At 41.9% G+C, this 57671-nt stretch carries 48 protein-coding genes, 1 tRNA gene and 1 pseudogene (1 of these 50 running past the window's edge); 39 read left to right on the top strand and 11 right to left on the bottom strand.

The features are described 5' to 3' along the window. Positions 1-177 precede the first annotated feature (177 nt). From ACJV2T_RS04895 to ACJV2T_RS04925, 7 genes are all read left to right on the top strand, one after another. A complete protein-coding gene (locus ACJV2T_RS04895; RefSeq protein WP_419399323.1) occupies positions 178-1890 on the top strand; it encodes an NAD+ synthase in 1713 nt (570 codons plus the stop codon). Between the two features lie 117 nt (positions 1891-2007). After that, positions 2008-4383, top strand: a complete 2376-nt coding sequence (gene pflB, locus ACJV2T_RS04900; protein WP_419399324.1) for a formate C-acetyltransferase — start codon at positions 2008-2010, stop codon at positions 4381-4383. A 110-nt stretch (positions 4384-4493) separates the two neighbouring features. Beyond that, positions 4494-5375, top strand: coding sequence for a pyruvate formate-lyase-activating protein (gene pflA / locus ACJV2T_RS04905; RefSeq protein WP_415682911.1), 882 nt, complete (start codon positions 4494-4496; stop codon positions 5373-5375). A 135-nt stretch (positions 5376-5510) separates the two neighbouring features. Then, on the top strand, positions 5511-5882 hold the full coding sequence (locus tag ACJV2T_RS04910) for a hypothetical protein (RefSeq protein ID WP_419399325.1): 372 nt from the start codon (positions 5511-5513) through the stop codon (positions 5880-5882). A gap of 192 nt (positions 5883-6074) precedes the next feature. Continuing rightward, a complete protein-coding gene (locus ACJV2T_RS04915; protein ID WP_415682913.1) occupies positions 6075-7505 on the top strand; it encodes an HRDC domain-containing protein in 1431 nt (476 codons plus the stop codon). Between the two features lie 53 nt (positions 7506-7558). After that, positions 7559-8908 (top strand): trigger factor, encoded by a 1350-nt coding sequence (gene tig, locus ACJV2T_RS04920; RefSeq protein ID WP_012914242.1) that lies wholly within the window; start codon positions 7559-7561, stop codon positions 8906-8908. Positions 8909-9058: 150 nt separating this feature from the next. Beyond that, positions 9059-10456, top strand: coding sequence for a chloride channel protein (locus tag ACJV2T_RS04925; protein ID WP_419399326.1), 1398 nt, complete (start codon positions 9059-9061; stop codon positions 10454-10456). A gap of 133 nt (positions 10457-10589) precedes the next feature. On the opposite strand, the gene ACJV2T_RS04930 is transcribed toward ACJV2T_RS04925, so the two are convergent. Continuing rightward, a complete protein-coding gene (locus ACJV2T_RS04930; RefSeq protein ID WP_419399327.1) occupies positions 10590-11414 on the bottom strand; it encodes a hypothetical protein in 825 nt (274 codons plus the stop codon). 213 nt (positions 11415-11627) lie between these two features. On the opposite strand from ACJV2T_RS04930, the gene ACJV2T_RS04935 reads away from it, so the two are divergent. From ACJV2T_RS04935 to ACJV2T_RS04955, 5 genes and pseudogenes are all read left to right on the top strand, one after another. Next, entirely contained in the window at positions 11628-12239 is a 612-nt protein-coding gene (locus ACJV2T_RS04935; RefSeq protein ID WP_415689832.1) for an ATP-dependent Clp protease proteolytic subunit, read from the top strand. A 2-nt stretch (positions 12240-12241) separates the two neighbouring features. Further along, on the top strand, positions 12242-12916 hold the full coding sequence (locus ACJV2T_RS04940) for an ATP-dependent Clp protease proteolytic subunit (protein WP_415686782.1): 675 nt from the start codon (positions 12242-12244) through the stop codon (positions 12914-12916). Positions 12917-13069: 153 nt separating this feature from the next. Then, a tRNA-Arg gene (locus ACJV2T_RS04945) sits at positions 13070-13143 on the top strand. A gap of 179 nt (positions 13144-13322) precedes the next feature. Beyond that, positions 13323-14561, top strand: a pseudogene (locus tag ACJV2T_RS04950) (Na+/H+ antiporter NhaA); the annotation flags it as partial. Positions 14562-14633: 72 nt separating this feature from the next. Continuing rightward, a complete protein-coding gene (locus ACJV2T_RS04955) occupies positions 14634-15437 on the top strand; it encodes an LOG family protein (protein ID WP_415682919.1) in 804 nt (267 codons plus the stop codon). A gap of 1 nt (position 15438) precedes the next feature. Here ACJV2T_RS04955 and ACJV2T_RS04960 read toward each other — a convergent pair whose 3' ends face one another. Continuing rightward, complete coding sequence (locus ACJV2T_RS04960; RefSeq protein WP_415682920.1) at positions 15439-16533, bottom strand: succinate dehydrogenase/fumarate reductase iron-sulfur subunit; 1095 nt, start codon at positions 16531-16533, stop codon at positions 15439-15441. 94 nt (positions 16534-16627) lie between these two features. Here ACJV2T_RS04960 and ACJV2T_RS04965 point away from each other — a divergent pair, with 94 nt between their 5' ends. From ACJV2T_RS04965 to era, 6 genes are all read left to right on the top strand, one after another. Beyond that, complete coding sequence (locus ACJV2T_RS04965; RefSeq protein WP_391495827.1) at positions 16628-17425, top strand: 16S rRNA (uracil(1498)-N(3))-methyltransferase; 798 nt, start codon at positions 16628-16630, stop codon at positions 17423-17425. Between the two features lie 113 nt (positions 17426-17538). After that, a complete protein-coding gene (locus tag ACJV2T_RS04970; protein ID WP_004106318.1) occupies positions 17539-17901 on the top strand; it encodes a histidine triad nucleotide-binding protein in 363 nt (120 codons plus the stop codon). A 3-nt stretch (positions 17902-17904) separates the two neighbouring features. Then, complete coding sequence (locus ACJV2T_RS04975) at positions 17905-19098, top strand: PhoH family protein (protein WP_415682921.1); 1194 nt, start codon at positions 17905-17907, stop codon at positions 19096-19098. Positions 19099-19101: 3 nt separating this feature from the next. Next, positions 19102-19662, top strand: coding sequence for an rRNA maturation RNase YbeY (gene ybeY, locus ACJV2T_RS04980; protein WP_415682922.1), 561 nt, complete (start codon positions 19102-19104; stop codon positions 19660-19662). A gap of 20 nt (positions 19663-19682) precedes the next feature. Next, the gene (locus ACJV2T_RS04985) at positions 19683-21182 is read left to right on the top strand and encodes a hemolysin family protein (protein WP_415682923.1); all 1500 of its coding nucleotides are present in this window, start codon (positions 19683-19685) and stop codon (positions 21180-21182) included. A 22-nt stretch (positions 21183-21204) separates the two neighbouring features. Further along, the gene (era, locus tag ACJV2T_RS04990) at positions 21205-22284 is read left to right on the top strand and encodes a GTPase Era (RefSeq protein ID WP_419399328.1); all 1080 of its coding nucleotides are present in this window, start codon (positions 21205-21207) and stop codon (positions 22282-22284) included. Positions 22285-22431: 147 nt separating this feature from the next. On the opposite strand, the gene ACJV2T_RS04995 is transcribed toward era, so the two are convergent. After that, positions 22432-26700: a coiled-coil domain-containing protein gene (locus ACJV2T_RS04995; RefSeq protein ID WP_419399329.1), complete on the bottom strand. Its 4269-nt coding sequence runs from the start codon at positions 26698-26700 to the stop codon at positions 22432-22434. Between the two features lie 495 nt (positions 26701-27195). Between ACJV2T_RS04995 and ACJV2T_RS05000 the strand changes: the two genes are divergently transcribed. Next, positions 27196-28482 (top strand): AMP-dependent synthetase, encoded by a 1287-nt coding sequence (locus ACJV2T_RS05000; protein ID WP_415689827.1) that lies wholly within the window; start codon positions 27196-27198, stop codon positions 28480-28482. Positions 28483-28889: 407 nt separating this feature from the next. Here ACJV2T_RS05000 and ACJV2T_RS05005 read toward each other — a convergent pair whose 3' ends face one another. Beyond that, positions 28890-30938, bottom strand: a complete 2049-nt coding sequence (locus tag ACJV2T_RS05005) for an AMP-dependent synthetase/ligase (RefSeq protein WP_419399330.1) — start codon at positions 30936-30938, stop codon at positions 28890-28892. Between the two features lie 337 nt (positions 30939-31275). Between ACJV2T_RS05005 and ACJV2T_RS05010 the strand changes: the two genes are divergently transcribed. From ACJV2T_RS05010 to ACJV2T_RS05020, 3 genes are all read left to right on the top strand, one after another. Continuing rightward, positions 31276-31893 (top strand): 50S ribosomal protein L25/general stress protein Ctc, encoded by a 618-nt coding sequence (locus ACJV2T_RS05010; RefSeq protein ID WP_415687173.1) that lies wholly within the window; start codon positions 31276-31278, stop codon positions 31891-31893. A gap of 277 nt (positions 31894-32170) precedes the next feature. After that, positions 32171-33340 (top strand): branched-chain amino acid aminotransferase, encoded by a 1170-nt coding sequence (locus ACJV2T_RS05015; RefSeq protein ID WP_004106516.1) that lies wholly within the window; start codon positions 32171-32173, stop codon positions 33338-33340. Positions 33341-33480: 140 nt separating this feature from the next. Then, positions 33481-34191, top strand: a complete 711-nt coding sequence (locus ACJV2T_RS05020; RefSeq protein ID WP_415682990.1) for a trimeric intracellular cation channel family protein — start codon at positions 33481-33483, stop codon at positions 34189-34191. 92 nt (positions 34192-34283) lie between these two features. On the opposite strand, the gene rpsT is transcribed toward ACJV2T_RS05020, so the two are convergent. Continuing rightward, positions 34284-34544 (bottom strand): 30S ribosomal protein S20, encoded by a 261-nt coding sequence (gene rpsT, locus ACJV2T_RS05025; RefSeq protein WP_004106518.1) that lies wholly within the window; start codon positions 34542-34544, stop codon positions 34284-34286. A 597-nt stretch (positions 34545-35141) separates the two neighbouring features. On the opposite strand from rpsT, the gene lepA reads away from it, so the two are divergent. From lepA to ACJV2T_RS05040, 3 genes are read left to right on the top strand one after another with little or no spacing between them, the layout of a single operon-like run. Beyond that, positions 35142-37022, top strand: a complete 1881-nt coding sequence (gene lepA, locus ACJV2T_RS05030) for a translation elongation factor 4 (protein WP_415682928.1) — start codon at positions 35142-35144, stop codon at positions 37020-37022. Beyond that, complete coding sequence (gene hemW / locus ACJV2T_RS05035) at positions 37019-38341, top strand: radical SAM family heme chaperone HemW (RefSeq protein ID WP_419399331.1); 1323 nt, start codon at positions 37019-37021, stop codon at positions 38339-38341. The genes lepA and hemW overlap by 4 nt, the downstream gene beginning before the upstream one ends. Positions 38342-38398: 57 nt before the next feature. Continuing rightward, on the top strand, positions 38399-38854 hold the full coding sequence (locus tag ACJV2T_RS05040; protein ID WP_419399332.1) for a tripartite tricarboxylate transporter TctB family protein: 456 nt from the start codon (positions 38399-38401) through the stop codon (positions 38852-38854). Between the two features lie 106 nt (positions 38855-38960). Here the strand turns inward: ACJV2T_RS05040 and ACJV2T_RS05045 are convergent, their stop codons facing one another. From ACJV2T_RS05045 to ACJV2T_RS05070, 6 genes are all read right to left on the bottom strand, one after another. Then, positions 38961-39239: a type II toxin-antitoxin system YafQ family toxin gene (locus ACJV2T_RS05045; RefSeq protein WP_415682931.1), complete on the bottom strand. Its 279-nt coding sequence runs from the start codon at positions 39237-39239 to the stop codon at positions 38961-38963. Positions 39240-39241: 2 nt separating this feature from the next. Next, positions 39242-39562 (bottom strand): type II toxin-antitoxin system RelB/DinJ family antitoxin, encoded by a 321-nt coding sequence (locus ACJV2T_RS05050; protein WP_415682932.1) that lies wholly within the window; start codon positions 39560-39562, stop codon positions 39242-39244. 238 nt (positions 39563-39800) lie between these two features. After that, positions 39801-40250 (bottom strand): Panacea domain-containing protein, encoded by a 450-nt coding sequence (locus ACJV2T_RS05055; protein ID WP_415682933.1) that lies wholly within the window; start codon positions 40248-40250, stop codon positions 39801-39803. Positions 40251-40415: 165 nt separating this feature from the next. After that, entirely contained in the window at positions 40416-41348 is a 933-nt protein-coding gene (locus ACJV2T_RS05060) for a LysR family transcriptional regulator (RefSeq protein WP_419399333.1), read from the bottom strand. A 177-nt stretch (positions 41349-41525) separates the two neighbouring features. Next, positions 41526-42176, bottom strand: coding sequence for an HAD family hydrolase (locus ACJV2T_RS05065; RefSeq protein ID WP_415682935.1), 651 nt, complete (start codon positions 42174-42176; stop codon positions 41526-41528). A gap of 150 nt (positions 42177-42326) precedes the next feature. Further along, entirely contained in the window at positions 42327-43469 is a 1143-nt protein-coding gene (locus ACJV2T_RS05070; protein WP_419399334.1) for an ADP-dependent NAD(P)H-hydrate dehydratase, read from the bottom strand. Positions 43470-43940: 471 nt separating this feature from the next. On the opposite strand from ACJV2T_RS05070, the gene ACJV2T_RS05075 reads away from it, so the two are divergent. The 14 genes from ACJV2T_RS05075 to purH all read left to right on the top strand — a co-directional run. Next, positions 43941-45122, top strand: a complete 1182-nt coding sequence (locus ACJV2T_RS05075; protein WP_415682937.1) for a metal ABC transporter substrate-binding protein — start codon at positions 43941-43943, stop codon at positions 45120-45122. A 144-nt stretch (positions 45123-45266) separates the two neighbouring features. After that, entirely contained in the window at positions 45267-46064 is a 798-nt protein-coding gene (locus ACJV2T_RS05080; RefSeq protein ID WP_419399335.1) for a metal ABC transporter ATP-binding protein, read from the top strand. Then, complete coding sequence (locus ACJV2T_RS05085; RefSeq protein ID WP_415686809.1) at positions 46064-47020, top strand: metal ABC transporter permease; 957 nt, start codon at positions 46064-46066, stop codon at positions 47018-47020. The genes ACJV2T_RS05080 and ACJV2T_RS05085 overlap by 1 nt, the downstream gene beginning before the upstream one ends. Then, the gene (locus tag ACJV2T_RS05090) at positions 47021-47914 is read left to right on the top strand and encodes a metal ABC transporter permease (protein WP_004108805.1); all 894 of its coding nucleotides are present in this window, start codon (positions 47021-47023) and stop codon (positions 47912-47914) included. It abuts the gene before it with no gap. A 182-nt stretch (positions 47915-48096) separates the two neighbouring features. Beyond that, positions 48097-50127, top strand: coding sequence for a threonine--tRNA ligase (gene thrS, locus ACJV2T_RS05095; RefSeq protein ID WP_419399336.1), 2031 nt, complete (start codon positions 48097-48099; stop codon positions 50125-50127). Positions 50128-50419: 292 nt separating this feature from the next. After that, positions 50420-51076: a CDP-alcohol phosphatidyltransferase family protein gene (locus ACJV2T_RS05100; protein WP_415687195.1), complete on the top strand. Its 657-nt coding sequence runs from the start codon at positions 50420-50422 to the stop codon at positions 51074-51076. Positions 51077-51138: 62 nt separating this feature from the next. Further along, positions 51139-51897 (top strand): YebC/PmpR family DNA-binding transcriptional regulator, encoded by a 759-nt coding sequence (locus tag ACJV2T_RS05105; RefSeq protein ID WP_004106544.1) that lies wholly within the window; start codon positions 51139-51141, stop codon positions 51895-51897. Positions 51898-51903: 6 nt separating this feature from the next. Continuing rightward, positions 51904-52485, top strand: coding sequence for a crossover junction endodeoxyribonuclease RuvC (gene ruvC / locus ACJV2T_RS05110; RefSeq protein ID WP_004106546.1), 582 nt, complete (start codon positions 51904-51906; stop codon positions 52483-52485). An 87-nt stretch (positions 52486-52572) separates the two neighbouring features. Continuing rightward, positions 52573-53202 (top strand): Holliday junction branch migration protein RuvA, encoded by a 630-nt coding sequence (gene ruvA, locus ACJV2T_RS05115; protein WP_064340661.1) that lies wholly within the window; start codon positions 52573-52575, stop codon positions 53200-53202. 94 nt (positions 53203-53296) lie between these two features. Further along, entirely contained in the window at positions 53297-54301 is a 1005-nt protein-coding gene (ruvB, locus tag ACJV2T_RS05120) for a Holliday junction branch migration DNA helicase RuvB (protein WP_419399351.1), read from the top strand. 59 nt (positions 54302-54360) lie between these two features. Further along, a complete protein-coding gene (gene yajC, locus ACJV2T_RS05125) occupies positions 54361-54792 on the top strand; it encodes a preprotein translocase subunit YajC (protein ID WP_419399337.1) in 432 nt (143 codons plus the stop codon). A 119-nt stretch (positions 54793-54911) separates the two neighbouring features. Continuing rightward, the gene (locus tag ACJV2T_RS05130) at positions 54912-55493 is read left to right on the top strand and encodes an adenine phosphoribosyltransferase (RefSeq protein WP_419399338.1); all 582 of its coding nucleotides are present in this window, start codon (positions 54912-54914) and stop codon (positions 55491-55493) included. A gap of 88 nt (positions 55494-55581) precedes the next feature. Further along, complete coding sequence (locus ACJV2T_RS05135) at positions 55582-56955, top strand: cell division protein PerM (protein ID WP_419399339.1); 1374 nt, start codon at positions 55582-55584, stop codon at positions 56953-56955. Positions 56956-56988: 33 nt separating this feature from the next. Beyond that, a protein-coding gene (gene purH, locus ACJV2T_RS05140) for a bifunctional phosphoribosylaminoimidazolecarboxamide formyltransferase/IMP cyclohydrolase (protein WP_419399340.1) crosses the window boundary here: on the top strand, positions 56989-57671 show its 5' portion. It continues 988 nt past the right edge of the window; only the first 683 of its 1671 coding nucleotides appear in the window; the start codon lies at positions 56989-56991; its stop codon lies beyond the right edge, outside the window.

Here is a 57671-nt window from a genome sequence, read left to right on the forward strand (position 1 = left end):
AGTTTGGGGGATTTCTTTACGAGCACTAAAAGAGGACTGATGGAGCAACGTTCGTAGAGAACAAAGTATGCATGAGAGTCTTTAACAGCCAAAGCGACTGAAGGACGGGACGTGCGAGGAAAGAAATTCCCAAAAACTCGCGCCACATTAAACAAATAGTAATATAAACTATAAAATATGAGTTTTTTGCGATTGGCGTTAGCGCAGATAGATACCTGCGTTGGGAATATTGATAGCAACGTTGAAAAAGTTTTGAAGTATGCTGCGCGCGCAAAGCAGTCGGGTGCTCGCATGGTTGTATTTCCTGAGATGACTTTGACTGGGTATCCTATTGAAGACCTCGCCTTGCGTGCAACTTTCCGCACAGCTGCACAAAAAGCTGCAGACTTGCTTGCGTCAAAACTTTCGGAAGAAGGCTTGGGAGAGCTTTACGTAGTAGTTGGAACTGTTGGCTTTGACGAGTCTGCTGGAAAGCCTCGAAACAGGCTTCTCGTGTTGCATGAAGGTAAATCTGTGTTGCAATACGACAAGCATTTCTTGCCAAATTATGGTGTTTTTGACGAGTTTCGTATTTTCTCTTCTGGCAATAAGTGTGAGCTGCTGGAAGTAGATGGGATGCGTCTAGGCTTTGCTATTTGCGAAGATATTTGGCAAGACGGCGGTCCTGTTGCGCGTTTGGCAAAACTTGGTATCGATGCGCTAATAACTATGAACGGTTCTCCATATGAGGAAGGTAAAACTCATGTGCGCTTGAGTTTGGCTCAAAAGCGCGCTGTTGAAGTCAATGCGCCAGTCGTATATGTGAACCAGGTTGGCGGTCAAGATGATTTGGTTTTTGACGGTGGAAGTTTTGTTGTTGATTCTGACGGAACTTTGCTTGAACGCTCGGCAATGTTTGATGAAGATTTGTCGTTTGTTGATTTTGATAACTCGCTTAAAAAGCAGAAAGTTTCAAGCATTGCTCCAAAACTTGACGCAGACGAAGAAGTGTATTGTGCGTGTGTTGTAGGTCTTAGAGATTACATGCGTAAGAATGGTTTTAAGGGTGTGTGCTTAGGGCTTTCGGGAGGAATTGATTCTGCTTTAGTAGCTACTATGGCTGCTGATGCGTGCGGTGGAGAAAATGTGTATGGCATTTCTATGCCAAGCATGTACTCTTCGGACGGTTCTAAAGACGATGCGCGCGATTTAGCAGAGCGAATTGGCGCTCATTACGATGTGCAACCAATTGAACCGCTTTTTAAAGCTTTCCAATCGCAACTTTCATTAGAAGGTGTTGCTGCAGAAAACTTGCAAGCTCGCGTTCGTGGCGTAATCGTAATGGCATATTCAAATTCGCGCGGTGTTTTGGCGCTCGCAACTGGTAATAAATCGGAGCTTGCTTGCGGATATTCTACTATCTATGGCGATGCGGTAGGAGGGTATGCTCCTATTAAGGATTTGTTTAAGACGCGCGTTTGGGCACTTTCTCGTTGGAGGAATCGCGCTGCAAATGCTGGAGTAGGCATTGGTATGCTGCCAATTGTTGGATATGAAGATTCTGAGCAAACAGAAGCTACGAAAGCTAAAGCTCCGCAAGATGGTGTGCTTATTCCTGTTAATTCTATTATTAAGCCTCCGAGTGCAGAGTTGCGTCCAGGGCAAAAGGATTCTGATTCTTTGCCTGAGTACGATTTGCTTGATCGCGTTTTAGAGGCTCATATTGAGCTTGCTCATGGTAGAGCGGATTTGCTTGCAGATGGTTTTGACGAGCATACTGTTGACACGGTTATGCGTTTAGTTGATCGCGCAGAATGGAAGCGCAGGCAGTATCCGCTTGGGCCAAAAGTAAGTGCTATTGCTTTTGGCAGGGATCGCAGAATGCCTGTTACCACAGCTTTTCGTGAATAAATGTGATATATTTCACTAGATTTTTTGCAAAACTGCTCGTGTATGCGTTTACCTATGCTTTAACATTGTTATTAAGGCAGCGTGAAGATGCGTTGCGGGTACAAAAGGAGTCTAAACATGACATCAGTTGATGCGCCAGTTCTCAGTGAAGAGGATCTTCGTACCGAAGCGTGGAATGGTTTTACTGACGGCAATTGGAAGAAAGACATTGACGTACGCGACTTTATATTAAAGAACTATACGCCATATGAAGGTGACGAAAGCTTCTTGGCAAATGCCACTGAAAAAACGAAGCACATGTGGAAGTATCTCGACGACAACTACTTGGCTGTTGAACGTGAACGTCGTGTTTATGATGTTGAAACTCATATCCCAGCAGGCATCGACGCAATGCCAGCAGGCTACATTGAAAGCCCAGAAGTAGATAACGTAATCGTCGGTTTGCAAACTGATGAGCCTTGCAAGCGCGCTATGATGCCAAACGGCGGTTGGCGCATGGTTGAGCAAGCTATTAAAGAAGCTGGCAAGGAAGTAGATCCTCAAATCAAGAAGATCTTCACCGTTTACCGCAAGACTCATAACGATGGCGTGTTTGGCGTTTACACCAAGAATATTAAGATTGCTCGCCACAACAAGATTTTGACCGGTTTGCCAGATGCTTACGGCCGCGGTCGTATTATTGGCGATTATCGTCGTGTTGCTCTTTACGGCGTGAACATGCTTATTGAGTTTAAGAAGCGCGATAAGGATTCGATTCCATACCGTAACGATTTTACCGAGACTGAAATTGAGCATTGGATTCGCTTCCGCGAAGAGCATGACGAGCAGATTAAGGCTTTGAAGCAGCTTATTAACTTGGGTAACGAGTACGGTTTGGATTTGACTCGTCCAGCTAAGACCGCTAAGGAAGCTGTTCAGTGGACTTACATGGGCTATCTTGCTTCTGTTAAGAGCCAGGATGGCGCTGCAATGAGCTTCGGTCGCGTTTCCGCATTCTTCGATTGCTACTTTGAGCGCGATTTGAAGGCCGGTTTAATTAACGAAACCGACGCTCAGGAAATTATTGACGCTCTTGTTATGAAGCTTCGTATTGTGCGCTTCTTGCGCACTAAGGATTACGACGCAATCTTCTCTGGTGATCCTTACTGGGCAACTTGGTCCGATGCAGGCTTCAGCGAGGATGGTCGCACTTTCGTAACCAAGACTTCGTTCCGTTTGCTCAACACTTTAACTCTTGAGCATTTGGGACCTGGTCCTGAGCCAAACATCACTATTTTCTGGGATCCAAAGCTTCCAGAAGCTTATAAGCGTTTCTGCGCACGAATTTCTATCGACACTTCTGCAATCCAGTACGAGTCCGATAAAGACATTCGTGAGCACTGGGGTGACGATGCTGCTATTGCTTGCTGCGTTTCTCCAATGCGCGTCGGTAAGCAAATGCAGTTCTTTGCTGCTCGCGTGAACTCTGCAAAGGCTTTGCTTTACGCTATTAACGGCGGTCGCGACGAGATGACCGGCATGCAGGTTATCGATAAGGGTGTTATTGACCCAATCAAGCCAGAAGCTGACGGCACTCTCGACTACGAGAAGGTTAAGGCTAACTACGAGAAGGCTTTGGAATGGCTTTCCGAGACTTATATTGAGGCTTTGAATATCATCCACTACATGCACGATAAGTACGCTTACGAGTCCATTGAAATGGCTTTGCATGATAGGGAAGTCTACCGTACGCTTGGTTGCGGCATGTCCGGCTTGTCTATTGCTGCAGATTCCTTGGCTGCTTTGAAGTATGCAAAGGTTTACCCAATCTACAACAAGGATGCTAAGACCACTGAAGGTCACGAGTACGAGTACATCGAGGGCGGCGACGACGACTTAATCGTTGGCTACAAGACTGTTGGCGAATTCCCAGTTTACGGTAACGACGACGATCGTGCAGACGATTTAGCTAAGTGGGTTGTAAGCACTGTTATGGGTCAGGTAAAGCGTTTGCCTGTGTACCGTAACGCTGTTCCAACTCAGTCCATCTTGACTATTACTTCTAACGTTGAGTATGGCAAGAACACTGGTTCCTTCCCATCCGGTCACAAGAAGGGTACTCCGTACGCTCCAGGCGCAAACCCAGAAAACGGCATGGATTCGCACGGCATGCTTCCTTCGATGTTCTCCGTTGGAAAGATTGATTACGACGATGCTCTCGACGGCATTTCGCTTACGAACACTATTACTCCTGACGGTTTGGGTCGTGACGAAGACGAGCGCATTAGCAACTTGGTTGGCATTTTGGATGCTGGCAACGGTCACGGCTTGTACCACGCAAACATCAACGTGTTGCGTAAGGAACAGCTTGAAGATGCTGTTGAGCACCCAGAAAAGTATCCGCATTTGACGGTTCGAGTTTCCGGCTACGCAGTGAACTTTGTAAAGCTCACTAAGGAGCAGCAGCTCGACGTTATTTCTCGTACATTCCACCAGGGTTCAGTTACTGACTGATTTGGTAGATTGCTAAACACCGCCGGGAGCGAGGCTAGTTTCGCTCCCGGCTTTTGTTAATTGCGTATATTATTTATTATTTATTTATAAATAGTTTGGAGGGCAGTTAGATGGCTGAAAACACAGCGTTTCGTACCACAACTCAGCATATGTTGAAGGAGTCAAAAGAGTATGCTCGCCAAACTTTAATGGGTGGTCTTTCTGGATTTGAGTCGCCAATTGGGCTGGACAGAAAAGATCGCTTGGTGGCTCTTAAAACTGGCGATATTGGATTTGTGCATTCGTGGGATATTAACACTTCTGTTGACGGTCCTGGAACTCGTATGACGGTGTTTATGAGCGGTTGCCCGCTTCGCTGCCAGTACTGCCAAAATCCTGATACTTGGAAAATGCGCGACGGCAAGCCAGTCTACTTAGATGCAATGATTAAAAAAGTTGACCGTTATCAAAGTCTTTTTAAGGCAACAGGCGGCGGAATCACATTTTCTGGTGGCGAATCCATGATGCAACCAGCTTTTGTATCTAGAGTTTTTCGTGCTGCAAAAGAAATGGGCGTGCATACTTGCTTGGACACTTCTGGCTTTTTGAATCGCAATTATACAGACGAAATGATTGACGATATTGATCTTTGCTTGCTAGATGTTAAATCTGGTATTGAAGAAACGTATAAAAAAGTAACTGGCGGCTTGCTTCAGCCAACTATTGACTTTGGTCAGCGCTTGGCGAAGGCTGGTAAGAAGATTTGGGTGCGTTTTGTGCTTGTTCCAGATTTGACTTCCAGCGAAGAAAATGTTGAAAAAGTTGCTGAGATTTGCGATTCGTTTGGCGACGCTGTTGAGCATATTGACGTGCTTGGATTCCATCAACTAGGCCGCCCAAAGTGGCATGAGCTTAGGATTCCGTACCCTCTTGAGAATCAAAAAGGGCCTTCTAGAGCACTAAAAGAGCGAGTTGTAAACCAGTTTAAAGACCACGGTTTTGTTGTGTACTAGATTGCGTTTAGATTGCGTTTAGACTGCGTCAAAAATGTAACTGTAATTTAGGTAATCTTTGCGTATCGTATTGTTTTTTTTTTGAAGGATTTTGTATAATTATGCAAATACTCTTTTTTAGAGAAAGGATACGCAATGAAGCGCAGAATAGGTTGTTGGGTTGCATTAGCTTTTGCATTAGCGTTAGCTATTTTTGCAAGGTGTAACGATCAGTTTGGCTTTGGTACAGCGATTATTATTTTAATTGTTTTGCCGATAATTTTGTTGCCGATAAATATCATTGCAGCTTTCGATGAAAAACCTCTTATTGAAATGCCGATAATATCTATTGCTATAACTATTGCTACAGAACTTGCCACTTTCCCAATAAGAGATTTAGGTTTACATGCTCTCTACGTTATTCCAACAGTTTTAGTTTCGGCAGTCGCATTTACTCTTACAAGATTCCTTAAAACTAAACTTGTTAATCACATAAATGGCGAAATAGCAAACAATAAAACAGATTGATTATTTAATTGATTATTTAATTGATTACTTATTTTTGAATAGTCGTAGTTGTGTGCGAAAGTTGAAGCCGTGTTAAAGATGCATAATCTATAACACGGCTTAAATATTTTTTTACGGATATTTTGCAAAAAGTACAGAATATTTTGCAAAAAGCGTAAGAATTTGGCTAAAGCGTGCAGTTGGGAGGCGTACTTGAACGAGGAACCAAAGCTTTTAAAAGAGCCTAGAGAAGGAGTTCCAGAAGTCATTGATACGCTTGAAGCATATAAAGATTATTGCAGCTTGTTGGCAGCAGGTTCCGGTCCTTTGGCTGCAGATGCCGAGCGAGCTTCCGGTTTTCGTTACAGTCATGAAGATTGGTTGATTCAGTTTAAACGAAAAGGTGCAGGAATTGGATTATTAGATCCAATAGAACTTACAAAGCTTGGAGCTGATTGGAACGAATTTAACAAGGCAGTAGGGGATGCGCCTTGGATTATTCACGATTCGATGCAAGATTTGCCAGGATTTTTCGATATTGGTTTGCGCCCGCGTGCTTTATTTGATACCGAGATAGCTGCTAAATTACTTGGTAGAAAGCGCTTCGGTTTAAGCTCTGTAACTGAATATTATTTGGGTTTGACGCTCGCAAAAGAACATTCTGCAGCGGACTGGTCTTACCGCCCACTTCCTAGGGATTGGCGAAATTACGCGGCTTTAGACGTTGAATTACTAATTGAGCTAGAAGAAGTAATGCGTAGCGAGCTAAAAAAGCAAGGTAAGCTTTCCTGGGCGGAAGAAGAATTTAAACACTTACTTAATAAGGGTGCACAAAAGAAAGCTCCGCATCCACGTCCATGGCTTAAAATATCGCATATAAGTGTGCTTATGCACGATCGTGTTGGTCTAGTTATTGCTAAAGCATTGTGGCAAAAGCGAGATGCTTTAGCGCGTGAATACGATATTGCGCCAACTCTGCTACTTTCTGACGCTGCAATTATTGAAGCTGGTAAGCGTAAACCTAGTAATGCGCGTGCGTTTCGTGCTATTCGTTCTTTGAATGAACGAGTGCGAATTCACACTGGCAGTGAGCAAGACAAAATGTTCGAGCGTTACGCTCCAATTCAGCGCAAAATTAGACCATCTATTTGGAAAAACGTTATAGAGAATGCTATTTTGCGCGCTAAATCTGGTGAAACAGCTATGGATGATGTGCACCCAGTACTGCCGAATGGAGCTATTCAACTTAATTCGCGCGAATCTCGTAAAACTAGCGTACTTAAGTCAACAGATACTGACGAGTCGCAAGGTTCTAACGATTGTCAAGATTGCCATGATTCATCAGATTCGCAGTATTTACAGGATATGCAAGATTCCCAAAGCGCTCCTAGATCTATGAAATATTGGCGAGAACATCATCCTAAGCGTTACGAGCGTTTACAAAGAGTAAAAGCTGAGTTAAATCAAATTTCTGAATACACTCATACTCCTGCAGAAATTATTATCAAACCACAGATTATTCGTAATCTTTGCTGGCATGATGATGCGCAAGATATTGATGTTAAAACATTCCTAAGTGAGCATGGTGCTCGCGAATGGCAAACCCGATTGGTAGCTGAGTCCGTAACTCGCGCTATCATGTAACGGTTGTGCCATACGGCAGAAGCTAGAAAAAACGTAATTTCAGGAGCGCAAGCGTGAAAATCAGCGTCAGGAATCTTGAGCCAACTAAAGTTAAGCTCACCATTACCGCAGATCTCGAAGACTTCAAACCATTCTTGGAAGAAGCTCGTAAGGAGATTGCTAAGCAAATTAACGTGCCAGGTTTCCGTAAGGGACATGTGCCAGGCAAGATTGTAGATCAGCGCGTCGGTTTCGCAGCTGTTGCCGGCGAAGCCGTAAATTCCGCTGTACCAGAGCTTTATTCCAAGGCTTTGGAAGAAAAGAAGATTCGCCCAATGGATCAGCCAGAATTTGACGTTCAGGAAGTTCCAACGTCGACTGATGCAGATGCAAGTCTTAAGTTTGTAGCAACAGTTGAGCGTCGTCCAGATTTCAAGTTGAACAAGTTCAAGGGCGTTGAGATTGAAGTTGAGAAGCCAAAGGTTTCCGACAAGGATGTTAAGGAGCGCTTGGAAAGCCTCCGTCAGCGTTTTGCTACTTTGGTTGGTGTTGACCGTCCTGCAGCTAAGGGTGATTACACTAACATTGATTTGGAAGCTCGTATCGATGACGAAGTAGTTGATGCACAAGAGGGCGTAAGCTACGAAATCGGTTCCGGTGTGTTGCTTGACGGTTTGGATGAGGCTTTGGATAGCCTTTCTGCCGGTGAAGAAACCACCTTTGAAGGTACTCTCGAGTCCGGCAAGCACAAGGGCGAGAAGGCTCAGATCAAGGTTAAGGTTAATTCCGTAAAGACTCAGGAATTGCCAGAGCTTGATGATGATTTTGCTCAGGAAGCTTCCGAGTTTGATACTTTGAAGGATTTGAAGGCAGATATTCGCAAGGCTTGCGAGCAGGCTGCTGAAGGTCGTCAGGCAACTAATGCTCGTGACGCATTCCTTGTTAAGCTTCAAGAAGAAGTTGAAATTCCTGTACCAAAGGGCGTTTTGGATAAGGCTGTTTCAGAGCATTTGAAGGGCATGACCCCTGATCCTGAAAAAGCTACCAAGAAGCAGAAGGACGAAGCTCAGCAGGCTGCTGAGAAGGAACTTCGCGACCAGATGGTTCTCGACGCTTTGGCTGAACAGATGGACGTGACTGTTTCCCAGGCTGACGTCACCAACTTCTTGGTTTCTGTTGCTCAGCAGTACGGCATGGATCCAAACCAGTTCATTAACGCAATCGTTAACAACGGTCAGCTTGGTTCTGCTGTGCAGGAAGTTGCTCGCTCTAAGGGCTTGCTTGCTGGTATGCGTGCTGTAAAGTTCGTTTCCGGTGGAGAAGCTCTTGACTTGAGTGCATTCTTGTCTGAGGATGATGACGAAGACGAAAGCGTGAAGGCTGCTTCTGCTGCTGCAGAAGTTGCTGACGAACTTTCTAAGTAGTATTTTTCAAACAAGAAAAAGTTTATACTTTTTCATATTTGCTAAAAACCCAGGGCTTTTTGCTCTGGGTTTTTGTGTTGTTGTTATACTTTAAAGAAAGTGAAAAACAAATAAAATTAAAAACAAATAACATAAGGAAGGCTGCTGCTAATGGAAAAACGCAATTTGCAAATAGTAGGCAGTAAAAAACCTAGTAAGTGTTTGAGCTACGTTTTTACATGTTTACGATTAAGCCTTATTGCTTTTTTTGTTGCAGTTATGGCTGGGTTTGGTGCAATATTATTAACTCTGTTACTACATGCTGTGCAAAACGTAATGTTCGGATTTTCAGAATCTGCTCTTAAACCTTCGCCAGTTGGATTGCCAATATTGCACTACGTTGCTGTTGTATTAATTGTGATGTCTGTTGCTGCAATTATTTGGATGTGGTTATGGACAAAATCTTCTAATCGTATTGTCGATATAGCTCATGCTGTTCGTGGTCAATCGATGCCATGGCATACGACGATTATACATGTATGTTTACAAATTTTTATAGTTGCTTCTGGCGCAAGTTTAGGTAGGGAAGTTGCGCCTCGAGAATTGGCTGCAATGCTTACTCAGAAGTTACTCCGCTTTATTCGAGTTAGTGAATTTCAAGCTCGCGTTTTAGTTGCAAGTGCTGCTGGTGCTGGTTTAGCTGGAGTTTATCGCGCTCCAATAGCGGGTGCGATTATGGCGCTAGGTTTGGTTGCAATTCCATGTTTTTCTCATGACTCGAAATCTTCTTTAAAGCGTTTGAAATGGTATTGGCTTATACAAAAATTTGGTATTTTTACTATTGCGTTATTTATAAGTGAAATTGCATCATTAACTACTATTTTTGTGCTTGGTGATGAACCTTACTATTGTTTGCCACGTCTTGATGACATCCATATTGTCAATACGAGTGTGTTGCTACTTGCAATTATAGTTGGCATTGCTTGCGGTATTGTTGGCACTCTTTTCCATAAGATGATTCATTGGGCTCGCTCTAAGTGTGCTCACAATTATCAAATCTTATATTTTTTGCCGCTAATGGGCTTAGTAACAGGATTAGTTGCATCGTGGAATCCAGCCATTATGGGCAATGGTAGAGCTTTAGCACAATACGCATATAATATTGCAAAAACAAGTATTGCAATTGACAAAAACTCTTTGATAACTTTGCTTCTACTATTTGTTGCAAAAATAATTTTAACAAGTTGCACTCTTCGAGCTGGCGCAAGTGGCGGTGTGCTTCAGCCGAGTATGTCGTCTGGAGCTTGCGTAGGACTGATTATAGGTTTTATAAGTATGAACATTCCGCTTGTTGGTAGCATGTTATCAAGTCAGCCAAAATTATTGATAATAGCTGCTATTTTTGGCGCTGCAAGTCTATTAACTGCAAGCCGAAAGTCATTGTGGTTTGCGCTTTTTTTGGTAGCGCAATTAGTGAATGTGCCTATGATTATGATTATTCCGATGGCTGTTTCTTGTGCTGTATCTAGAAGCATAGCGATAATACCAAAAATTTTTATGCGCAAATAATGTTTGAATTTTTAGTATGGAAAATACAATATGTGCAAAATAAATGCGCCTATGCTAGTTCAGTATTAGCAAAGACGCATTTATTATCAGTAAATATTTTTTAGTTATGTTGACTATTTTAGTTATTTTTTAATTAATTATTATAACTAAATTCTTTATCTGTTATAAAAGTTCCATCATCGTTTGAGAAGATTAAATGCACTCGTACTGGTGCAATAACTTTTTCTTTCACATCATCCTTTGCTGATTGTGACATCATGCTCGATAAGCTATCGCCGTACGATTGTATTCCATTCCTTAATGTTGAAATTTCCCAATCAGATAGGTGTCTTTTTGACTTTGCGTTTATATTGAGCTGATCGCCTTTAGCGTCAAACGTTACGTTGAATGGTGAGCCGTTATTGGCTAATGCACTAGTTACTTTTTCAATTTCCGCTGGATGGCAGTGTACGTATTCTTCAATATTTGCGCTTTTTGGTGCAGAGCAATTGTAATTCGGTTTAAGATTAGTCAAAATTACGTATCCGCCTACTGCAACTACTGCTACAACTATGACAGAAATAAGCCAAATGAATTTTGACTTATGAGCGATTTTGTTTGTTGGATTTGGATAAGCGTTTGCTGGGTAGTTGTTTACTGGTTGTTGATTATTTTGATATACGTTTGGTTGATAACCATTGTTTGGATTTACATTATTAGGGTAATTATTGTTTTGGTACCCGTTGTTTTGGTATCCATTGTTTTCATAACCATTGTTTTGGTACCCGTTGTTTTGATATCCATTGTTTTGATATCCATTATTTTGGTATCCATTGTTTTCATAACCATTGTTTTGGTACCCATTGTTTGGATTTACATTATTTGGGTATGTATTATTTTGGTAACCATTATTTGGATACTCGTTATTTGGCATCGGAGCAGGAGGGTAGTTGTTGTCTGACAATTGGTTAGGATCCATAATTACTCCTTATAATGAATTGATGATCCAATAAAAATATACTAAATAATGCATACTAACATGAGATAATAAGTAAAAATTACATGTGTCGATGTGGATAAAATTTTAGAAATTTGGTGAAAATATTCAATTCAAATAATATTCGCAATATTTTCTATGCGGTCATGCGCACAATGTAGTGTAGAAATAATTACGTGATAACAAGGAGATATAGTGACTGAACTTTTTACAGCTTCTCCTGTGATGGAACAGGCTGAAGCGCCTACATTAACCGATCCTATTTTTAATCGGTTGCTAAAAGATCGCATTATTTGGTTGGGATCTGAAGTAAAAGACGAGAATGCTAATGTTATTTGCGCACAAATGTTAATGCTTGCTGCTGAAGATCCTAAGAAGGATATTTGGCTGTATATTAATTCGCCTGGAGGTTCAATTACTGCTGGTATGGCAATTTACGATACTATGCAATTAATTGAGCCGGATGTTGCGACTATTGCTGTCGGCATGGCAGCATCTATGGGTCAGTTCTTGCTTAGTTCTGGCACTCCTGGTAAGCGTTATATTACCTCGCATGCTCGTGTGCTTATGCATCAACCTTCTGGCGGTGTCGGTGGCACTGCTACGGATGTGCGAATTAACGCAGAGCTTATTATGGATATGAAAAAAACGCTTTCTGAATTGACTGCAAAGCAGACTGGTCATACGGTAGAGGAAATTTACCGAGATAACGAATACGATCACTGGTTTACAGCTCAGCAAGCTTTGGAGTATGGTTTCGTAGATAAAATTGTGACCACTCCTGCTTCTATGCGCGGTGAGGAGTAATTATGGCAAGTGAAGAAGCAAAGTTTGTTGCGCGTGCCGAGCGTTTAGCTGGTTTTGGCGGTGTTACTTCTGCTCAGCGCATTGCTAATCGTTACGTGTTGCCTCAATTTGGCGAGCAAACTCCATACGGCATGAAAACGCAAGATCCTTACACTAAGCTGTTTGAAGATCGCATTATTTTCATGGGTGTGCAAGTAGATGACACTTCTGCTGACGACATTATGGCTCAGTTGCTTGTTTTAGAAAGCATGGATTCTGATCGCGATGTGATGATGTACATTAATTCACCTGGTGGTTCGATGACTGCTATGACTGCGATTTATGACACAATGCAATACATTAATCCAGATGTTCAAACTGTTTGCTTAGGTCAAGCTGCTTCTGCTGCTGCTATTATTCTTGCTGCTGGAGCTGCTGGTAAGCGAATGATTTTGCCGAATGCGCGTGTGCTTATTCATCAGCCTGCAATGGGTCAAGATTTTGGTAAAGCTACTGAAATTGAGCTTCAAGCTAAGGAAATGTTGCGTTTGCGTTCTTGGTTAGAATCAACTCTTGCAAAGCATACTGGTCAAGATATTGAGCGCATCCGTAAAGATATTGAAGTGGATACTATTTTGACTGCTCCAGAAGCTAAAGCTTATGGAATGGTTGACGAAGTGCTTGAGCGCAGAGCATAATTCAATCTTTACAAAGTAGTGAGAATTTATCGATTCTTGCATTTCTTAACAACAAACCCCGGTCGACACGCCGGGGTTTGTGTTTTAGTGCAGATGGTTGTATATTAGTCAAGTTGCCGGAAACAAGGACATGGTTCTTGAGGCTGGAAACATGCGCCAGTAGCCCAACGGATTAGAGCATCTGACTACGGATCAGAAGGTTGCAGGTTCGAATCCTGTCTGGCGCACAAACAAAACGCGAAGCTTTTGCTCCGCGTTTTTTTTTATTCGTATGCAACTCGCTCGGTTTATGCCTCTCAGTTATACTTGAAAGTGCGAATCACATATTTTGCACTATAAAACGTTATAAACGTTATATAAACGTATAAACGCTATAAATGCATTTAGTGGAGGAAATATTTACAATATGATACGACGCAGTTGGAGAATAGCTTGCAATATTGCAAATAATGAGAGAATTTCTGGTTTAATTATGCTTGGTTTCGCTCTTAGCGGCTTATTGCTTGCAAACATTCCTTTAACAGCGCCAATATTTGAAGCTGTCTCGCATACTCATGTAGGAATTCCGTGGACGAATATACATATGTCAATTGGTCACTGGGTGCAAGACGGCGTGCTAACTATTTTCTTCCTGTCAGTTGGCTTAGATTTAAAACACGAACTTATTGCTGGCTCGCTTTCTGACCCTCGAGCAGCTGCAATGCCAATGATTTGCGCTGTTGGTGGAATGGTTGTGCCTCCTTTGCTGTTTGTTGCTACAGTAACTGTATTTTCTGAATTGCATGCTGGACAGGAGATTATGCGTCTTACTTCTGGCGCTTTACCTTCACTTGATATGGTTCGTGACGGGTGGGCAATACCTACGGCAACAGATATAGCTTTCTCTCTTGCTGTTCTTGCTTTATTTGCAAAAACTTTGCCACACGCTTTGCGCGCATTTCTTATGACTCTTGCTACAGTAGACGATTTGCTTGGAATAGCACTTATTGCTGTGTTCTTCTCATCTCTTAACGCATGGTATTGGTTTGCTGGAGTAATTGCTTGCGGTTTAGTTTGGACTACTTTAGTGCGTTTGAAGCGCGTTCCATGGCCGTTGGTTGCAATAGTAGGAATTATGGCTTGGGTTATGATGTATGAAGCTGGCGTGCATCCAACTTTAGCTGGAGTGATGGTTGGTTTGCTAACTCCAGCGCATTTAGTTCATGGCGAAAAAACGCTTCGTGCTGAACGCTATCGCGAAAAAATTCAGCCTGTTTCTGCACTATTGGCTCTTCCAATTTTCGCTCTTTTCGCTACAGGAGTGCATTTTGAAACATTGACTTGGGAGCTGTTCTTCTCGCCAATTTTGATCGCTATCACTATTGCTCTTGTTATTGGTAAACCTGTTGGAATTATGGTAACTGCTTGGATATCAAAGCGTGTTCTAGGTTTGAAAGTTCCTGATGGTCTTCGCGTAGCAGATTTAATACCAACAGCATGTGCATGTGGAATTGGTTTCACTGTTTCCCTTCTTATTGCTTCGCTTGCGTATTCTGATGCAGATTTGTCTGCTGAAGCACGTTTTGGCGTTCTTGTTGCTTCTATTGTTGCTGCAGGAGTTTCTGGCTTCTTACTTTCCATGCAAGCAAAGCATATGGAAGAAGAATTAGATGAAGTTGAAGACTAGTTTTTAATTATTATTTTCAAAATATTTGAAAGTAAATTTCTAGGAGAAGTCATGTCTGATAGTAAAGAAGATTTTTCAGTAGATGTTCCACCTTGGAATAACACGTATCATCGTGGTTCTGTTGTAATGCGCGGTTCTATGATTCCTAAGGAGAGCACTACAGAAACGCTTCTTCGTAACGATAACAATCAGCAGCTTGTTTCTGGAGTTGGTGTAGAAGTAGATAAGAGATGGGATTGGCGTAGCGCGGATCCGTGGCGTGCGCTACGTATTCAAGCTGAGTTTGTTGATGGTTTTGACGCGCTCGCATCGTTAGGTAAAGCTGTTAGTATTTTTGGCTCTGCTCGAATAAAAGAAAACGATCCCGAGTATTCTTTAGCTCGCACTATGGGTTCAGAGCTCGCAAAACGCGGTTTTGCTGTTATTACAGGTGGCGGTCCTGGAATTATGGAAGCTGCAAACCGTGGAGCTACAGAAGCTGGTGGTACGTCTGTAGGATTGGGGATTGAGCTTCCTCATGAGCAGGGTTTGAATAAGTGGATTAATCTTGGCATGCAATTTCGGTATTTTTTCGTGCGTAAAACAATGTTTATGAAGTATTCTTCTGGAATTATTGTGTGCCCTGGCGGTTTTGGCACGATGGATGAAATGTTTGAAGCTTTGACTTTAGTGCAAACTCATAAGGTTGCGCGCGTGCCTGTTGTTCTTTTCGGTACTTCGTATTGGAATGGTTTGATTGACTGGCTGAAGTCTACAGTAACTCAACGAGGTTTTATTTCTTCATTAGATCCGCACTTGTTTGCTGTCACGGACGACCCAATAGAGGCGGTGCGCATAGCATCTGGAATTGAATAATCTAAGAGTTTTTGCGCTCGTTTACAAGCGTTGTAAGCTGCCAAATTTCTTCGCCAATATCAATTCCGCGAGGGCATTGTCTTGAACATGCTCTAACTGACTGGCATGCGCTAATACCGTCACTGCTGTCTATTAGATCAAGACGATGCTCTGTTGCGTTGTCTCTGGAATCGTAAATAAAACGAGCCGCATTAACCAATGCTGCAGGCCCAATAAAGGCTTCTCCGCCTGCATAAATTGGGCAAATTCCTTCGCAAGCACCGCACATAATGCAATTGCTCAAAAGCTCAAATTTTTTAAGTTCCTCAGGATGTTGCAAAAACTCAATAAGCTGGAGTTTCCCTTCAGTATTTCTCGTAGAAACGTTAGATGCTTGCAAATAAGGTTCTAAGCGTTTTATTTGTGAAATCATAGGCGAAATATCGCAAATAAGATCTCGCTGAACTGCAAATCCTGAAAGTGGAGCAAGCTCAATAATACCAAAAGTGCCATTTTGCAAAGTGGTAGTTTCTTTAGATTTTTGCTGTAAAGTTGGCGATTTTTCCGACTGTGAGGAGCTGCTAGCAGTGCCAGTTTTTCTAAAGCCTCGAGATTGCACGCTATTTGTGCTTTCAGGACGTGCGTTTGCGCCAATAGTTGCACTGCATAGTAAGGTTGGCATGCCATTTACGTTTGCAGCGTCAGAACCGCAAACGCCGTGACCGCATGAGTAGCGGAAAGCTAAAGTTGGGTCGATTGTGCGTTTAATAGCTAGTAAACAGTCAAGAATAGTGTCAGTAGAATGAACGCGTAAATTGTAATCTTGAACCCAATGCTTACCTTGAATTCGTTTTGGAGAAGATTCGTAAGATCCGGAAGATTCACTGGATTCACTAGATATTCTGGAGTCACTAGATTTTGAAGAATTATTTATGTTATTTTCTGAAGAATCTAGTTTTGCGAAAGGATTACTGCGCTTTCTGCGTGCAAAAGGACTTTCTCTGCGCTTGTGCTCTGTCTGTTTACTGTTTGAATCATCTTCAGATTTATTAAATGGAGTAAAGCGTGAAATACGCAAAGTAACAAGCGCAGTGTTATCACCAAGCTCATTACTCATTGCAAACCTCCAATACGTACTGTTCTAGTTTGCCACAATACTTGCACAGAAACATTTTTTAGTACTTGGCGCATCCTCACGTTAGGCTTGAACTATGACTGACGCTTTATTTTTGCTTGATACTGATCACGATAATGCTCCTGTGCTAGCAGAAGGAATCGAAGAAGGGTGGACGATTGCGCTTCCATCTCAAGTAAAACGTCACGCTATATCCGCAATGCGGTTATCAGAAGGCGATGCTTTGCAACTTTCTGACGGCAAAGGCTTGCGCATTCACGCAAAAGTTACGGATGTCGAAAACGGCTTGGTTCGTGTAGAAGCATTTACTAGGGAAGCTCCTCGCATGACTAGACTTGCGCTTGTTCAAGCTTTGGCAAAAACAGGTCACGATGAGCAAGCAATTGATATGGCTACGCAAATTGGCGTGGATGAAGTAATCCCTTGGTGTGCGGATCGTTCAATTGCAAAGTGGAAACCTGGTCGCACAGATAAGCGTTGGAGTCAGGTTTTACAGTCTGCTACAGAGCAATCTCGCCGAGCATGGATGCCTGAACTTCAAGAATGTGTTTCAAGCAAGCAAATAGTGGCAATATGTAGACGTGCGTGCGTTTACGGAAATCTCGTAATTGTATTGCATCAAGACGCAACTGATTGCTGGAATCAAATAGAACAAGCAGTAAATACTCTTAGCGAGCGCTGTTTGGAGGATGGTAAAGAGCGTACTGTTTATGTTTTGGTTGGGCCAGAAGGTGGTATTAGTGACGATGAAGTGTCAATGTTTATTGATGCTGGAGCTAAAAGCTGCGTTTTAGGCAGTAATATTCTTCGCGCATCTACTGCAGGTCCTGTAGCTCTTTCTCTTCTTTCGCGCGCTTTAGGACGTTACGAATAATCGCATAAATCGTATCTAAAAGTGCTCATAATTGTGTAAAATAATAAGGAGAGTGTCGATTGCTTTTTGGCTTTTGGCGTTGATTTCATTTAGTAGCAAATAGGGGAGAAACCATGAGTGATATCACTTACAATACTGATGCTGATTGCATTTTTTGTAAAATTGTTGCTGGGGAAATACCGAGCAGCAGAGTTTATGAAGACGATTCGGTAGTTGCTTTTAAAGATATTAATCCGCAAGCAAAAGTGCATGTGCTGATTGTGCCACGCAATCACTATAAGAATGTTGCTGAGCTTGCTAGTAAAGCTCCTGAAACTTTGGCTCATATTGCTGGTGTCGCACAAAAAATTGCTGATGATGAATTCAACGGTGATTATCGACTCGTATTTAATACTGGTATTGATGCTGGTCAAACAGTGTTTCATGTTCATGCTCATGTATTGACTGGCGAAAAACTTGTAGAAGGTAGCTTGTAAACCGTGACGAAAAGTACTACGCGTTTTGTGCAAATTCCTAGCGAATTAAGCTCGGTTGCAGTTTTAGGTGCTGCAGATGCTGGTTTGCGTGAAGTAGAACATGCTTTTCCAGAAGCAGATATTACTGTGCGAGGAAAAGATGTTCAAATTGTTGCTCGTTCAGCTAGAGCAGATGAAGATGCAGCTAAAGCTGAGTATGCGTTTAGGCGCATGATTGATGCAGCTTACGAACAACCTATGGATGCGTACGAAGTAAGACGCATGCTTGAGCGTGATATTTTGCATAACGATGAACACAATGTGCGTATAAACCGTATCGGTCATGATGGTGGAGTGCTTGGGAATAGTATTATTTCTTCGTCGTATGCAATTAGTAATTCTGTTTCGCGTGCTGAAAATGAGTTTTCAAGAGATTCAAGTGAGCTGTTGCCTTCTAGCGAAGAAGCTCATCGTCGAGCAATGAGCAGAAGAGCTCGAATGAGTAAAGGCGTGATTACGTTTGCTGGAGGAAATCCTGTTCGCGCAAAAACTGCTGGTCAAACAGCGTACGTGCAAGCAATGGATTGCAATATTGTAACGTTTGGAATTGGTCCTGCAGGCACCGGAAAAACGTATTTAGCAGTTGCTAAAGCTGTTCGTGCGTTGGAAGATGGAAGAGTTCGCAGAATTGTTCTTACTCGTCCTGCTGTTGAAGCTGGCGAAAACTTAGGATTCTTGCCTGGTACTTTAAACGATAAAGTTGATCCATATTTGCGCCCACTCTATGATGCACTTTCTGACATGCTTGGATCTGCACAATTAAAACGCTATCTTGACGAGAATGTTGTTGAAGTTGCTCCTCTTGCTTATATGCGAGGTCGCACATTAAACGATGCTTTTGTTATCCTTGATGAAGCACAAAATGCGACTGTTCAGCAATTAAAAATGTTCCTAACTCGACTCGGTTTTAATACAACCATGGTGATTACAGGAGATAGTACGCAAGTTGATTTAGCAGTTGTGCGTTCTGGTCTTGTTTCTATTGAGAAGATTTTGGGCGAAGTTAAAGATATTGCTTTTGTGCATTTGCAAGCAGAAGACGTTGTGCGTCATGCTTTGGTTGGTCGTATTGTGGAAGCGTACGAAAATTACGATGCAATGCTTGAGCGTAAAAAACGTGAACGTACTAAAGAATCTACTGAGAGGAATAACGGATAAATCATGAGCATTGAAGTCATGAATGAAACAGTGTGGAATATTGACGCTAAAATCTTCTCGGATCTTGGAATATGGGTTCTTCAACAAATGAAAGTAAGTACGCATTCGGATTTATCGATTACTTTTGTTGATCCAGAGCCAATTGCTTGTTTGCATGAACGTTGGATGAACCTAGAAGGCCCAACGGATGTTATGAGTTTCCCAATGGATGAGCTTACTCCTGGAAGCGATGAAAAAGTTTCTGAAGGAATGCTTGGAGACTTGGTGATTTGCCCTTGGGTTGCTCAACAGCAGGCGCTCGCAGCTGGGCACAGTACTATGGAAGAAATGTTGTTGCTAACTATTCATGGTATTTTGCATTTGCTTGGCTACGATCACACTACTCCGGAAGAAGAAAAGCAAATGTTTGGTTTGCAACGTCAACTAATGCTTACTTTTTTCGCTGCTCGATCTGGAGAATTGTATGATGCAACTTTGCCAGAAGGTGCAGTAAACGAGCTTGAGCGTTACGATGCTGAGCATGAAGCGAGTAGCGTCAAAAATAAAAATAAAAAACAGCATTAAAGCGCATTAAGAGCATAATTATGGAATATATTAAGCAAATATTTTCTAGCATATCAGTTCCGCAATTGCCGTTGCATATCTGGATTGGTTTAGCTGCATTGCTTATGCTGGCAATGCTGCTTGTATGGCTTTCGCTTGCAATGGCTGCTGCAGAAGGTGCAGTGCCTAGAGTTACTCGTGCAAGCTTAAATAATCTTATGATTGAAGCGCAAACGCATGATGATGAAACTAGTGCCATAGTGCGTATGCGCCGAATTGCTAGAATCCACCGCGTAAAAAAGCTGATTGCTGACCGTTATACAACTTCTGGAGCATGTGCTTTTGTGCGTGTTCTATGCAACGTTTTAGATGGAGTTTTGTTTGCTTCTTTAGCTGCATTTTTCGGCTCGCCTTTATGGGTAACTCTTATTATTGGTGTTGTTGTTTCAGTAGTTGTAGCTGTGATTTCTATTCTTGTTCGTCCACGTTCAGTTGGTGCGGCTCAACCTGTAGCAAAGTTGATGCGACTTTCTCGCATTGTGTCTATTGCTATTGCGATTAATCCTTTAGTGCATATTGCTAGCGATGTTGACGTCACTTCTAGGAAAAAGCATGTTGATCTTTCAGATGATGAAGCTTTGGAAGATATTCAGCTGGATCAAGCAAAGGCTAGTATTGACCGACTTGTTGAAGCGAATGATTTCGATCCGGAAGTTTCGGAAATGATGCGCAATGTGCTCACGCTTTCAGATACTTTGACTCGCGAAATAATGGTGCCTAGAACCGATATGATTTGCGTAAAAAGTGACGAAACGCTGGAAAATTTCCTTAAATTATGCTCTCGCTCAGGATTTTCTCGAGTTCCCGTTATTGGAGATTCTGTAGATGATTTAGTAGGCGTTGCTTATTTAAAGGATGCTGTACGCGCTACTGTGTTTAATCCTGCAGCATCTTCTAGGGCAGTTGAAACAATTAGCCGAGACCCTATGCTGGTGCCGGAGTCGAAGCCGGTTGACGATTTATTCCATGAAATGCAACGAATTCGCCAGCATGTGGCAGTTGTGGTTGACGAATACGGCGGTATTGCTGGCTTGGTTACTATTGAAGATGCTATTGAGCAAATTGTTGGCGAGTTGGAAGATGAGCACGATCGCACTCAGCATGCAGATCCAGAAGAAATACGTGACGGTGTGTGGAAAATGCCTGCTCGAACGTCAATCGCAGATTTGGAAGATATTTTTGAAGTTCATATTGACGAAGACGATGTGGATACTGTGTTTGGTTTGCTTACGAAGTTGATTGGTAATGTGCCGATTGTTGGCTCTAGCGCTGTTACGAGAGGACTAAAATTAACTGCTGTAGATTCAGCTGGTAGGCGAAAGAAAGTATCTACTATTTTAGTAGAGCGAGATGCGCAAGTTTTGGAAGAGTCTAAGGATAATCAAAACGATATTAGCTCTTCCGAAAAATCTGCTGAAAGCAAACAAACTAACGCTTTGAAGCAAGCTAGTACTATGAAACAAACGAATATGATGAAATAAAGAACTGGACGGTAAGAATAACGTGAATAATATTAACAACTTTGACGACGCTGATGACTTCGACGATACTGATGACTTCGATGGCACTGATGATTTCGACGACGAGATGTTTGCAAATCTTGACTCATCAACTCGCGCCACGATTCCGACTCCTGATTTTCACGGTTATCGTTCCGGTTTCGTAGCTGTAGTTGGTAGGCCAAACGTTGGTAAATCAACGCTTATGAACGCTCTTATTGGTACGCAAATTGCTATTGCGTCTTCTCGCCCGGAAACTACGCGTAAGGCTATTCGCGGAATTGTTACAACAGATAATGCGCAAATGGTTTTGGTTGATACTCCGGGTATTCACCGTCCGCGTACTCTTCTTGGTCAGCGTTTGAATGATATTGTTGACGAGTCGCTTGCAGATGTTGATGCGATTGCATTCTTGCTTCCAGCAGACCAGGAGATAGGACCAGGAGACAGGCGAATCCTGAGCCGTCTTCGCTCCGATTTTGCTAAAAAAGATGATAAGGGCAATTGGACTTGGAAAGTTCCGCTTATCGGTATTGTTACGAAAATCGATACGCTTAACCGCAGCGAGTTAGTTGCGCATTTGCTTCAAATTCAGCAGTTTGCTGATTTTACGGATATTGTGCCTGTGAGTGCGTTGGAACGCGACAATGTCGACGAAGTTAAGAATGTTTTGATTCAAAACTTGCCGGAAGGTCCACAAATGTATCCGGCGGATCAGCTTAGCGAGGAAAGTCCAGAAAGTATGATTTCGGAGCTTATTCGTGGAGCGTTTTTGGAAGAATTGGATGACGAGTTGCCTCATTCTTTAGCTGTTGTAGTTGACGATATTGTGTATCCGGGTGGCGGCGAGGGCACTCAATACGAAGACAACAAAGCGCATGTGCTTGTGTCTGTTTATGTTGAGCGTGATTCGCAAAAGCCGATTATTATTGGGCATCGTGCGGAGCATTTAGTTCGCGTTAAGAAGCGTTTGCGCACGGCAGTAAATCGCATTACTGGTTCTAAAGCTGTGCTTGAATTGCATGTGAAGGTTGCAAAAGGATGGCAGAGTGACCCTAAGAAGCTTGAGCGTTTGGGATTCTAATTTTACTTAGTGTGTTTTGACGCGCGCGTTTTGCGTAGCGCTTATAAAAAACCGCAGCCGATATAATTTCGACTGCGGTTTTTGTTTTAGTTTTGTTTTAGTTCTATGAATTCACTCAATTTTTATGGAGTGAACCTACATTTTCAACTACATGCGACGATGACGTGCGAAAGATATGCCTCCGCCGATTGCCGCGATTCCTGCTATTGCTGATGCGACTATTGCAGCAACAGTAAGAGTCTTATTTCCTTCCTGCTGAGCTTGTCCAGGATTTCCAGAAGCTTGAGAATTCTTAGATTCTTCCTTCTGCGATTCTTTGTTCTGAGTGCTGTTATTGTTATTAGAATCCTGAGTTTCTTGCTTATTATCTTCTTGCTTTGACTCAGAGTTCTTCTTGTTTTCAGCATTCTTATTCTCAGCAGACTTATTTGCATCATGTGATTGAGCACTGTTCTGATTTGCAGATGTACTTGTAGCAGAAGATGTGCTTTGTGTATGCTGCGTGTTTGCTTTAGTGTTTTTCACTGAAGCTTTCTCATTCGCATGCTCTGCTTTAGTAGACTTTCCAGTTTCACTCTTAACAACAGCCTGTGTAGCGTAATTTTCTGCGGTAGCTGAAGCGAACTCGTTAGATTGTTGTTCAACATCAACAGCAGGAACACTAACATGTGGTGTTTGTGGTGTGAATGGAACATTACTGTTTCCAGTGTTACCAGTGTTTCCAGTGTTTTCGGTATTGTTTGTGCTTCCTGTATTACCAGTGTTGCTGTGGTCGCTTCCTCCCTGACTTGGTTCAACAACCGGTGGCTTTGGTGCAGGTGGTACAACTGGTGGTACAACAGATGGTGTAACAACAGACTCGGGTAGCTGTGTCGCGAGTGTTTTTGCAGACTCGGTGAGTGTTGCAGCAGTAGTTTTCAGTGTATTAACTTTTTCTGTCAGAGTTTGTACGAAGCTTTCAAACTCTGGATAAGCTGCCAAGAACGTTGACTGCATGAAGGATTGCTGAGTTGTTGCGTCAGTAACAACAGCCTTAAACTTTTCTTCCGCAGTCTTAAGATCATTCTGTATCTTTTCAATCTTGGTTTTAGCAGCTTCTACAACTTCCTGAGCAGTCTTAACCTTAGCTTGAGCATTTGTTACAGCAGTCTGAGCAAGTTGAATCTTCTTAACAACATTTTCTTTTGCAGTCTTAACAGCATCATTTGCGTTTGTTAAGGTTTCACCAGCCTTCGTGACTTTTGTTTTCAATGCTTCAAGCTGTGCTGTTACTGTGTTCTGAGTATCTTTAGCGCCTTGAAGAGCAGTCTGAGCAGCTTGAACTTCACTCTTAGCATTTTCAACTTTCTGATTCTCAGATTCAATCTGAGTTGTAAGCTCGCCAATCTTCTTAGTCAGCGTAGTTACCTTCTCATTAGCAACTTTAAGCTCTTTATCAGCCTTAGTTTTGGCAGCTTCAGCAGCTTTGACGGCCTGCTTGGCTGACTCTACATTAGCTTCAGCAGCTGTAATAGCATTGGTAATTTCGCCATCAACTTTTGCTCGCTGTGCCTTGGCAGCAGTGCGAGCTGCTTTAGCAGTCTGCTCTGCAGTTTCAGCTTGTGACTTCAGAGTCTTCGCTTTTTCTTTCAATCCGTTAAGTTCGGTTGTAAGCTGATTAATCTGTTGCTGGCGTGCTTCTTTGCCTAGCTGTGCAGCTTGTTCAGCTTGCTGCTTAGCAGCTTCGTATGCATTCTTAGCGGTATCCCAAGCGTTCTTCAGCTCAGTAGCCTTATTAGCAGCCTCTTCCTTAGCCTTATTTGCTTCCTGAGAAGCAGTTTTAGCCTGTTCAAACGTCGTATTTGCGCTTGCAACAGCCTTCTTAAGATTCTCAATTTCAGACTTTTTGGAATCAGCAGTGCTTATTGAATTAGTAATATCAGTAATTTTAGATTCTATTCTTTGCACTTCAGATCTTGCTTGATTAAGAAGTAGATTAACAATTTCTTGCGGAGCTGCCCACGTTACGCCAGTTTGGCTATAGTACGCAACAAGTTCTTGAGCTTTTTGCTTAAGAACATCAAGTGCGTTCTTTTCCTGATCTTGCAAACCAACTTCAGGTTTAGCGGCATTTGCAGCGTCTAAGTTGTTAGCATCGCTCATATTCAAGTCATAATGCAATTTACGAAGCTCATACTTTTTAACAAACAAATCGTAGTTTGCTTTATTTGCTTCAGCATTCAGCTTGTTGATATTGTCATCCTCTTTCAGCTCTTCTTTAGCGCTGTCACTAAGGCTTTTCTCATAATCTCCAAGAAGCTGCTTATATTTAGCAACGCTAATCGAAGATTCGTCGCTTCCGTGCCATACAGCCACATCTCCCGCGACAACTTCTTTGCTAGTTGTAGACTTTCCGTTTACTGTGGTTATACTTGTAGCTTCTTCCAAGCTCAAGTCGCTTTCAGCGAATCCGCCAGCAGTAATATCTTTGCTAGCAAAATTCGTGTAATGACCCACAGATTCCAAGAAAATATCTTTGAGTTTACTATTATCAGCATCATCTACAAACAACTTAATCTCTGGATGCTGCCACATGTATTGACGTAAATCATAACGATGCTGCTTAAGCATTTCCTTACCAGCATCAGAAATCTTATGTTTTTCATTATTTTTTTCGCCAGTTACAAACGTTCCTGCAACAGCCTTGTCGTAACGCTCTTTTTCAACCGTGTACCATCCGCTAAGAGCGTTATACTTTTCTCCATATTTAGTAGAACAAGACGTATTGCCATTTACTGTTACATAGCACTTGCTATATTCCTGATCCTTGTGATTTGTAGAATCGCCGTCGTAATTGCCCCACGCAAGATTTTCTGCAGTTTTGTATGGTGTGGTTTCCATCACTTCGCTACCCTCATAACCAGGGTGGTTTATTGCATGATCATGATTTGCACCAGAATAGAAGGAGTTTACAATTGACTCAGCAATCAAGCTAAGACGCACGTTAACATCGCCCAACGCCTTTTTCTCTTCAGTATTTGCGCTGTTTTTATCGCTATCTTCTTTGCGTAGCTTGTTGAGCGAATCGTAGTAAGTTGCAGCTTCCTTCATGTTTTGCAATGAATCCGCGCCGCCAACTTTGCCGAGCTTTACAAGATCCTTATACCACATAGGTACTTCTATAACGCGGTCTAGAACGTTTTCTGTTTTGCCTTTGTTCTGGACTTGCTTCATGATTTCGACTCTTTTACCGTTCAAAATCTGCTTAGCGCGCTGAGCGTCTTCAAGAAGAGCTTTATCTTCTTTGCTAGTAGAATTTTTATAAGTTTCAATCACATAATCCAAGAATCCTGCAAAGTTCGCTGTAGTTTTAGAAGTATCTTTCTTAGCAGCTGCATCTGCAGCTTTCTTAGCAGCTTCCACAGCTTTTTCTGCATCGCTCAACTTCTTAACATCTGGGTTATTTTCAAGATCTTTTTCTGCTGAGTTGAGATTGTTTCCAGCGTTATCTAAATCGTTTTTCTTATTTTTAGCTTCCTGAGCTTTTTGGGTTGCTGTAGTATTTGCTTCCTCATAAGCTTGCTTAGCTTCATTTGCTTTCTTCTCTAGCTCTTGCACATCTGCATTTGTTGCTCCGGAACCAGCAGCGTTCAGATTATCTATTTCTTTTTGAATCTTTTCCTGCTGTTCTGTATTAGCATTTACAGCTTGCTCTGCAGCAGTTTGCTCTTTCTCTTTTTCAGTTGCTGTAGCAGAAAGCTGATTTGCTTGTTCCTGAGCTTTATTCTTATCTTGCTTAGCCTTTTCAAGCTGAGTATTGGCGGTTTGCAGATTACCTGTTTCAGTTTTTACTTTTTCTCCAGCTTTAGTCTGTTCTGTTGTTTTAGTTTGAACGTCTTCGTTTGCAGTTCCAAGCTCTGTAGTTTTTGCATCTTTTTCTTTTTGAGTTGCTTTCAGTTTATTTTCAGCAGCCGTCTGGTTTGCTGTTTCTTGATCAAGAACAGTTCGCTTATCTTTAACACCTTCGTTAGCCTTATCTACCGCAGTCTGATGCTCAGATAATTCCTTATCAGCTTTACCTTTTTCTTCTTCAGCTGTTTGTACTTCTTTTTTCTTATTGTCTAATTCAGTCTGAGCTTCAGTTACTTCCTTGTTGGCTTGAAGTGCCTCGCTATTAGCGTCACTAGCTTCACTTTCAGCCTTATTTACGTCCTCATCAATTTTGCTTTTCTGTGTTTTAGCATCTTCAATAGCTTGCTTAGCTTCTTTTTTAGCTTTATCTGTAGCACTTTCTCCCTGCTGCACTGCAGGAGGATTCGAGTCAGATGGTGGATTAGATGGTGGCTCAGTAGTTGCAGCATTGGCAACATTTGCCATTCCGAATAAAGCAAGGGAACTTGCGCCTAATGAGATTGCTACTGCGAGTTTGGCGTTCATATTAACCTCTCCTCTTATATGAATTTAATTTGCAGTTTTATTGCTCTACAAGAATCAGTGAATACCGCAATGTTTTGCGATTAAGTCTCTCGCGTCCATTGCGATTTTCTCTGCAGCCTTGCTTCTTATGAGAATTATAATCTTCTATGGGGGGGGGGTATCAAGTTTTCAACGCGATTTTATCAAATACCTACGGATTAAATATGCGCTAGCGACATTCTCTGTTTGCTGTTGCGAGATAGTTGGATTTGTTACATTTGTCTCATGCGTGAGGCATTTGTAACGTTTTTTGACCTAATTTCGTTATATATGTCTCGGCGATGAGGCATTTGTAACGTTTTTGGCTGATTTTCGTTACATTTGCATCACTGATGAGACAAATATAACGCTCGTCGTAAGTCACCTCAGTCTAGTCTCATTCTGTCTCAAATAGCCTTTATCCACATTGATCGAAATCTATTGTGTATTCATTGCTTATCTCATAATCTCAGGCTTATGAAAAAGTCTAATGTTAAAAGCATGCTCAAAAAAGCTGAGTTTGAGCATCGTTGTTTTCATCCAATCAGCAATTCGCAAAGGCAGTGTGCTTATAGGTACACTAGGTCAGGATTGCTTGTGAGAGTATTTTCAGGTCTTTATGCAAGAACAGAGTATTGGCAAAATTTGTATACAGCTGAGCAAATTCGCCATATAGCGTTTTCTTTGATGGATATTCATCCAGACTGGAAATTTACAGGTGTTACTGCTGCTGCGCTAATCGGCTACGATGTTGTGAATGATTATGATCACATAGCATATGATTATAAAACTGATTATAAAACTGGTAAAAATCGTGATTGCTCCAAAATGTTGCAGTCTCAATCAACTCCAATTTACGTTCGCACTATGACCAGAAAGTCTGTAAATGATAATCCGTTGCTACGTAGAATTAATGCAACAGGCAGAGAGATGGATGGCACTAGTGATGATGTTCGAATTGTGCGGGGAAGAGAGGGAAGTGGCGGTCGCTTAGTTGCCCTTCCGCATTTAAGTGACAATATAAATTACGAAGTTCGAAGTCATATTGTAGATAAGAGCACAATGCTTTTCGATGTTGCAAATAGCGTTAATTTTAGATTAGCATTGTCGATTTTTGATTCTGCGGCTCGCGATAATGTTGATTTTGCTAAAGTCATTTCTATTTGTGAAAGTCGATATTCGACTTTGGATGTTAATAATTATAAAAGTGTTGCTGCAACAACAACCTCTGATTTATTTGAAAGCACATTTTTTGGAAGATGCTGTGAAACTAGAGTAGATAAGTTTCTTTCACTTAGACGTCTCTGCTATTTTGCAAGTGGATTAAGCGAAAATGGCGGGGAATCGTTCGCGCGAGGAACGATGATTTCGCTCGGATTTATGGTGCCAGAATTGCAACGCGAGTTTATATTACCGCACTCAGGTGGCAAGTATAGGTGTGATTTTTTGTGGCGGCTTCCCAATTCTGAGTTGATTGTTGGCGAGCTTGATGGGCATTCAAAGTATTACGTTGATTCGGATAATTTTATGCATACTAACGTCGATTTTAATTCGTCTTTCGATAATCGAATGTTGCGTAAATCGTACAATCCTAGTGTTATTAATCGCAATATTGACAGGCAGGCTGAGCGTGAAGCGTTGCTTATGAAGGAGTGTGGAGTAAGCAGGATTGTGCGTTTTACCATCCCGGATATTGTTAATCCTAAAAGGATTGAGAGTAAATTGATTGATGCAGGAATTCCTAGGATTATTAAGATGCTGTGATTTATGCGAGTGATAGTGGCTGTGCGCTGACTTTGTGTCGTTGGATTTGTCTCGCGCGTTGTAACGTGTTAACTACATTTTCTGTTTTGCATCAGATTTGTTATATATGTCTTGGAGGTGAGGCGTTTGTAACGTTTTTTGACCTAATTTCGTTAGATTTGCATCATTGATGAGGCATTTGTAACGTTTTTTGGCTGATTTTCGTTAGATTTGTCTCGGAGGTGAGACAAACATAACGCATAAGCATGTGGTCGAGGCAAAACGCGGGAGTGTGGGAGGATAGATATGAAACGCGGGAGTGTGTGTTGATACGAAAAACCGCGGTAGACTAGTTAATTACAAGTCAAGCCGCGGTTTTGCGATATGCACTTAGTTAAGTTAAGTTCAGCTAACTTAACTTAAACAAACTACTTTTTGCGCGTCGTATACATTTGCGTATTAAGTAAAGTAGTGTAACGCTTAATAACTCGTGGACGAATAATCTTCATAGACGCAGTCATTAAGCCGTTTTCTTGCGTAAACTCTTCTGGCAAAATAATGAACTTTCGCACAGATTCTGCGCGTGACACGCCTTCGTTGGCAAGATCTATAAACTTTTGCACTTCAGCACGAACAACAGCATTGTTAGCAGCCTCTTCCATGCTCATAGTGGCGTCAAGACCTTTGAGTTTAAGCCAATTTCGCAAAGTTTCTTCGTCTAAAGTAACAAGTGCAGAAATAAATGGACGCTTATCTCCAAGAACGAGAGCTTGAGACACAAGTTCGCATCTCTTAATCATCTCTTCAATAGGTCCAGGAGCAACGTTCTTACCGCCAGCAGTAATAATCAAATCCTTCTTACGGCCGGTAATATAAAGCATGCCATCGTCGTCAATTCGTCCCAAATCGCCTGTCGCATACCATCCGTCTTTAGTAAATGAAGTTTCTGTTGCTTCATCATTTTTGTGATACTTGTGGAATACGCAAGTGCCTTTAATTTGCACTTCGCCGTCGGATGCGATTCGCAAAGTAAAAGCTGGGAATGCAATGCCAACAGAACCTTCTCGGAATGGAACTCCAATAGGAGTAAACGCACATGGTGCAGTAGTTTCTGTAAGACCATAACCTTCGTACACAGGAACTCCTGCGCCGCGGAAGAATGAAAGCAATTCAGGATCTAGAGGAGCACCACCTGCAACAATCCAGCGTGCGCGACCGCCAAGAGCTTGACGAAGTGGATGATAAACAAGTGGATCGTAAGCAGTGCGGCGAGCCTTAGTAAGAGCCTTAGCGTCACCAAATTCCTGAACTTCCTTCATATACTGCTGAGCCGTCACAACAGCACCCTGGAAGGCCAAGCCTTTAGCACCGTGACCAGCCTTCTGTGAAGCTGCGTTATAAACCTTCTCAAGAACTCGAGGGACAACAATCATAACTGTAGGTTTTGCAACTTGCAAATCGGAAATCAAAGTAGGAATACCTTGAGCAATATAAATGCGTAACGTACTTGCAACGACAATATAGTTAATTGCTCTTGCAAAAGAGTGCGCTTGAGGAAGGAACAGAAGCACAGATCCGTCTTTTTCGCTAAGCAAATTTGGCAAGTAAACAGGCAAATTCAACGCTGTAGTGCAATAGTGTTCGTGAGTCATTTCCACACCTTTAGGTGCAGCTGTGGAACCAGAAGTATAAACAATAGAGCACAAGTCTGTTTTCTTTACAGAATCAATGCGAGCGTCTAGTTCCTCATCGCTAACAGCGTATCCGAAAGCTTGAAGTTCTGCCAAGCCGCCTGTTTCAATGCAAATAATGCGTTCCAAGCTTGGGCATTCTTCAATAGCTCCATCAGCTTTATCTCGCATGTCAGTTGTTTCAACAATAAGGAAACGCGAGTCGGAATTATTCACAATATTGCGAATTTGCTCAGCTGAATCCGTGTCATAAATAGTTGCAAGAACACCGCCGCAAGCCATAACTGCTGCGTCTGTTACATCCCACTCGTATGATGTTTTGCACATAAAAGCAACAGCATCGCCTTTGCGCAATCCGTAGTGCATCAAACCTTTTGCAGCATCGCGTACTTCTTGAAGGAACTGATTAGCTGTTTTTGTGACCCACTTATCGTTTTCTTTATAAGTGTAAAGAGGATCGTCGCCCATACGTGCTGCGCGATCTGCGTATAAGTCATAAATGCTTGTGCCTTCGTCAAGAGGTGCTGCGCTTTCGGTTTTTGTGGTCAGCAAGCCTGTTTCCGGATTGATAAACGTCGTTGTTGGCATTTGCGCGCCCCACTCTTCTACGTGTGGAAGGCGTTGCTTTTGTGAAAGTAAAGTATTTGTGTTTTCTTGATCCGTATTAAGGTAGTCTGGTTCGCCTGCACGGTCATCGCTGACTGGGTGCGCGAAGTTACTGCCAATACGCAATGCTTTACGGGCAAGATTAAACGCTTGCTGTTGGAGTGCATTAAAAACGGACACATTTGCTCCTTCATTATGCCAAACGGCTTGCGGATTAAGCGCACATCATAGTATCATGCTATGCGCTTGCATACTATTAACTATAATAATCGTTCGTATGCTCAAGTAGCAGTTATATTCGATTTGATTAGTAATAATTTTGTATTTGCCATAAGTCGTAGCCTGTCGTTAGAATAGCAAAGTTGCTTTGGCGAGGGAATATGCCACTAGCTTGCGATTAGCTTGTTGGCAGAGTTCCGTTATCGACTGGGCTGATAGCCTCTTATGGTTTTCGGCGCGTCGGTGCGCCTGAAGCTGGATTAACAAACTAAACTATCCAGACCATAAGGAGACCGATATGGCTACAAAAATTGCTCTTGAAGGTGAATTGCGCACTGAGTTTGGTAAGGGTGTTGCTCGTCGTTTGCGCGTAGCTAAGCTGATTCCAGCAAGCCTTTATGCTGGCGGTGCTGAACCAGTGCATGTTACTCTTCCAATGCGCGAAACCACTTTGGCTTTGCGTCACGCTAATGCTTTGTTCACTATTAAGTTTGGCGATGAATCTCGCATTGCAGTTGTTAAGGATGTTCAGCGTAACCCTGTTAAGCGCATTGTAGAACACATTGACTTCTACGAAGTTAAGGCTGGCGAAAAGATTGACGTTGAAGTTCCAGTCTTCGTTGAAGGTACTCCAAAGGGTGCCGCAGTTGCATTCGTGGATGTCCAGGAGCTCAAGGTTCGCGCAGACGTTGCTAACTTGCCAGAGCGTTTGGTTGTTAACGTTGATGGTTTGACCGACGGCACCAAGGTGTTTGCTAAGGATGTCAAGCTTCCTGAGGGTGTTGAGCTCGATATGGATGGCGAAGAATCCGTTGTGAGCGTCACTGTTCCTGAAGATGCTGCTACAGCCGAAGCTGCTGCTCCTGCTGCAGATGCCGCCGCTCCAGCTGCTGCTCCTGCTGCAGAAGAAAAGTAAGTTTAAAATAAGTTAACGTATTTAATTACTAATTAACTTATAATTTATAACTTATAAAATAGTTTAAAATTTTAAGCCGCATAAGTCAGTTCTTATGCGGCTTTTTCGTATAAAATCATTGAATTTTCTAAATAAATTTTAGTTTAAAGCGTATTTTTTGAAATATTTTTTGAAAAATTTTGGCGTGTAAGTTTTGCGAAAAACAAGAATCGTATTATTCTATACGTTAATTGCGGTAAAAGGCAAGTAGAAATAATCCACATAGAAAAGAGACATAATGGCTGATTTAGAAGTAGCTCCAGAGTTTTCTGACGCTTATGAGTCTTATGATCATAGCGATACAGCTCTGTTGAACAAATTGGCTGGCAACTTTGAAGTTCTGCCGAATGATAATCCAGTTTCGGACGCAAAGCGCAACGAACTTATTGATAAGCCTGCTTTCGGTCAGATTTTCTCCGACAATATGGTTCATATGTCTTGGACTAAAGGCGAAGGATGGTCTGATCGTCGTGTAGAGCCTTACGGTCCATTGAAAATGGATCCAGGTGCATCTGTGTTGCACTATGCTCAGGAATGCTTTGAAGGTTTGAAGGCTTACAAGCGCGCTGATGGCTCTATTTGGCTTTTCCGCCCAGATATTAATGCTGCTCGTTTCCAAAATTCTGCTAAGCGTTTGTATTTGCCAGAACTTTCTATTGACGACTTTATTGGATCGGTTGCAGCTTTGGTAAAGCGAGATAAGCAATGGGTTCCAAGCCGTCGAGAGTATACGCTTTACATGCGTCCATTCATGTTTGCTTCTGAGCCATTCCTTGGTGTGCGTGAAGCTCATGAAGTTGAATACTGTGTTATTGCTTCTCCATCTGGTCCATACTTCAAGGGTGGTTTGAAGCCTGTTAGCATTTGGGTTGAAGATCAGTGGTTCCGCACTGGTCCTGGCGGTACTGGTTTTGCTAAGTGCGGCGGAAATTATGCTGCTTCCTTGCTTGGTGAATACAAGGGCATTGAGCACGGTTGTGAGCAGGTGTGCTTCGTTGATGCTGCAACCAAGACATATTTGGAAGAGCTTGGCGGCATGAACATGTTCGCACTCCACAAGGATGGTCATTTGGAAACTCCATCTCTCACCGGCAGCATTCTTCCTGGCGTTACACGTCGTTCTTTGATTCAGCTTGCTGAGGAAGCAGGTCATAAGGTTGTTGAAACCATGATTCCTCTTCAAGGATTGCTTGACGACATTCGTTCTGGCGAGGTTACTGAAGTCTTTGCTTGTGGTACTGCTGCAATCATTACTCCAATTGGTCGCTTTAAGTCCGATGAATTCGATCTTAAAGTTGCCGATGGTGGCGTTGGTGAGTTGACTCAGGCTTTGCGCGACGAGTTACTCGGCATTCAGCTCGGTGATGTCGAAGACAAGCATAACTGGATGTGGAAAGTTTGCGACTAATTTATATAAGTTAGTTAATATTATCTAATCTAATATTGCTTATGGCGCGTCGTACTCTATATTTATATATCGTATAGAGTGCGGCGCGTCTGCTTGTTGCGCGCAATGTTTCGGTGAATATTTGTTTGAAGGGAAATGCTTTGGAAGGCGCGTTAGGGGACAACATCTTCTTTCTTATAGTTGAGTATGTTGCTATGGGATGTTGTGGCATGGTTGGTGGCATGTGGGCTATTCGTAAAAAGTACGATGTTTTTGCCATTATTGCCACTTCTTGGATCACGGCGTTGGGCGGCGGAATTGTGCGCGATGTTTTACTTGGAGCATTGCCGCCTGTTGGTATTGCTGATCATGGTTTTGTGATTACTGGATTGCTTTCCGGTGTAATTGTTGCAGTTGCGCACCCGGAGATTGATAAGTGGCGTTGGTTTATGCTTACGATTGATGCGCTAGCTTTGGGATTGTTCGCTGTGAACGGCACAGCAAAAGGCTTAGATTTTCATATGTCGGGCACGACTTCAGTATTTTTAGGAATGGCAACTGCTTTGGGAGGCGGTTTGATTCGCGACATGATTTTGAACCAAGTTCCTGTTATTGTGCGAGATAAGCATTGGTATGCTTTACCTGCTGCTTTTGGATGCGTATTAACTGTTTTTGTTGTAAAAGCAAAGCATGCAGGTTACTTTGGTTTAACTGTTGAAATATTGCTTGATATTCTTATTGTTGCTCTTGTTGTTGCAATGCGCTTGTTGTCTGTGAAACTAGATTTAACTTTATTTGGAGCAATGAATCGCACAGAACCTATTAAGGTTAGACGCCCTCGTATTCGTCGTATTAATAATCGTCGTCGTTAATATTGCATGCGATGATAAAAATAATCCCCAGCACCGATTGGTACTGGGGATTTTTCCTTACATGCTGTGTTATGCAGTTACCTGCACAAACTTCACAGAGCGTTAATCGCTACAGCAAGACCAGACTTGCGGTTTGCAGCCTGATTCTTATGAATCACGCCACGACCTGCAGCCTTGTCAAGCTTCTTAGCGGCTACTGCGAAAGCGGCCTGCGCTGCAGCCTTATCACCAGCGGTGATGGCTTCACGAGTAGCACGAATAGCGGTCTTCAAAGCAGACTTTACTGCTACGTTACGCTTGTGTGCTTTCTCGTTGGTGAGAACACGCTTTTTCTGCGACTTAATGTTTGCCACTGTTACTCCAAACGACGTTTGCTATATAAGGACATACAAAGAGTAAGCATAGCATGCTTCTTGGATAACGTTATTCGTTTCTTTGTTTGTTTTGGGATTTCCTCCTCACTGTGTCGCGAGTTTTAGGGGATTTCTCTCCTCGCAAGTTCCCGTCCTTCGTCGCTTTGGCTGTTAGAGGTTTTGTTGTCTGCTTTGTTCTTAAAAGAATGTTGCTTCCTCAGTCCTCTTTTATTGCTCGTAGAGAAATCCCCCAAACTCTGCATGCTTAATCGTTAATAACCGTGCAAATCGCAGAGATTTTTCGATTTTTCTTCTTCGCTTGGCGAATCAGCAGCTTACGGCTCTGACGTTCGCCGCGCTCAGTGCGAAAAATCTCAAATCTCACCACGTGAATACTTACTTAACTGATAACGACGAATATTAAGTCAAATAAGCTATTAGTTTTTGCGTAGCGTTATTTTGTATTGTCAAAACGCAATAAGTGCTAAAAATATTGATTTATATTATAAACTAGGGTAGTAGAGTTGGTAAGATTAATTACTTGCGTAGCTTACGCAATTTAATATTATCCGCGTATTTAATAAGGAGATGCTTGCTTTGATTACACCGCATAACCAGCCAGGATTTACGGATCAATCGTTGATACGCAATTTCTGCATTATTGCGCATATAGATCATGGCAAGTCCACTGTGGCAGACCGTATTTTGCAACTTTCAGGAATTGTGCCAGAGCGTGAAATGCGAGACCGTTTCTTGGATCGCATGGATATTGAGCAAGAGCGCGGTATTACTATTAAATCGCAGGCTGTTCGCGTTCCTTGGACTTTTGAAGGCAAAGAGTATTCGCTTGGAATGATCGATACTCCTGGTCACGTCGATTTTACTTACGAAGTTTCGCGCGCGCTGGCAGCATGCGAAGGTGCAGTGTTGCTTGTTGACGCAACTCAAGGCATTGAAGCGCAAACGCTTTCTAATCTTTATATGGCAATCGACCACAATTTGACGATTATTCCTGTGCTTAACAAAATCGATTTGCCTAGCGCTGAACCAGATAAGCATGCTGAAGAAATAGCTGGATTAATTGGTTGCAAGCCGGAGGACGTGTTGCGCGTTTCTGGTAAAACCGGCGAAGGTGTTAAAGACTTACTTGATCAAATTGTGCTGGAAGTTCCAGCCCCAAGCGGCAATCCTGATTCTCCTGCTCGCGCTCTTATTTTTGACTCAGTCTACGATTCGTATCGAGGAATTGTCACCTATATTCGTATGGTTGATGGCGAGCTTAAGTCGCGCGAAAAATTGCATATGATGGGAATCGGCATGACGCACGATCCTATTGAAATCGGCGTTATTAGCCCAGATATGACTCCAACTAAGGCGCTTGGAGCAGGCGAAGTAGGCTACGTAATTACAGGCGCAAAAGACGTGAGCCAATCTAAAGTCGGCGACACCATTACTAGCGCAGTAAATCCCGCATCCGAGCCTTTGGATGGCTACCGCGATCCTAAACCTATGGTTTACGCAGGTCTTTTCCCAATTGATAACGCGCAATTCCCAGATCTTCGAGATGCTCTCGACAAGCTAAAACTTAACGACGCGGCTCTTATTTACGAGCCAGAAACGTCTGTTGCGCTGGGCTTCGGTTTCCGTTGCGGATTCTTAGGTCTTTTGCACATGGAGATTGTTTCCGAGCGTTTAAGCCGCGAGTTTGGCTTGGATCTTATTTCCACTGCTCCTAACGTAACTTACGATGTTACTAGTGAAGACGGCAGTGAGCATCACGTAACGAATCCTAGCGAGTTTCCAGAAGGCAAGATTAAGCGCATTATTGAGCCAATGGTTGCGGCCGATATTATTACTCCGAAAGAATTTATTGGTGCTGTAATGGATTTGTGCCAGGAACATCGCGGAGAAATGGGCACAATGGAATACATTAGTGCAGACCGCGTGGAAATGCATTACAGGATTCCTCTTGCAGAAATCGTTTTTGACTTCTTTGATCAGCTTAAAAGTCGCACAAAAGGCTATGCTTCTCTTGACTACCACGAAGATGGCGAGCAGTCTGCGGATCTTGTGAAAGTTGATATTCTTATTCAGGGAGATAAGGTTGACGCTTTTAGCGCAATCGTGCACCGAGATAAGGCTTATTCTTACGGCGTTATGATGACTAAGAAGCTTCGTGGACTTATTCCTCGTCAGCAGTTTGAGATTCCAATTCAGGCGGCAATCGGCTCTAGAATTATTGCTCGCGAAACTATTAGCGCTCTTCGAAAAGACGTGCTCGCTAAATGCTACGGCGGCGATATTACGCGTAAACGCAAGCTTCTTGAAAAACAGAAGGCTGGTAAGAAGCGCATGAAGATGCTCGGACACGTTGAAGTTCCGCAGGAAGCATTCGTTGCGGCTTTGGCTACAGACGAGAGCGCAAACGATCGCGATACTAAAGATAAGATTCGCGCAGCGCAAAAGTCTGAAGGATGAGTTTAGAGTTGGATGCTGAATTAAATAAATCAGCTATGCAAACTAAAAGTACGCCTTTTGAAGTGTACGTGCACGTGCCGTTTTGTTTGCGTCGCTGCGGTTATTGCGATTTTAACACGTATACAGCTCGCGATTTGGGTGAAGGTGCTAGCCGCGAAGGTTATGCGGATGTTGCGATTCAAGAGATGCGTCTTGTAAAAAAATGGCAGGAATATCACGGAATTTTCGAGCCTAAAGCGCAATCTGTTTTCTTCGGTGGAGGCACTCCAACAGTTCTTAAAGCGCAAGATTTAGTGCGAATTTTGCAAGAAATACGCAACTTGTGGGGGTTTAATAAAGACGCGGAAATAACTACTGAAGCAAATCCGGATACTGCAGACGAAAAGTATATTGAAACGCTCGCAGAAGGCGGATTTACTAGAATATCTTTCGGAATGCAATCAGCAGTGCCGCACGTTCTTAAAACTCTTGACCGCACGCATACTCCAGAAAACGTAGCTCGCGGTGTAAAAGCAGCAAACGCATGTGGTTTGCGCTCAAGTGTTGACTTGATTTATGGAGCTCCGGGGGAGAGTCTAGACGATTGGCGAAAGTCAGTAGAAATGGCTTTAAGCCTAGGAGTAAACCACGTTTCTGCATATGCGCTAACGGTAGAGCCGCGCACAAAAATGGGCCGTCAAATTGCTGCTGGCACTATTCAAGCGCCAAACGACGATGATGAAGCTGCAAAATACGAGTTGGCAGACGAGCTTTTTAGTTCTGCTGGATTAAAGTGGTATGAGATTTCTAATTGGGCGCGTCCGGGTTTTGAGTCTCGTCATAATCTTGGATACTGGCGAAACATTGATTGGGCCGGAATCGGTCCTGGAGCGCACTCGCACTACAATGCTGCAAATCACATTAGTAAACAAAGCATGGATGATAACGCTTCTTTAGCTAATCCAAACGAGTTTTATAATCTTCGATCATGGGATATTTTGCATCCAAAACATTGGGCTCATGCTATCAACGCAGGAAACGTGCCGTGGCAAAACTACGAATGTATCAATGCAGAAGATGCGCTTATTGAAGAAGTAATGCTTGGGCTTCGCATTAAAGAAGGGCTTGATATTTCGCAATTGTGCGAAAAAATGCGCGAAACTAATAAGGTGTTCGATGATTCACATTTGCAAAAAGTGTTACGTGAAGTGTGTAAGGAAGATTTGGCAGTGTTGCACGAAAATCGCATTATCGCAACGCGCAAGGGTAGGCTGCTCAACGATTTATTAATAGAAAGAATTGTTGACGCGTGTGAAGAAGGTCTTACCGTGCTAAAATAGTGCGTATTGCGTCATAAATGCTTGATATACGAAAATTCAATGTAGAAAGGAACAATCATGGCAAACCGCAAAGAGCGTCGTGCGAAGGAAAGGCAGAGTCGCAAGGGGATTCCTTCTCAATATGACGAAACAAAAGGTCGCGCTCGCGGAGGCATGATTGACGAATACAATTTACAAGAACGTTCTAGAAGACTTCAAGAGAGGGGAACTGGTCCTTGGAAGCCAACTTCTAATGTTACAGCTGAAGAAGAAAGAATTGCTCGAAATATTCGTCGAACTGAATCAGTAGACGACACTTGGAACGCTGTTCGTAAGGTTATTGGCGTTTGCTCGTGGGCTGTGATTTTGGTTTCCGCACTTGCTTTCTTGGTAATAATGTGGCTTCCTAATCAGCCTATTGTGCTTGTTGTAACTGTTGCAGTTCTGTTTGCGCTGGGCGTATTTGGCTTGTTCTTTAGCTTTAGTAATTCTAAACAGAATCCGCGCCTTGACGAGCACGGCACCGCGATTTAGGTAGATTTAGTTCAATTTAGGTTTGTTTATAAATAAACAAAAACTATTTTTAATAGACTAAGGTGGGCACTTGTAACACAATGTGCTCGCCTTTATTTCTTAGAATCTACTCGTTGAATACGTCGGAGTGTGTCCCCGTGCGAGAAGCAGTTAAAACAAGCTCGTTTTCCTTAATTATGTAAATAAGCAGCCAGTCTGGTCTTACATGGCATTCGCGGAATCCTCTGTATTTGCCTTTAAGTGGATGATCTTGGTACGATTCGTCAAGAATCTCTTCGTTGCGTAACTTTTCAAGTAATATATCAACAAGATGTGTATCGTATCCGCGCTTTCTGATTCGCTTCATGTCTCTTTTAAACTGTGAAGTGTACGTTAAAGTAAGCATAATTAATCTTCCTTAAAAACGTCGTCCATCATCTCGGATACTGAGTTATAGCGTTTTGCTGGAATTTTTCCAGATAGAATATCTTCGGCTTCCTTAAACGCGGCGATTGTTTCTTTATTGTATTTTGGCTGCTTTAAGTCGAATGGGAGTCCTTCTACCATAAGCGACTTGTGCAAGAACATGTTGATTGCATCGCTAAGAGTTATGCCGAAGCTGGCGAATAATTCCTCTGCTTGTGCTTTAACATCCTTGGTGACGCGCACGTTGATGCTTGCGGTTTTCGCTGTATTGTTTGATTTCGTTGCTGTTGCGCTGATTGCCATAATATGCTCCTTGATTTTATGTTTATAGTGCTTTGCTTCTATAAGTCGTTAGTTTTTGACGTGTTAATTTTGTCTGTTTTTCTAGTTTTTGATATTCATCTATCAACTTTTATTACATTCTACAATGTATTATTTTGTTTTACAATGCACTATAAACGTTTTACAAAGTATCACGATTGTATTACGTTTGCTGCCTGCTGTTTTTGCTACAAGCTACGCTTCCCGCCTATGTGCGCGCTTACACAATAGGATGATTTACATAGTAGTCGTGAATTGACTGCTTCGAAATAATCTCTTCGCTGCCCTTATCTTCTGGCACACCTATTCTCGCGCGAATCCACGGATCTTCTTTATGCGTTCTTTCGCTGAGCTGATTTCCTGTAAGATTTCCCAGTTTCGCGCACACTTCCTCTATGATTTTCACCTGCTTATAGTCTAAAGTTGCGCATCTTTCTGGAAGAGAAATCAGTAGTTCTTCTTTGCGAATTGTGAATCTTCCTCGATGTCTGTTAAATAATTCCAATGAAACTGGACCGTTCGTCCAAGCTTCAAAATCTTCCGGGAATAGCGACAATCCAGTTGTAGCTAAGCTGTGCGCTTGAGAATAATACACAAGCTTTTGCAGCTTCATAGTTGTCATTGGCCCCATAATTTCCAATATTTTTGCCGCTACGTTAATAATGCCCATCGCGCACCTCCTTTTTCTTCGCAACAAATTAATAGCGATTTTATGAATGGAAAAAGTGAGCGTCAATTCGATTAAAGAAATGTGGACAACTTTTATTATGCGTCGTTTTTTAGCTTGTGCTATTTTAGCTTGTGTTATTTTGGCTTGCGTAGTTTTTGGCTTGCGTTAATTTTGTGAATCTATAAGCGCGTAGCCATGTCTTACAAGCACAGATTTAAGTTGCGTAAGATAAGCGAGTGAAGCTTTTGAAAGCTTCGTGCGTTCGTTTGTAATCCAGCCAACAAGCATAGTGTCATCACATTCAAGCGGAATAGTGACGATTTTTTCATTGTTTAAATCGCCGTTATCTATTCCAGTGCAAACAGTGTAACCATTCAACCCAATAATAAAGTTTAAAATGGTAGCGCGGTCAGAAACGTTGATTTTTTTCGGTGGGCGAGTAGGCCAAACAGCCTCTTCTGCGAAGAAGAAACTTCCTTCTTCTCCCTGTTCGTATTGAATAAACGGATACGGTTTCAAATCTTCCAAGCTCAAGCTTTTTCGCACTGCAAGCGGATTATTTCTAGAAAGAAAAACATGCAATTTTGCACGGAAAAGCGGGTGGAACTCCAAATGTTTTTCACGAAGCAGCTTGCCGATTACATCCCTGTTGTAGTCAGAAAGATAAAGAATTCCAAGGTCTGCGCGCATATCGCTTACTTGCTTAATAATATTTTTTGTGCGCGTCTCGCGAATTGAAAACTCGTATTCGTCAGAATGAATACTGCGAATCATATCGACGAATGCTTCAACAGCAAACATGTAGTGCTGTGTTGCAACGCTGCATAATTGTGGGCGAGGCTTAGTACTTTTGTAGCGTTCTTCAAGAAGATCCGCTTGCTCAATTACTTGTCGAGCGTACGTCAAAAACTCAGCTCCATCAGCTGTTAATGCAATTCCTTGAGTGGATCTAGTGAAAATCTCAATATTAAGTTCTCTTTCAAGCTCTTTTACAGAAGAGCTCAATGCTGGTTGTGAAATATATAATGCTCGTGCTGCTTCGTTCATTGAACCGCAGTCAACGATTTTTACAATATATTTCAGTTGTAGCAAAGTCATATGAGCTTCTTTCGTGAGCTAAAAGTTAAAATAATTATCAAAAATCACATAAATGAGCCGCTAACGAATCTAGCAAAAGGTATAGGCATAACCTAATTATTAGTTGCTATAACTATAGTTGCTATAACCTTAGTTTCGCATGACCTTAGTAATATAACCTAAATATTTAAGCAATTATTAAAGATTTACTCCTACTGAAGCTAAATCCTTACGCGCTTGCTCTGCGGTTGTAAAAACAAATCCATGCATGCCAACTCTATGAGCTCCATCAATATTTGCTGGCTTATCGTCGAAGAAAACAGTTGTTTGCGGATTCAATCCAAATCTACTTATAGCAAGTTCAAAAATTTCCGGTTCTGGCTTATGCAAATGCTCAACACCGGAAATAATAGTTCCTTGCAAAAGAGTAGAAAGTTCTGGGAATTTTTTAAGCGCCAACGGGAAAGTTTCTTTAGACCAATTCGTTAAGCCCCACACGCCGTATCCAGCTTTACGTAAATCATGCAATAAATCAACCATTCCAGGCATCATGCGCGTCAAAACTTGGTCATAATGAGCGCAATACCAGCGGAAAGCGCAGGCAAGCTCGCTTCCAAAGCGACGCTCGTATTCAGGCATAAGATCTTTCAAAAGCTCGCCGCCATCCATGCGGTCCTCAAATTCATAGAAGCCGGCTAAATCGTTCTTTCCAAAGCTTCCATTAGGGCAAATAGTATCAACTAAATTCGGGAATTGCTTTTGCAAACAGTTTCGGCAATTCCATTCGAGTAGAACTTTGCAATAGTCAAACATGACGTCATGAATCTCAATATTTTGTGCGTTAGTCATTTGTTTCTACGGCTCCTATTTGTTTCATACGTTATTTTATATTCGCGTATTTTGTTTTGTGCGTTAATCTTGCTTGTTAATTTTGCTTGTTAATCTTGCCCGTTAATTTCGTGCGTTTAATTTTGCGCATTGCTGATATTATTTTGCGCGCTACTTTATATTAATAAGAATCCCAAGAACATGCGGTAATGCATTTATAATGTCGCTTGCAACAATTGGGTGTTCCAAAGTTAAAGCACGCTTTGATTTCACTATGTCTTGCACTAGTTGAGTGTAATTGTTTCCACCGCTACTGCGTGATGCAAACACTGCGCAAACTCCGTGAATCACAGCTGCGCTCGCTGCAATAAGTGCGTAATTTTTGTTATTCGCGTTGTCGTTATTATTGTCGTTTTCGTTGTCGTTTTCGTTATCTTTTTCGTGCTGAGCCAGCAATGCTCCTAAAATTCCTGCTAGCACATCTCCTGATCCTGCAGTTGCTAGCCAAGATGGAGCGTATTGTGCAATATAAACAGGAGAGTGCATCGATGATGGTGATGCAACTGCTGTTGTTGCGCCTTTAACTAACACAGTTGCTCCAGTAAGATTTGCTGCTTTTTGAGCGTAGTGAGTTGGGTTAGCGGATATTTGTTGTGCGCTTACTTCTAAATCGTATCTAGTAAAAAGCGAGCTTAATTCTCCTGCATGAGGTGTGAGAACTACTTTTTCGCAAACTTGTTTTGGTAGTAAATCCAACGCTCCAGCGTCTACGCATATTGGCGGAAGATTGTTATTTAATTGCGTTTCAGTGCTGTCGTTTTCGTTGTCGTTTTTGCTTTCGTTTGAGTATTTTGCAAGTATGCTAGCAATGTATTTTCTTTGAGATAAAGCCGTTTCGTCGTTACAATGACTTTCGTCTGGTATGCCGCATCCAACTGTTATTGCGTCGATTTTTCCGTTTAATTGTTCGGATGCTACTACTTCAGGTGATGCTTGCAATACTAAGTTTTGTGTGCGAAGAGGACCGGTATAACGAACCATTCCAATATTTGCATGTATTGCAGCACTTGTGCTTAATACTGCTGCTCCTGGATAGTCGTTTGATCCGGTAATTATGCCTAGAACGCCTCTTGAATATTTATTATCGCTTGCATGAGGCGTGCGCAATGCTATGGAAGCAAGATGAATATCTACTGATATTTCATTATTTGCAGAGTTTTTATCGTCAGTTTGCGAACTGTCGGGTTTTGCAACGTAATTCATGCCATCTGTATTGCCAAACATATTATTAAGTGTAATTGCTGTTAAGCACATGCAGAGTTGCTAAACATGTGTATTACTGTCTAAACTTATGTATTGTTTCAATTTGTAAACGTTTTGAAAATATTTGTAATTTTTTTGTTATTCTGCGTGTCGCAAGTGCTATGGCGTGTCGCTGCCAGTTTTGCGTAAAAAATAAACAAAAATGCCTGCTAGATAAATTTGTTCAAACGTTATAATCACATTTATTTTTTCGTTGACATATTAACGTTTTTTATTGCAAGATAAAGCAGAAAGTAGCACTGTCTTTTTTGAAATTTCGCATTATAACAGATGAAAAATTCGCGAAACGCATTTTTGCAAAAATAATTATATTTTTTCACATTTTTTATTGACCGGCATACATATTTTTCTTATGCTATAAGCGTTATTGCGAATGATTATTTTTTTCATGAATAGCTTTCATGAGTACCTCTCACAATCAACCCATGCAATAACAGTTAAAGATTCCCGAAAGGAACGAGTGTGAAAACTTCACGAATTTTCGCAACTGCAGCTGCGGTTGCATTATTAGCAACTTCTATGGGTGCTTGCGGCTCTGCAAAAAATGCCGAAAATAAAGCGAATGGCAATCAAGTAAATGTAGTGGCAACTACAACTCAAATTTGCGATTACGTAACTCAAATCGCTTCAACTGCTGACGCAAAATCTGGATTGAGCCTCAATAAGACGGATTCTCAGGGCAAGAAGTCTGTAATCGGAGCTCCTCAAGACAAAGCAAAGTCAACAATTAATTTGACCTGCTTGCTTGCGCCAAACGCTTCTGCTCATGAGCATGAAATGACTCCAGCTCAATCTAAAGCTCTTTCTAAGGCTGATTTGATGCTCGTTTCTGGTGTAGATCTCGAGCACTTCTTGGATCAAGCTGTGAAAGCTACCGGTTTTAAGGGCACTATGGGTGTAACTTCCGGTATTCTCACTGCTGACGAAATCAAGGATCCAAAGGCTGAGACTTCTAAGGAAAAGGATCTTCCATACAAGGTTGATCGCGGTATCGCTAAGGTGCATGCTGAAAAGTGGCCATTCCCTCCAGAGGAAGGCGAGAAGGAGCCTGAATTCCAGTACGATCCACATATTTGGACCAGCACGAAGAACACTATGATTCAGGTTAAGAATATCGGTTATTTCCTCGGAAAAGCTCTTCCTAAGAGCAAGTCTATTTTCGATGAGCATGTTGAGAAGTTTGTTAAGTCTTTGACTGATTTGGATGCTTGGGCAACTAAAGCTTTGAATAGTGTGCCACAAAAGCATCGTGTTCTCTTCACTTCTCACGATGCATTCGGTTACTTCTCCCGTGACTACAATGTGAAGTTCATTGGTGCAGCACTTTCTGATTTCAACAGCCAGCAGGATGCTACTGCAGATCATATTCAGAAAGCTGCAGAAGATGTCAAGAAGTCCGGAGCTGTTGCGATTTTCGCTGAGAATTCTAACAATTCCAAGTCGATTAAGGCTGTTGCTTCTGCAGCAGGAGTGAAGGCTGTTATTGGCGACGATGCGCTTTATGGAGATTCGCTTGGACCAGTCGGATCTGCCGGCGAAACTTACATCGGTTCCATCGTTCACAATGTTGAAACATTGGTGAAAGCTTGGAATGGTAATGTTCCTGAACTTCCAGATTCAGTTAAGACTGCATTGAAGAAGTAACATATAAATAACAGTAAAAATAACAGTATCGTAACAGTAACTTTAATAGCGAAACTTTAATAGCGAAGTAACGAAGTTACTGTTACGAATACTTATTAATAAACTGAAAAGACTGGAAATATAGTGAATAAGAGCGTCCTTGCAATGAAAAATTGCGACCTGGCATACGGTTATAAAACTGTAGTGACCGGTATTAATGGCAGTGTGCAAGCCGGGGAAGCTTTGGCTTTAATAGGTCCAAATGGTTCTGGAAAAACAACGTTTTTGCAGGCTATTATTGGTATCGTGCGCGTAAGTCGCGGTGAACTGAAAATGCCTAAGGCTTTGTCTATTGGATATGTGCCACAGCAGGTTGATTTGGATTTAACGTTCCCGATTACTGCACGGCAAGTTGTTGCAATGGGCTTAAGTAGGCAGACAGGTTTTCTTGGATTGCTTAAAAAAGATCAGAAAAAAGCTGTTGAGGATGCTCTTAATCATGTTGGTTTATTAAATCGCGCAGATGTGCGATTTGGTGACCTTTCTGGCGGTCAGCGACAGCGCATTCTTCTTGCGCGCGCTATTGTTGCAAAACCAACGCTTATTTTGCTCGACGAACCTTTTAATGGTCTTGATGAACCGAATCGCCGAGAACTTCTTAATATTATGAAATCAGCAAAGCAAGAAGGTATTGCTTTTGTTGTATCTACGCACGATTTAGTTATTGCAGATGCTATTTGTGAAAAAGCGCTACTTTTAGCTGGCAAGCAGATTGCTTTTGGTACGCTTAAAGAAGTAATGACTAAAGAAAATATTACTCGCGCATATGGTGGAAGCATGCCAACAGATTCTGTAGGTCTTACGCTTTCGCAAATGTCTGAAGATGATTCTAAAGGAAGCTCTTCAGAAGGCTCGAAAGAAGTTTTTAGCGATGGCTTAAAAATCAGTGAAAGGCAAGATTAATGCTTGCCCAATTAGTTGAATCATTAAGAGAAGTTCTGGAACCAATTCCTGGTTTTGATTTTATTGCTTCTGCTCCTTATATTTTTCGCCCGTTCTGCTTACTTATAGTTCTATCTATAGCTAGCGGAATCGTTGGCGTATTTGTGAACTTGAGATGTGCTGAATTTAATGCGGAAGCTATTGTGCATGGCATATTTCCCGGAATTGTTGTAGGTGCTTTATACGGTGGCATAGATCAAATTATTCCTGGTGCTGCAATTTGTTCAGTATTTTTAGTTGCTGCATTAGTGTGGGCTTCTCGTTCAGCTCGCATAAATGAATCGATTATCGCAACTGTTTTAACTACTTTCTTTGCTCTTGGTGTAGTAATTTCACTAAAAAAAGGTGATATGTCAGGTCAGCTTGAGGCGTTGATGTTTGGTAGGCTGCTTGATGTCACTGATGAGCGAATGACTCAAGCAATATGGATTTGTTTGTTTGCAATTATTGTGCTTTTGGCAACTTGGAAACAGCAGATTATTGTTGCTTTCGATCGAGCAAGTGCTCCATTAATGGGAGTTCATACTCTTTTTGTAGATATTGTTCTTAACGTTGGTATCGCTGCGGTTGTTGTTTCTGCATCTTCAGCTGTTGGTGTTCTTCTTGTGATTGGATACCTTATTATTCCAGGAGCTAGTGCTCGTTTAGTGTCTAGAACAGTTGGGCGCATGGTTGCAGTTGGTATTTTTGTTGGTATTGCTGGAGTTGTTCTTGGTATGTACGTTATGAATTTGGAGCTTGATCATCCTATTTCTCCTCAAGCTGCAATTGCATTAAGCATGTGTGCAATGTTCGTAGTTGTGCTTATTGTGCGCTGGCTGTTCCAAGTTATTTCATCTATAGTTTTTGCGCATAAAACTCATACAAGCGGTAGCGATATGAAAGTTTTAGCAAAATCTTATAAAGGTAGGGAATAGATGGTAAGTATTTGGCAAATTATCGCTCTACCTATAGTTGAAGCAATTGTTGTAGGTGCTCTATGCGGTTTCGTTGGCTCTCTTGCGCTTCTTAACCAGCGAATATTCTTTACTGAATCTATTACTCATGCTGCTTTTCCTGGAGCAGTATTAGGTGTAGTTTTAACTTCTGCTTATACAATAGATCAAAATATTTTGTCTCTTGGACTTTTTGTCGGTGCTGCTGTTGCGTGCGTTGTACTTTCCTTAGTAATGTATGCACTTTCGCATCTTAAGGGCATTTCTTCGCAAGCTGCAGCTGGTATTACTTTAACTGTCGGCTTTGCTAGTGGATACTTTTTAAATAAGTGGTTTGCTCCATTGCCATTGCGTATTGAGGGATTTTTAACTGGATCATTGCTTAATTGCACTCCTGCAGACGTGATTTCAGCCTCTGTTGCTTTCTTGCTTGTTTTGGGATTATGGATTTTTAATTCTGCTAATCTTGTGCATTGCTCGTTTGATCCGATTAATTACCGTGCTGCAGGTGGAAGATCAGGTTTTATACAAGGCATGGTTCTTGCTTTGATTATTATTACTGTTTCCGTCATTATTCCAGCAGTTGGTACAGTTGTTTCAGTATCTCTTATTGCTGCTCCTGCTGCAGCATTAAAGGGAAGAATTGCTTCTATAAATAAATTTGTGCTTGCATGTGTAATTACTGCTGTTTCGATTGCTTTAATTGGACTAGCTTTAGCTGTAATACTGAAGCTTTCTGCCGGCGGTACTATTGCTATTTGCGCTGGAGCTTTCTTCTTAATAGTCAAGATTGGTGAAAGTATTTTTATAAAAATTAATGATTTTTCATCGAGATTGCATGCAAGGCGAGAAAAAGTAGCCGAAAACGCTATCTAGCAAAAGAGTTTTAAAAGTCGCTCTGTTGTCCTAAAATGTCAACGAATTGCGCGTGAAAAATGCGCGCGATTGACGTCGTTTTTGCGCGTTTTGTTGATTGTTTAATCGCGTAAGTTTATCGACGCCACACAAGTCCAGGTCTGCACATTAGTAACGCAAGACCCCGATAGAAAAGGACAATTATGGCTGAAAATACCATCTCCATCACCGTAAACGAGGAACGCAAGGAGGTGGATGCAAGCTTCACTGGCGTTGAACTTTTCGCGGAAGATAAGAATATTATTGCCGTGCGTTTAAATGGCGAGTTGCGTGATTTGTACACGCCTCTTCATGACGGCGATACCGTGGAATCAGTAGCACTTGATAGTGAAGATGGCATCGCAATCATGCGTCATTCCGCTACTCACGTGATGGCTCAAGCTGTTCAAGAAATTCGACCAGACGCAAAGTTGGGCGTAGGTCCTGTAATTAAAGACGGCTTCTACTACGATTTCGATGTTGATACTCCATTTACGCCAGACGATTTGAAGCAAATCGAAAAGCATATGCAGCGCATTATTAAAGAGTCTCAAAGCTTCCGTCGTCGCGTTGTAACTGAAGATGAAGCGCGCGTTGAAGAAGCAAATCAACCTTATAAGTTGGAGTTGATTGGGGATAAGGAAGCTGCTCTTGATCCGGCTGCTGCTGGCGAAATTAGCAAGCATGAGCTTAGCATGTACGACAATTTGGATCGCGAAGGCAATAAAGTTTGGAGCGATTTGTGCCGTGGACCTCATTTGCCAAACACTCGCTATATTAAGGCTTTTAAGCTTGAGCGTGTTGCTGCAGCTTACTGGCGTGGTTCGGAGCATAATCCTATGCTTCAACGCATTTACGGCACTGCTTGGCCTAGCAAGGAAGAGCTTAAAGCTTACACAACTCGCATGGAAGAGGCCGCTAAGCGCGATCACCGCAAGCTCGGTCAAGAGATGGATTTGTTCTCATTCCCAGATGAGATTGGTCCAGGCTTAGCAGTGTTCCATCCAAAGGGTGCTGCGATTATTAACGCGATGGAAGATTATTCCCGCGAGCAGCATCGCAAGCATCACTACAGCTTCGTACAAACTCCGCACATTACTAAGGGCGGCTTGTATGAGACTTCCGGTCACTTGCAGTGGTACAAGGATGGCATGTATCCTCCAATGAAGCTTGACGAAGAGCGCGACGAAAACGGTAACGTAACTCGCCAAGGTGCTGACTACTACTTGAAGCCAATGAATTGCCCAATGCATAACTTGATCTTCAAGTCTCGCCAGCGTTCTTATCGCGAACTTCCTTTGCGCTTGTTTGAGTTTGGTACTGTGTATCGCTACGAAAAGTCTGGTGTTGTGCATGGTTTAACTCGTGTTCGTGGATTGACTCAGGATGATTCGCACATTTATTGCACTCGCGAGCAAATGCGCGATGAGTTGAAGAGCTTGCTTAACTTTGTGCTTGGTCTTCTTAAAGACTTCGGTTTGAACGACTTCTACTTGGAGCTTTCCACTAAGGATGAGCATAAGTTCGTCGGTTCCGACGAGATTTGGGAAGAAGCAACTAATACTTTGGCAGAGGTTGCTAAAGAGTCTGGTTTGGAACTCGTGGACGATCCAGGTGGAGCTGCATTCTACGGCCCGAAGATTTCCGTGCAAGCTCGCGATGCAATCGGCCGCACTTGGCAGGTTTCTACTATTCAGCTCGACTTCAACTTGCCTGAGCGCTTTAAGCTGGAGTATATTGCGGCTGACGGTAGTCACCAGCGTCCTGTGATGATTCACCGCGCACTCTTCGGCTCTATTGAGCGTTTCTTCGCTATTTTGCTTGAGCATTATGCAGGCGCATTCCCAGCATGGTTGGCTCCAGTTCAAGTAACTGGCGTTCCTGTTGCAGACGAGTTCGCTCCACACTTGCAAAAGTTCATTAGCGATTTGGAAGAGAACATGGTTCGTTGCGAAATGGACAGCTCTGACGATCGCTTCGGCAAGAAGATTCGTAACGCTTCTAAGTCTAAGGTGCCTTTCACTTTGATTGCCGGCGAAGAGGATGTGAACAACAATGCTGTGAGCTTCCGCTTCCGCGATGGCAGCCAATTGAATGGTGTTCCAGTTGAGCAAGCTAAAGAGTGGATTTTGTCCATTATCAAGCAGCGCGTTCAGGTGAATACTTCCGAAGATTTCGAGCGCTACACTAAGTAGCTTAAGTTAGGTAACTTAAACGCTAACGTAAGTTTCTGTGTAATGAATCTTAACTAGAAAAGCCCGCACTTCTTAATGTTGTGCGGGCTTTTTTATATCTAAATCGCTACACCGTTATTTTTTCAGTTTGCCAGCTGAGTTTTTAACGGTGTTTTGCTGATTACCGTTATTTTTTCAGTTTTCCAGCTGAGTTAGTAACGGTGTTTGTATCTTCTTACAGTCGCGCGGTTACTATAAGAATGTTGATTGAGCACAAGTTTTACTTGCGATTACGCTAGGAAGGTTGCATTCAATGTTGGAATCATTACGCAGTGGGTTTAAGCGCATTATTTCTCCAATTGCAAAATTGCTAGTCCGATTAGGCGTAAGTGCTAATTGTGTGACAATTGTTGGCACAATAGCTGTAGTTATTATTGCTTTTGTTACTGCTTTTACTAAACAGTTTGTTGTTGGCACTATATTTTTAACTATTTTTGTGCTTGCAGACAGTTTAGATGGTTCTGTTGCTGCAATAACTACAGGCGGCACAAAATTTGGTGCATTTCTTGACTCAACTCTCGATCGCATTGCAGACTGGTCATTGTTTTCCTCGGTATGCATTTGTTTGTATAACTCTCACGAAAAAGATATGTGCACTTGGATTTCAACTTTGAATGGCAATGCAATAAAGTATGTAGGATTATTAAGCTGTTTAGTTGCTCTTATGGCAGCTTTCGTAACTTCATACACTCGCGCTCGCGGTCAGTCAATAAATGTAGATCCTAAAAAAGGTTTAATAACTCGTGCAGATAGAGTTGCTGTGATTCTTGTTGCTATGGGGCTTGTTGGTCTTACAAATCAACTTTTTTGGTTGAGTTTTGCTATGATTTTGCTTGCTATTGGCGGTATTATTACAGTTTTCCAGCGTATTTTTGAAGTAAAGCATGGGCTTGATATAAAAGATAAATAAAATTTGTCGCGAAAGCGCAATAAAATCGTTTCGTTTGATTAACTGTACGTTTTAGGAGTATCATGTCAGGTCATTCCAAGTGGGCGACTACAAAGCACAAGAAGGCCGCTATCGACGCAAAGCGTGGCAAGCTTTTTGCCAAGCTTATTAAGAACATTGAAATTGCTGCACGTTTGGGTGGTGGCGATCCTGATGGTAATCCAACGTTGTACGATGCCATCGTTAAAGCTAAGAAGGCTTCCATGCCTGCTGACAACATCAAGCGCGCTGTAAAGCGTGGTTCTGGTGAAGAAGCTGGCGGCGCAAACTATGAAGAGATTGTTTACGAAGGTTACGCTCCTGCAGGTGTTGGATTGATTATTGAATGCCTTACTGATAACCGCAATCGTGCTGCTGCTGATGTGCGTTCAACTCTTACTAAGGGCAACGGTTCTTTGGCAACAAGCGGTTCTGTGAGCTTCAACTTCGAACGTAAAGGTTTGATTGAAGTTCCATCCGAAGGTGTTGACTACGATAAGCTTTTCGAAGTTGCAGCTGAAGCTGGAGCTGAAGATGTTGCTGATGATGGTGATGTTTATTCTGTTTACACCAATTCCAGTGATTTGGTAACTGTGCGTAAGGCTTTGCAGGAAGCTGGTTTCGACTACGATTCTGCAGATATCATTATGCATCCAAATAATGAGGTTGAATTAAGCTTCGAAGATGCTCAAAAGGTTTCTCGCTTAATCGATAATCTCGATGACTTGGACGATGTTCAGAATATCTACAGCAACTGGACCGCTTCAGATGAAGTTATGGCTCAGCTTGAGGAAGATGAATAGTCTCCTATGATGATTTTGGGCGTTGACCCCGGGCTTACTCGCTGCGGGGTTGGCGTGATTGAAGCCGGCGTATCTCGTCGGCTTTCTTTTATTCACGTCGATGTGTTGAGGTCTGAGCCTGATCTTTCGCAAGATTTGCGACTTTTAAAGATTTATAACGGATTAGTTGAAAAAATTGAGCGTTTTTCGCCTGATACTGTGTCTATTGAACGTGTTTTTGCGCAAGAAAATCGAAATACTGTTCTTGGCACTGCACAGGTTGCTGGTATCGCAATGCTTGCTGCAGCTCAGCGCAATATTCCTGTTGCTTTACACACTCCTACTGAAGTTAAACTTGCTGTAGCTGGAAACGGAAAAGCTCAAAAACCTCAAGTAGAGCGCATGGTAGCGCGACTACTTGGTCTTAATGTTTTGCCTACTCCTGCTGATGCTGCCGACGCTTTAGCTCAAGCTATTTGTCATGCTCTTCGTCCTTCTGGTGCTTTACAAGGTGGCGAGCGCGAGCAGCATCTAACTGCTGCGCAGAAACAGTGGGCATTAGCTCAAGCTCAGGCGCGTAAATCTTCTTCTGTCGTTCGAGACATGTAGGATATCAATAGAACAGATGTTCTATTATAATTGTATTTGACTTTATGTGCTTTAAGCTATGAGTTTTTGTTAGGTGGGAGTGAGCTTATGATTGGAATGCTTGTTGGGCAAGTTGCGTCAATTGATGCTCGTTCTGCTCTTATTGTTGTTTCTGGAGTTGGCTACGAAACTTATATGCCTTCTCAAGATTTGTCTTCTTTGCATGAAGGGCAGGAAGTTCGCGTTTATACGTCGCTTCAAGTTTCGCAAGATGCTTTAACTCTTTATGGTTTTACAACTCAAGCTGCTAAACGAATGTTTTTGCAAGTGCAAAAAGTTAGTGGAATTGGTCCTAAAGTTGCTCTTTCTATGCTTTCAACTTTGAATGTTGATCGTCTTTTACAAGCTATTTCTGAGGGAGATGTAACTTCTCTTTCTTCTGCTCCTGGTTTAGGGAAAAAGGGTGCGCAGAAGATTATTTTGGAATTGAAGGGTTCTCTTGATCCTTCAATACTGGCAGATAGTTCTAATGATTCGACTCAATCTAATAAGCAGATTGTTGATTCTAGCGTGCAATGCGTAATAGAGGGTCTTGTTTCATTGGGTTGGAGACAAGTTGACGCTCAAAGAGCAGTTGAGCAAGTTTGTGCAGAGAATAATATTTCAACTCCTATATCTGATGCAGATTTGCCTAATGTTTTACGAATGGCATTAGCTTCACTTGATAGGGGTAGATAATCATGTTTGTAAAGAATCTAGTATTGGGGGAGTTGAAGTGAGTGAAGAGTATACTTCTGCGCTAAATACTGGTGTTGCTGAAGAATCCTTACGCATGGTTTCTTCAACGCCTTTAGGAAATGAGCAACTCAGTGATGAGGAGCTTCGTCCTCACGCATTAGAAGGTTTTATCGGTCAACCAGTTTTAAAAGCGCAATTGCAACTGTTTTTAGATGCTGCTAAAAAGCGTGATGTTGCGCCTGACCATATGTTATTGGCTGGCCCTCCTGGATTAGGAAAAACTACATTAGCAATGATTGTTGCTAATGAATTGCAAGTTCCTATTCGAATTACTTCAGGTCCTGCTATCCAGCATGCTGGAGATTTAGCTTCTATACTAAGCGCGCTTGACGCAGGTGAAGTGTTGTTTATTGACGAAATTCATCGTTTGCCTCGTGCTGCAGAAGAGTTGCTTTATATTGCTATGGAAGATTTCCGCGTTGACGTCATGGTTGGTAAAGGTCCTGGTGCCTCATCAATACCGCTAACTCTTCCTCGTTTTACTGTAGTTGGAGCTACCACTAGGGAAGGAATGTTGCCTTCTCCATTGCGCGCTCGTTTTGGTTTTACTGCTCATCTTGATTTTTATCCTCACGAAGAGCTTGAAAAACTTATTGAGCGATCTGCTAAAGTCTTAGGGATTCGTCTTGTCGATCAAGCTGCTAAAGAGCTATCATTGCGCTCTCGTGGCACTCCTCGTATAGCGAATCGTTTGTTAAGACGTGTCAGAGATTGGGCTATTGTGCATGATTTGTCAGAAGTAAATCATGAAGCTGTTTCTGAAGCGTTAGCTTTATACCAGATTGATACGCAAGGTCTTGATCGACTTGATATTGCAGTTTTGAAGGCTATGGTTTGTCAGTTTAACGGTGGACCGGTTGGTCTTAATAATCTAGCTGCAATGGTTGGTGAAGAATCTGAAACTGTTGAAACAGTGTGTGAACCATATTTAGTGCGTGAGGGATTCTTAATTCGCACTCCTAAAGGTCGTGTTGCAACTAGTAAAGCTTGGAAACATTTGGGCTTTAAAGAGCCTAGTAATGTCAGTGAGCTAGCTTAAAATAATTAACTTGGACGGCATTTCGACCGTCTTAGGGTTGGATACTTAAGGAGTTTACTTTGCCTCAATTTTTCCAGCAGTATGGCATGCTTATTATTCTCGTTGTAGCAATGGTTTGCATGATGATGTTCCAAACTCGCAATGCTAAGAAGCGTCAAGCTGAAATGCGTTCATTCCATGAATCTTTGGAACCAGGCACTGAAATTATTACAATCGGCGGCATTATCGGCAAGATTGTAAGCGTAGATACTCAATATGAAGAGATTGTTATCGATTCAGAAGGTAGCTTGATGCGAGTATCTTTCCGCGCTGTAAACAGATTGTATGTGCGTCCAGCATTTATTAGCGATGAAGAAGCTGAAGCAAACGAAAAAATGGAAGCCAAAGCTGATATCGAAGAAACTGATAAACAAGATGTTTCTGAGCCAACTGCTGAGTCCACTGAAGAAGACAGCGCAATAGCGGTTCTCATGACGACTGCTATAAATTAATTATGTAATACTTGAAGTTGTGATGTGTGATGCGGTTCATGCTTCACACATCACACGAACATGCGTATACTTTCCTCATATTCTTAAAAACAGGTTGCAACGAAAAGAACGTTAGGATTATGATAGCAACGGATATTACAGTGAAAACGTTGAAAACAGTAAGCAACGATGATGCCGCTTATCTTGCTTCTTTGATTCGTACCGTTCCAGGATTCCCAAATCCTAGTATTATATTCCGTGATTTTCTTCCTATATTTTCAAATGAGCGCTCTTCGCGAATTCTTATTGATTCTTTGATTGAGGCATTGCCTGTGCCGGCTGATTCAATTGATTTGATTGCTGGGCTTGAAGCTCGAGGTTTTCTTTTTGGACCATTATTGGCATCTAGGTTAGGCAAAGGTTTTCTTGCTATTCGTAAAGCTGGTAAGCTACCTCCTCCAGTTATTACTGAGTCATACATGCTTGAGTATGGTCAGGCAAGTATTGAAATTGAAAGCGATGCTATTAAGCCAGGTCAACGTGTGCTTATTGTTGACGATCTTATTGCAACTGGAGGCACTGCAAAAGCTGCCGCAAATATTGTCAAGCGCGCTCAGGGAATAGTTGCAGGTTTTAGTTTTGTTATTGAACTTACTGGTATTAGTGGAATGAGTGAATTATGCGATTATCCTTGCAGCAGTTTAATTACTATGCCAGCTTAAAAGTTTATTATTATCGCTTATTATTAAAGTAATATCCTATTTAAAGCAATATATTGGTTTTGCACCTAAAAGATTGAAAGGAAAAGGCATGGTTGAAAAGCTTAAGTCATCCTTAATAAACATGTCTAAAGGTGTAATAACTCCTGTTATTGTTATTTTTATTTTTTCTCTTACAATAGGTCTTTTCTTATCTCTCACACTTCTTGTGGTTTCTATCGAAGAAGGAATAGGTAATCTTTCTGAATCTGCAATGTCTATGACTTGGGCTGTGTTTATGTTTGCTCAAGGCGTGGGTCTTACTTTTGGAAATTGCATTCTTACGATTATTCCTTTAGGTCTTACTTTTCTGCTTATTTCAACGCTTGTGTGCTTAATTCGTCGTATTAAAGGTGGGAATATAGCGTATTTTACTGGGCTTGTAGTCTGGGCTGCTATTAATGCTATACTTTCTCAAAATACGCATGTTACTTTACTTGATTCTACTTTTATTGTTGCTTGTAAATCTTCTTGTGTTTATTTAATTTCGTTACTTATAGCGGTTTTCCCAAGCAGCTCGCTGTTTGTATCTGCTAAGCAGCGTTATAAGCAAATATGTCCTGAGTATATTCAAAAAAATATTCGTATTACTAAGCGAACTGCGGTAATTTTATTCGGTTTATATGCTTTTGTTGCGTTAATAACTGTTGTGGTTTGGGCTTGCACAAATTTTGGTTATGTTAATTCATATTTCAATAAACTAGGCATGCAAAATGGTTCGCGTATTCTTACAACTATTGCTTGCTTAGTTTGGCTGCCGAATGTTGCTATTTGGGCATTATCTTGGATTTGTGGATCTGGATTTAATATTGGATCGGTTGCACAATTTACTTTAACAGTTTCTCAGCGTAAATCTTTGCCGCCTATTCCGGTTTTTGGAATATTTCCTGATGCTGTTATTGACGTTGTGCATCGCACTGTTTTTTACTATATAGTTCCAACTTTATGCTTTATTGTAATGCTTGTAACTTTATTGCATAAAAGCGGCTGTGGCTTGCGTCTAAAAAATATTATTGACAAAACCGAGCGTGAGTCTTTTATGTTGAACGCTATAGAAGCTGCAACTGATAGTGTTGGCGTATCCGCTTTAATTACAATTATGTGGACTGTTGTTTTCTCAATAGCAAATGGTTCATTAGGTGAATGTCGACTTTCTTATATTGGAGTTGACATTATTGAAAGTACTAGAGCTGTTGGTCATCTTACACTATATGCTTCTGCTGTAGCATTAGTTATTTCAATTTTTAGTATTCTACTTATTTGCGGTGCGAGATATTGCTTAAATCTTATTGCTGCTAATAAGTCGAATAAGCCTGTAAAATCTGCAAAATTAATCGAAAATAAGACTAGTAATAAAAATAATCAACCTTTGCCTTTGAAAAAAGCCGCTCCTAGGACGGTTTCATCGAAGGCTAAAAGAAAATAATTCCTCACTACTATTTTGGGAAGGAAGGCCGCCGTGCAACAGACACAGAGCAAAGAATCAAACGCAAATGTGCTGATAACCACAGGTGAAAGGCAAATTCGTAGAGTTCTTGTTTCAGTTTTTCATAAAGAAGGACTTGAAATATTAGCTGAAGCTTTTAGAAAGGCTGATACTGAAGTAGTTTCAACCGGCTCTACTGCTGCTAAATTGGCGGAACTTGGCGTTCATGTTACTGAAGTTTCTGACGTTACTGGTTTCCCAGAAAGTCTTGATGGAAGGGTGAAGACTTTAGATCCGCATATTCACGCTGGAATTCTTGCAGATATGAGTAATGCTGATCATGTAAAGCAACTTGAAAAGCTAAACATAAAGCCGTTTGATGCTGTAGTAGTTAATTTGTATCCGTTCGTAGACACTGTAATGAGCGGTGCTGATAGTGACGCAATTATTGAAAAAATTGATATTGGTGGACCTTCTATGATTCGTGCTGCAGCAAAGAATCATAAGTCTGTTGCCGTTATTACAGATCCTGCAGATTACCAGCTTTTAGCTAATAGAATCGTTTCAGGTGAAGGCTTTAATTTGCAAGAGCGCGAATATTTGGCTGGTAAAGCATTTGCTCATACTGCAGCTTACGATGCTTCTATATCTGAGTGGACAAGTAAAGCATGGCAGAAGCCTGAAAGTTTGAACACAAATGATGAAGAAGATAGTCA

Source organism: Gardnerella phocaeensis (genome assembly GCF_048545075.1).
GTDB lineage: Bacteria > Actinomycetota > Actinomycetes > Actinomycetales > Bifidobacteriaceae > Bifidobacterium > Bifidobacterium vaginale_J.

Excerpts from the sequence above, each read along its gene's own strand:
- ACJV2T_RS05040 (WP_419399332.1), top strand. The coding sequence starts at position 38,399 with ATGGCAAACCGCAAAGAGCGTCGTGCGAAGGAAAGGCAGAGTCGCAAG.
- ACJV2T_RS05100 (WP_415687195.1), top strand. The coding sequence starts at position 50,420 with ATGTTGGAATCATTACGCAGTGGGTTTAAGCGCATTATTTCTCCAATT.
- ACJV2T_RS05065 (WP_415682935.1), bottom strand. The coding sequence starts at position 42,176 with ATGACTAACGCACAAAATATTGAGATTCATGACGTCATGTTTGACTAT.
- ACJV2T_RS04955 (WP_415682919.1), top strand. The coding sequence starts at position 14,634 with ATGTCTGATAGTAAAGAAGATTTTTCAGTAGATGTTCCACCTTGGAAT.
- ACJV2T_RS05135 (WP_419399339.1), top strand. The coding sequence starts at position 55,582 with ATGGTTGAAAAGCTTAAGTCATCCTTAATAAACATGTCTAAAGGTGTA.
- ACJV2T_RS04960 (WP_415682920.1), bottom strand. The coding sequence starts at position 16,533 with ATGAGTAATGAGCTTGGTGATAACACTGCGCTTGTTACTTTGCGTATT.
- ACJV2T_RS04970 (WP_004106318.1), top strand. The coding sequence starts at position 17,539 with ATGAGTGATATCACTTACAATACTGATGCTGATTGCATTTTTTGTAAA.
- ACJV2T_RS04940 (WP_415686782.1), top strand. The coding sequence starts at position 12,242 with ATGGCAAGTGAAGAAGCAAAGTTTGTTGCGCGTGCCGAGCGTTTAGCT.
- ACJV2T_RS05015 (WP_004106516.1), top strand. The coding sequence starts at position 32,171 with ATGGCTGATTTAGAAGTAGCTCCAGAGTTTTCTGACGCTTATGAGTCT.
- ACJV2T_RS04930 (WP_419399327.1), bottom strand. The coding sequence starts at position 11,414 with ATGGATCCTAACCAATTGTCAGACAACAACTACCCTCCTGCTCCGATG.
- ruvC (WP_004106546.1), top strand. The coding sequence starts at position 51,904 with ATGATGATTTTGGGCGTTGACCCCGGGCTTACTCGCTGCGGGGTTGGC.
- ACJV2T_RS04910 (WP_419399325.1), top strand. The coding sequence starts at position 5,511 with ATGAAGCGCAGAATAGGTTGTTGGGTTGCATTAGCTTTTGCATTAGCG.
- ACJV2T_RS05000 (WP_415689827.1), top strand. The coding sequence starts at position 27,196 with ATGAAAAAGTCTAATGTTAAAAGCATGCTCAAAAAAGCTGAGTTTGAG.
- ACJV2T_RS04895 (WP_419399323.1), top strand. The coding sequence starts at position 178 with ATGAGTTTTTTGCGATTGGCGTTAGCGCAGATAGATACCTGCGTTGGG.
- pflA (WP_415682911.1), top strand. The coding sequence starts at position 4,494 with ATGGCTGAAAACACAGCGTTTCGTACCACAACTCAGCATATGTTGAAG.
- ACJV2T_RS04965 (WP_391495827.1), top strand. The coding sequence starts at position 16,628 with ATGACTGACGCTTTATTTTTGCTTGATACTGATCACGATAATGCTCCT.
- ACJV2T_RS05080 (WP_419399335.1), top strand. The coding sequence starts at position 45,267 with ATGAAAAATTGCGACCTGGCATACGGTTATAAAACTGTAGTGACCGGT.
- ACJV2T_RS05055 (WP_415682933.1), bottom strand. The coding sequence starts at position 40,250 with ATGGGCATTATTAACGTAGCGGCAAAAATATTGGAAATTATGGGGCCA.
- ACJV2T_RS05045 (WP_415682931.1), bottom strand. The coding sequence starts at position 39,239 with ATGCTTACTTTAACGTACACTTCACAGTTTAAAAGAGACATGAAGCGA.
- ruvB (WP_419399351.1), top strand. The coding sequence starts at position 53,297 with ATGGTTTCTTCAACGCCTTTAGGAAATGAGCAACTCAGTGATGAGGAG.
- pflB (WP_419399324.1), top strand. The coding sequence starts at position 2,008 with ATGACATCAGTTGATGCGCCAGTTCTCAGTGAAGAGGATCTTCGTACC.
- ACJV2T_RS05090 (WP_004108805.1), top strand. The coding sequence starts at position 47,021 with ATGGTAAGTATTTGGCAAATTATCGCTCTACCTATAGTTGAAGCAATT.
- ACJV2T_RS04995 (WP_419399329.1), bottom strand. The coding sequence starts at position 26,700 with ATGAACGCCAAACTCGCAGTAGCAATCTCATTAGGCGCAAGTTCCCTT.
- ACJV2T_RS05010 (WP_415687173.1), top strand. The coding sequence starts at position 31,276 with ATGGCTACAAAAATTGCTCTTGAAGGTGAATTGCGCACTGAGTTTGGT.
- ACJV2T_RS05070 (WP_419399334.1), bottom strand. The coding sequence starts at position 43,469 with ATGTGCTTAACAGCAATTACACTTAATAATATGTTTGGCAATACAGAT.
- ACJV2T_RS05130 (WP_419399338.1), top strand. The coding sequence starts at position 54,912 with ATGATAGCAACGGATATTACAGTGAAAACGTTGAAAACAGTAAGCAAC.
- hemW (WP_419399331.1), top strand. The coding sequence starts at position 37,019 with ATGAGTTTAGAGTTGGATGCTGAATTAAATAAATCAGCTATGCAAACT.
- ACJV2T_RS04925 (WP_419399326.1), top strand. The coding sequence starts at position 9,059 with ATGGAAAAACGCAATTTGCAAATAGTAGGCAGTAAAAAACCTAGTAAG.
- ACJV2T_RS05060 (WP_419399333.1), bottom strand. The coding sequence starts at position 41,348 with ATGACTTTGCTACAACTGAAATATATTGTAAAAATCGTTGACTGCGGT.
- ACJV2T_RS04985 (WP_415682923.1), top strand. The coding sequence starts at position 19,683 with ATGGAATATATTAAGCAAATATTTTCTAGCATATCAGTTCCGCAATTG.
- ruvA (WP_064340661.1), top strand. The coding sequence starts at position 52,573 with ATGATTGGAATGCTTGTTGGGCAAGTTGCGTCAATTGATGCTCGTTCT.
- ACJV2T_RS05085 (WP_415686809.1), top strand. The coding sequence starts at position 46,064 with ATGCTTGCCCAATTAGTTGAATCATTAAGAGAAGTTCTGGAACCAATT.
- ACJV2T_RS05105 (WP_004106544.1), top strand. The coding sequence starts at position 51,139 with ATGTCAGGTCATTCCAAGTGGGCGACTACAAAGCACAAGAAGGCCGCT.
- ybeY (WP_415682922.1), top strand. The coding sequence starts at position 19,102 with ATGAGCATTGAAGTCATGAATGAAACAGTGTGGAATATTGACGCTAAA.
- thrS (WP_419399336.1), top strand. The coding sequence starts at position 48,097 with ATGGCTGAAAATACCATCTCCATCACCGTAAACGAGGAACGCAAGGAG.
- ACJV2T_RS05050 (WP_415682932.1), bottom strand. The coding sequence starts at position 39,562 with ATGGCAATCAGCGCAACAGCAACGAAATCAAACAATACAGCGAAAACC.